The organism is Rothia mucilaginosa (assembly GCF_001061665.1).
Classification (GTDB): Bacteria; Actinomycetota; Actinomycetes; order Actinomycetales; family Micrococcaceae; genus Rothia; species Rothia mucilaginosa_A.
This window is the reverse complement of sequence record NZ_JVSP01000013.1, coordinates 1-57,671: the sequence shown is the minus strand read 5'-3', so window position 1 is coordinate 57,671 and position 57,671 is coordinate 1. Positions and strand designations below refer to the sequence as shown.

Below are 57,671 nucleotides of genomic sequence, written 5' to 3'. Positions count from 1 at the left end.
AACCTCCCGCGGCCCGCGAGCGCTTCGCCGCCGTGCCTCGCACTCACGTGATTCCCTTCGAGGGCTGCAAGCACCTGTGGGTGGGCGAGAAGTCGGTGCAGCAGGTGCTCAACACCGTGGTGAGCATCGTGACCGGCACCGAAACCGAGCTGCCCACCGAATACAGCGGCCCGGTGGCAGAAGAAATTACCGAGCTCTAAACGCTCAGCACAGAAACGTAAAGGCGGCGGCTTTGGATGGAGAATCCAAAGCCGCCGCCTTCGTATCTATACGAGATAGTTGCCCGCAGGAAGAAGAACGAGCGCGTAGAGAACCTACAGCTGTTTACAGCTGGAGGTGACTACAGCTGGGAGGTGACTATAACTGGTCTTGGCGAGGAATGAACACCTCACGCACCAGAATCAGCATGGAAGCCGCCGTCGGAATAGCAATCAGTGCGCCCAGCACGCCCCAGAGCGCGCCACCGGCAGCCACCGAAATAATCGCAACACCGGCAGGGACCGACACAGCGCGAGCCATAATACGCGGAGAAATCAGGTACGCCTCCACCTGCAAGTACAGGAAGTACGCCACCGCAAACCACAGCGCCATGCTCCAGCCCTGGGTCAGCAGAATCAGCGAGGTCAGAATCAGCGCCACCACGCCGCCAACCAGCGGGATGAACGCCAGAATTAGGATGACGATGGCCATCAACTGGGGGAAGCTGAACCCCAGGAAGAGCATGGTGAAGAATGCGAAAAGGGCGTTGCAGATGGCCACCATAGCCTGGCCCATCACGTAGTTACCCACCGAGTCGGTGATCTTATCGGTGATGTACTTGACGCGGGCGCGCTTGGAACCCGGCGCCAGACGCACACCCCAGGCCTTGATGGTGTTCATCGAGGTGAGGAAGTACAGGGACAGGAACAGAACAATAATTACGCCGGTCACGCTCTGCGCCAGGGTAGAACCGGCAGACAACAGGCTCGACATAAAGCTATTGACCTGCGAGGAAGAGAACGTTGACTCCAGGAACTTGGGGACGTTCTCATTCACCCAGCTGCTGATGTTAAAGCGCTGATCGAGCTCGTGGTACCAATCAGAATCGATAGTGTTTTGGTAAATATTCGGGGCATACTGCACAAACTTGGAGGCCTGCTCGCTAATAATCGGGCCGATGCTCATCACCAGGGCGGCAACGGCACCGGCAAAACCGGCGAGAACCACGATCACACCGATGTTGCGCTTAATGCCCCAAGCCTCCAGGCGACGCACAATCGGGTCCAGACCCAGCGCAATGAAAATAGCGCCGGTCACCCAGCCCACCAGGGCACCCACGTTATTGAAGATGTAGTAGGCCAGCAGGGCCAGACCCACACCGACGGTCATGAGGAAGCCGAACGCGACGGGGTTGTGCATCATGGAGGTCTTGCCGTTACCGAGGACCTTCGGCGGCGGGGGAGTATCGCTACCGGCCGCCGACACCACGGGTAGGGTGTCGGTCGGGGGCATGGATGCGCGTCGACGGTTGGAGCGCACCTGGCTGATGCTCTCGGTCAGATCGGTAAGGGTACCCGTCAGCTGATCGGCGAGGGATTCCTTCTTGTGGTGTTCCTCGGAGTGCTGGTCCCCGCCATCGCCGGAGGGGTGCTTCTGATTGCTCATACGGGTCCTTTTCAAGGGAATCGGAGGTTCGTGCGTTGCGACGTCGCGTATGTCTGCGGCGTTTCTCTACTGTGCCATTCTACCGGCTCACGGCCGTGAGGGTTGTGCCCATCGCGACAGGGCCGACTCGCGAGAGTTCGGTTGCACCGGCCGCGCCCCCCGCCGGTTCGGATGTGCTGAGAGCTAAGGGGCTGGAGTTATCGCCCCCCGGGCGAGCCGAAACGGAGATAATGGAGGGGAGGGCCGCAGCAGATTGGGCCACCGCGCGAGAACGCCCGGGCTCAAAGCCGTCGTGAACGACGTGCGCGCGGCACGAGAAGTTGAATGTCGGGAAACGCCGAACAACGTGAACGGAAGGAACGCAGGATGAGCATTATCTTTGACCCGGCAGACCGCGGGCAGAACAACGCCGCACGGGGTGGGGCGCAGGCTGCGCCGGCCGAGGCGAACATCCCCGCCTCGGTGCGCAACGCCGTGGAGCTGAACCCCACCTCCGGCACGCAGGGGTCCGCGGCATCCTCGGGCAATCAACCCGATGCCCCCGCCGCCCCCACCTGGCGCTACGACGTGAACACCCCCGAGGAGTTCCAGAAGTTCGTGCAGCTCTCCAGCCAGGGCGCCGTAATCTTCGCGCTCTACGCGCCCCATTCACCGTCCTCCCTGCAGATGCTTGAGGGCGTGCAGAAGCTTGTGGACTCCGCCGCCGGATCCATGATTTGCGCCGCCGTGGACATCACCAAACTGCCCGAGGCCGCGCAGGCCTTCGGCATGAGCGGCGTACCCGCCGGCGTGGCCGTGCTGGGTGGGCGACCCGCCCCGATCTACACCGGCCCGGTCAGTGCCGAGGACCTGGCCGATGTGCTCTCGCAGGTTCTGCAGCTCGCCGCCCAGTACCAGCTTCCCGGCGGTTTTGATCCCGCCGTCCCCGAGGATGAAAAGCCCCTGCCGCCCCTGCACGCTGAGGCCGTGGCCGCCCTGGATCGCGGCGACCTGCCCGCCGCCCGGGAGGCCTACCGCAAGGCCATCGCCGAGAATCCCGGCGATAAGGAGGCGAAACTCGGCCTCGAGCAGGTGGAGCTGCTGGCCCGCGTGAAGGACCTGGATTTGGCCACCGAACGCGCCGCCGCCGCATCTGACCCGCTGAATATTGAGGCGGCCTTTAACGTGGCCGACCTGGACCTGGTGGGCGGCCACGTGGAGGATGCCTACAACCGCCTGCTGCGCCTGTTCAGCGCGGTTGGCCCCGACGATAAGAAGCGCGTGCGCGAGCGCCTCGTGCAGCTCTTCGACGTGGTCGGCGCCTCGGACCCGCGCACGGTGAAGGCGCGTGCCGCGCTGACCATGGCGCTGTTCTAAAGAGGCTCCCCGGCGCGGCCGGGGCAACCTCCGGGGGGACCCATCGGAGAATCGTACGGAATGGTGTGCAATAGGCGGGCCGCCGCCTCGTCGACCTGTAGTGTCGGCGGGACGACGGCCCGTTTGCGTGCGTAACGCACCGGCAGGGTAGGGTACGGCATCTTCGTCTTTGGGATGCTCTGCGGATAGCCTCTCTGCGAATGGCTCCAAACGCTCGAGATGCGGACAAAAGACATTTTTTGAGCATCTTTCAGAAAAAGGTATTTTGGCTAATGGGGGGGTGATAGGGTGAGAGTGTGACCCGTTACTCTCACGCGTAAGGAACCAACGATGCCCCAGGATCCGGTGAACACCCCGCCCCACGACCCGCAGCACGGAACGCCGCAGAACGGTGCAGCGCAGAGCCCAGCTCAGCCTACCCCGGTTCAACCTAGCTCAGCTCAACCCGAACAGCCGGTAGCCCAGCAACCCGAACAAGCCGCCTACGCTCAGCCGGCCTACGCTCAGCCGGGTCAGCAACCCCCGCAGTTCCAGCCGGCCCCCGCGCAACTTCCCGTGGTGCCTCCCCAAGCACCGTCGCAGACCGGAGCCGCCGTCGAGATTCGGGGACTCGCTAAGCTCTTCGACGACAAGGTCGCGGTGGATCGCATTAACCTGACGATTCCCTCCGGCTCGTTCTACGGGCTGGTCGGCCGCAACGGCGCGGGTAAAACCACGACCATTTCCATGGTTACCGGCATGCTTCAGCCTACCGAGGGTACCGCGCTGATTCGCGGTATTGACATGTGGGCCGACCCGCTCAAGGCTAAGGCGCACCTGGGTGTGCTGCCCGACGGCGTGCACCTCTTCGACAAACTTACCGGCGAGCAGCTCATCACCTACTCCGGCTACCTGCACGGAATCGATAAGGAAACCGTTGCCTCCCGCGTCAAGGACCTGCTGGCCGCCATGGACCTGACCGACGCGGCCGGTCGCGCCGTCGCCGACTATTCCGCCGGTATGACCAAGAAGATTGCGCTCGCCGCGGCGCTCATCCACGCGCCCTCCGTGCTGATCCTGGATGAGCCCTTCGAGGCGGTCGACCCGGTTTCCGCGGCCAATATTCAGGACATCCTGCGCGGCTTTGTCGCATCCGGCGGCACCGTCGTCATCTCCTCACACGTCATGGACCTCGTGCAGCGCCTGTGCGATCATGTGGCGATTATGGACTCGGGCCGAATCCTTGCCGCCGGAACCGTCGACGAAGTACGTGCCGGCACGAGCCTTGAAGAACGATTCGTGCAGCTGGTTGGTGGCCGCACCTCCTCGGAAGGATTGTCATGGTTGGGCACCTCGTCTCACTAAAGTGGAAGTACGTGCAGGCCTCCTTCCGCCGTAGCGTCTGGGCGGTTATCGGTCTGGTCATCGCCGCCGTCTTCGCGGTCATCCTGCTGGCTGGTCTCGCCGTCGGGTACCTGGCGGCGGCCTTTGAGGCGCCCGAAACCGGTCCGCTCATCGCGCTACTGGCCGGCTCGGTGCTCGCCATCGGCTGGGCCATCGTCCCCATCTTCTTCAGCGGTCTGGACGGCACCCTGGACGAGAGCCGATTCGTGCTCTTTCCCATCGAGCCCGCCACTCTGCAGAAGGGACAGTTCCTCGGCGGGTTCGTGGGCATCCCCGGCGTTGCCTCCGTGCTAGCCGTGCTCCTGGGCCTCATCGCGTACGGTTCCCAGCCGCTCCTGCTGATCGTGTACCTGGTTTGCGCGGTACTGGGCCTGGCCAACCTCATGGTGTGGGCACGCCTGGCCAACCGCCTGGGCATCATGCTGAGCGCAAACCCGCGCGTCGCCAACGTGCTGATGATTGTGGCTGCGGTGCTCATGATGAGCATGGGCTTTATCTCCGGCGGTACCGCAACCTACCTGATGAGGCACTGGGATGCGCTGCTCCCGTTCCTGCCGTGGCTGGGCGTGACTCCCTTCGGCGCGGCCTACGCCGTACCCTACTGGCTCGCGGCGGGTAACGTTCCCGCGGCCCTCGGATGCCTGGTGCTGACCCTCGGCTACCTGGCCGGCGGCTGGTGGCTGTGGGGTAAGAACCTCGCGCGCTCCATGGCGAACGTTGGCGGTAGCGCCCACCACGCGAGCGCAGCCGAAGTCGCCGCGGGCGACCTGGGTCTGTTCGCTCGGTTCCCCGCAACCCCGCGCGGCGCGGTGGCGGCCCGCACCCTACACTCGCTGCTCAAGGACAACCGCCTGCAGATGCTGACGGTTACCACGGTCATGATGTACCTGCTCCTGGCGGTTGGCTTTCCCCTCTTCATGTCGGCCACGGGCGGGAGCATCCATGGGGAGATTGGCTTCGGCCCCAACCCCGAGCAGGCTACACAAGTCGTCAATAGCGGCGTGATGCAGCTCTTCGGATTCTGGATCTACTTCTGCACCGTCTTCACCGGCTACTACATGTGCTTCCTCGTTTCCTACGACAACACGGCCTTTAGCCTGCACGTGCTCTCCCCGCTGCGAGGTATCGATGACCGAATCGGTCGCCTGTGGGGCTACAGTATTCTCGTTGCTCCGATTGTGGTGCTGATGGTGCTGGTGGCCTCTGCGGTGAACGGGCACCTGGAACTCTTCCCCATCGTGCTGATGCACCAGCTGGGCGTGTTCGCGGCGGCGGCAGGCATGGGCTGCGTGCTGGATACCTTCATCACCCCGCCCGTGGCGCCTCCCGGTGCTAACCCGTTCAAGAACCCGAAGAATAACGAGGGCATGGGCAAGCAGCTGCTCCTCATGCTCTCCATGGCCGTGGTGATGCTCAGCGCCCTGCCCGGTGGCATCTCCGTGATCGTGTACGTTTTCCTCACGCAGAACCTGCTGACGCTGGTCATCGGAGGCGTACTGCAGCTGATGATCGGCGCGGGCCTGCTGGTCGGAGGCGTCGTCTGGGGCGGCCGCCGTTTCGACCGGATGAGCCCCCGCATGCTGGAACGCGTGGCGCGATTCAGCGTGAACTAGCGCCCGGCAGCTGACGCCGTGCTGGTTCGCCGCGCGTCCCTCACGGCGCCCGGCGCAGAGCCCGCGGCCCGCAATCGTCACGGTTGCGGGCCGCGGGTTTGCTATGAGCCACTAGAATGGAGAGAGGCATGCACGAGCTAGGAGCCGCGGGGTGACCGCGCTCGCAAGAACTTAAAACACCAAGGAGAGAAGAATGAGCTCTATTGAAGGTATTGAAGATCCGTTCGGCCCCGGAACGGCCGGCGGCACGGCACTGCTGGAGCGCGAGGAAACCCAGCTATCCGAGCCGGGCGACCACGAGCGTTTCTCCCACTACGTGCGCAAGGAGAAGATTCTAGAGTCGGCGCTGACCGGTGAGCCGGTGCGTGCGCTCTGCGGCAAAATGTGGGTACCCGGCCGCGACCCGCAGAAGTTCCCTGTCTGCCCGCAGTGCAAGGAGATTTACGAGGGCCTGGCACCCGGCAACGACGGCGATAACGGCTCCGGCGAATAATACAACCAGATAATACGACTCAGACAATACACCTGGGTAAACCCGAGTGAATACATCTGAATAACACGCCTCAGCAGTAAAGCTCAGCGGCAAAACACCCCATGAGACTTTGCTGACGAGCACCAAATTCTTGCACCACAGCCCGGCCCAACCCGCGGCGGTGGTGCTAGAATTTAACCTCGCTGTGCCCGGAAACCGGTTTTATAACAGGCTCAGAACGGGCCGGCAGAGGCAGACGAGGAAGAAGGAGAGAATGAGCGCAGCACCAGAGGAACCCACGCTATTTGACAGCATGGTGAAGCCGAAGCTCTCCCCGGCATACCCCGACCGCGCCCCCTGGGGCACCTCGGTGCACCTGCGAGCCTGGCAGGCCGAGGCCATGCAGAAGTACTTCGAAAAGAACCCCCGCGACTTCATGGCCGTGGCAACCCCCGGCGCGGGTAAAACCACCTTCGCGCTCACCCTCGCCAAGGAACTCTTCAACCGCGGCACGGTGCGCCAGCTCATCGTTGTCGCGCCGACCGACCACCTGAAGAAGCAGTGGGCGGATGCCGCCGCGAAGGTCGGTATTCCGATTGACCCGAACTTTAAGAACGCGGACGTGACCATCAGCCGCCACTACAAGGGCGTGGCGCTGACCTACGCGCAGGTGGCGAATAAGCCGCAGCTGCACGCGCGCAACACCGAGGCGACGAAAACCCTCGTTATTTTTGACGAGATTCACCACGCCGGAGACTCCCTCTCCTGGGGCGACGGCCTGCGCGAGGCCTTCGACGACGCGACCCGCCGCGTGGCGCTGACCGGCACCCCGTTCCGTTCCGATACCTCCCCGATTCCGTTCGTCACTTACGAGGTCGACAACGACGGTATCCGCCGCTCCAAGGCGGACTACTCCTACGGCTACGGCCCGGCGCTCAAGGATCACGTGGTGCGCCCGGTCATCTTCATGGCGTACTCGGGTCAGATGCGTTGGCGCACCTCCGCGGGCGAAGAAATGGCGGCAAACCTGGGCGAGGGCTTCACCAAGGACATCACCTCCCAGGCATGGCGCACCGCCCTGGACCCCAACGGCGAATGGATTCCGACCGTGCTCGCCGCCGCCGACAAGCGCCTAACCGAGGTGCGCCGCACCGTGCCCGACGCCGGCGCGCTCGTCATCGCCACCGACCACGCGGACGCCAAAGCCTACGCCGAACAGCTGCAGAAGATTACCGGCGAATATCCCACCGTGATCCTCTCTGACGACCGCGAGGCCTCCGCCAAGATCGACGAGTTCCGCGAGGGCACGCAGCGCTGGATGGTCGCCGTGCGCATGGTGTCCGAAGGCGTGGATGTGCCCCGCCTCGCCGTGGGCGTGTACGCCACCAGCACCAGCACCCCGCTGTTCTTTGCGCAGGCTATCGGTCGTTTCGTGCGTGCCCGCAAGCGCGGCGAAACCGCCTCCGTGTTCCTGCCCTCGGTGCCGCAGCTGATGATGCTGGCCAACGATATGGAGGTCGAGCGCGACCACGCCCTCGACCGCGGCGCACCCCAGGAAATCGACCCCATGGTCGAGGGTCTGGACGACCACCTGCTCGAAGAAGCGAACCGCGAGGAACGCGCCTCCGAGCAGCTGGCCCGCGGTAAGTTTGAGGCGCTCGGCTCCGAGGCATCCTTCCACGGCGTGCTGTTCGACGGCGCCGAGTTCGCCTCCGGCAACCTCGCCGTGGGCAGCGAGGAGGAGCAGGACTTCCTGGGTATTCCGGGTCTGCTGGACGCCGAGCAGGTGGGCACGCTGTTGCGCGCGCATCAGCGTGAGCACGCGGCTCGTCGCCCGGCAACCGCGGTGCCTTCGGTGGTGGATCATCGTCAGCTGAAGGCGCTGCGCAATAAGTTGGCGAAGAACGTGGCGGCGTGGTCGATTCGTTCGGGCAAGCCGCACGGCGTGATTCACAATGAGCTGCGTAAGATTTGTGGCGGCCCGGCGGTGGCGCAGGCATCTGCTGAGCAGATTCAGGCGCGTCTCGATAAGCTGTCGGACTGGTTCGTTGGCCGACGCTAGAACATAGGTAGAACGTATAGAGAAGCCCCGCGAGTGTATGCGCTCGCGGGGCTTTGCGTGCATAAAATGCAGAAATGTTGGGTCTGAGGCGCCATAATCATGGCAGCGCGGAGATGGAACGTGTAGCCTAGTGGGGGTAAGTTCTTTAGAAAACACGGCATGGTCGCCGATTATAGGGAACTTTCCAATGATGCGCGGCATATAGGTCTATGCTGAGTCATCAAAACTTTAAGAAACACCATGCAACTAACCCCCGGATGACGCGCGCCCGAATAGTGTGCACTGGGACGGTTGCACCAACCATTGAAGGACAGTGATGTCTCATATTTCTCGCCGTAAGGTCGTGAAGGGTGTCGCCTGGGCGACCCCTGTGATTGCGGCTTCTTCAGTAGTGCCGGCCTTCGCTTCTTCTGTGGACTGTACTTTTGCAGAGAACGCATATGCCTCCGCACGGGGTATGAGCAATTATGAACGCGTTGAACAAGAATTTACTATTCCAGCAGGCACCCATAAGCTACGTTTTGAACTGACCGGTGGCGCAGGCGGAAGATACGAGAAGGGCCTGGATGGAGGATCCGGTGCCAAGGTCAGCGGAATCGTTGAAGTGAAACCCAATCAGACCGTCAAAATTATTGCTGGCGGCGGTGGTAGTTTTGCTCCTGAGTTCTACAAAGTCGGTGACGGATACCGAACCGCTCCGGTAGAGGGCGGATACGGGTTCGGCGACGGAGGCTCGACTCCTGAGGTGAGAATCCCTAACGATGTTATGGATAAAGTATATGAGCGCTGGGTCTGGGCTCACCAATGGTCTTACGGACCCAATCCTTTGCCTATGGAAGAAGTCTACGGATGCTCGGGCGGTGGCTCATCGGCACTACTGATTGATGGTGAAGTCATTGCCGTTGCCGGTGGTGGCGGTGGCGTATCAATTGTCGGAAAACCATACACCGCAGAACCTAATCATCGCCATTTCCCCGGCATTGTGGATGTCCGCATGACCGGTCCGGAGCACCCGACCCACGCGCCCGTATATAGCGCTGCTGGTGTTGCTAGTGGAGCTCGTGGTGGTGACGCCACCGAAGGCCACGAATACTATGCTCAGGATTTGAGCCTTGAACTGACTGTTGAAGGCGGTAAAGGTGGCGGCGGAGGCATTGGTGGTGCTGGCGGCGCTAAGCCGACCGTGATGACCGGTACTCCCAACAGCATCTTTAGCTTTGATAGTCAGAATAATCAGGTGCTTTATAGCTCCTCGGCAGCAGGCAATCCCGGCACTAACGGCCTGAATGGCAAAGGTGGCGACGGAGTAATGTCTGTGAGCTACCAGCTGGATAATAATAAAGCAGAGTTTCGGCAGGATGACGTCGAGGTTCTTGAATTCCCCGATGGAACCCGAGAAGAAATCGGCTACTACGGAGTAGCGCCCTTCTTTAACGGTGCGCAGATTATCGTCTCCGGTGGTGGCGGCGGCGGTTACGGTGGCGGTGGCTCGGGAGCTGCGCTCTCGCAGTCATCTATCACGATTGCTCAGAAGTGGAATAACAATCCGAAGGGCATTCGCCAGAGCATCAGCTATGTGCAGTTGGCAGGCTCTGGTGGTGCGGGTGGTTCCTACCTGGCACCGCAGGTGATGGAGGGGGAGATTTCTAACTCCAATAACGTCACTTCCAGCGAGGCATTCAGCGGAGCAACGTACTCTCATAATGGTATCGTGAAGGTATTCCTTTGCCAGACCGGAAAGTAATTTGATATTGCTTAATCGCATGTTGAACTAGCTACTACCGGTATCAGCTCTTGGCTTGAAGCCCCGCGAGTGTGTATGCGCTCGCGGGGCTTTTGCGTGCCCGTAATATTTGTTCGCGTAGACGCAATAGGGCGGGCATCCCGAGTACTCTCGGGGTGCCCGCCCTATCGTTGTGCGAGTTGCGTTGAGGCTAGAGGACCTCTACGACCTCCACGCCGTCGGCTTCCAGTGCCTCGGCGGTTTCGTCGAGCTTATCCTCGTGCACCGGCGCGGTCAAATCAATCAGAACGCGGGTCTCGTAGCCGGCGTCGACCGCATCGCGCGCGGTGGCCGACACGCAGTAATCGGTGGCGATACCGACAACATCAACGTACTCGATACCGCGCTCATCCAGCCACTCCGACAGGGGAGTCTGCGGGCCGTCCTCGGAAGCGTCTGCGCCCGGCTCGTGCTCGCCGGTGGCCACCTCGTCCTCGGGGGCCAGCAGACCCTCGAAACCCGAGTATGCGGCCTCGTAGCGGCCCTTACGGAAGTACGCCTCAATGTAGTCGGTGTCCAGGTTCTCGTGAATCTGCGCACCCTTGCTCTTGGCCACGCAGTGCACGGGCCAGGAGTCCACGAAGTCAGGGGTGTCGGAGAAGTGCGAACCCGGATCGATGTGCCAATCCTGGGTGGCCACGATTGCGTCGTAGCGGTGGTGGTTGTTCTCCACGAACTCGCTAATGAGCGAAGCCACCTCGGCGCCGCGAGCGGTCGCCAGGGAACCGCCCTCGCAGAAGTCGTTCTGCACGTCCACAATAATCAATGCCTTAGACATAGCCGTCCTTATCAAGCCGTTCCTATACGGTCACGGGTAGAAGTATGGCGCGCCGCCCCGCGTGATTGCGCCGGATGCACCCCGTCCTTGAGGGGTATCGCGGCGGCTCGCGGGGCGGGCACCGTGGGGGAGTTTTAGATGAATTCGGTCGGGATAACCGGCTCGCCCTCGGAGAGGCGACGAGCGGCCTCGGGCAACTCGGCCAGGGACGCGGCGTGGCGGGCGGTTGCGCGGCGCACGCCCTCCTCGCCGGTGAAGCCGGGCAACAGCTCGCCCTCGCGAACGAAGTCCACGAGCAGGGGGCGGGTGTCCTCGTGCAGGGCCGGGTCTTCGTGGGTTCCCAGAACCTCGGCCGTTGCGATGCCCATGCTGTTCAGGCGGCGGGCAGCGAGCTTGGCGCCACCCACCGAGGCCTTGCCGGCCGAGGCCTTCGCGACCGGCTGCATCTCGCCCGCGGAGTTCTCGCGGGCCACGACCTTGTACACCATGGAGGAGGTCGGCGCGCCCGAACCGGTCACCAGGCGGGTACCCACGCCGTAGGAGTCCACGGGGGCGGCGGCCAGCGAGGCGATGGCGTATTCGTCCAGGTCGCTGGTCACGGTGATCTTCGTATTGGTGTTACCCAGCGAATCGAGCAGTTCGCGCACGTGGGCGGCGGTGGTGACCAGGTCACCCGAGTCCAGGCGAACGCCGCCGAGCTCCTCGCCGGCCAGTTCCACGCCCAGGCGCACGGCGTTGTCCACGTCGTAGGTGTCGACCAGCAGGGTCGTGCGGGCGCCGAGGGAACGCAGCTGCGCTTCGAAGGCTTCGCGCTCGTTGTCGTGTAGCAGGGTGAAGGCGTGGGCGCTGGTGCCGATGGTGTGCAGGCCGTAGGAGCGGCCCGCCTCCAGGTTGGAGGTGCCGGCGAAGCCAGCGATGACGGCGGCGCGGGCAGCGGAGACGGCGGCGCGCTCGTGGGCGCGGCGCGAACCCATTTCGAGGCAGGGGCGGTTGCCGGCGGCGGCGGTCATGCGCGAGGCGGCGCTGGCCACGGCGGAGTCAAAGTTCAGGATGGACAGCAGGTAGGTTTCGAGGATGCACGCCTCGGCGAAGGTGGACTCGATCTGCATGACGGGGGAGTGGGGGAAGAACGCCTCACCCTCGGCGTAGCCGCGGATGTTGCCGCTGAAGCGGAAGGACTCCAGGAAGGAGAGGGTCTCCTTGTTGACGACGTTGCGGGAGGAGAGGAACGAGAGCTCTTCGTCGGTGAAGCGGAACTCGGAGAGTCCCTCGAGGAAGCGGCCGGTGCCGGCGAGCACGCCGTAGCGGCGGCCCGCGGGAAGTCGGCGGGTGAAGACCTCGAAGGTGCACTTGCGCTGGGCGGCTCCGGAGGCGAGAGCTGCCTGAAGCATGGTCAGCTCGTAGTGATCGGTGAGAAGTGAAGTAGTAGTCATGTGTCCAATTGTAGAGGGGGGAGCGGGCGTTTTTCTTGTTGTGACGGCGTGTCAATCACTACATAAAGTACTATTGACTATAAGTAGTGTAGTATGAAAAAGTACAGGCACTCTGCCCGCCGCCCGGCGCGTCCGGCCGTATAATCGAAAGAGATTCGGCCCCCGCACACACCGGCCGCGAGCCGCCGCCACGCTGCACGAAGTGGCGAGGCTCGGTTCCCAACAGCCCGGCCCCACGAACTCCGGAATCCATCAGACCGGACCCCGAAGGACCCCCATGAATAACGCAGCTGTGACTCTCTCCAGCGGAACCCTCACCGAAGGCGACACCGACCTGACGACCGAGCTCGAGAACATCCTCGCCGCTGATACCCCCTGGAACGTCATCGTCTGGAACGACCCCGTCAACCTCATGACCTACGTGGCCTACGTCTTCCGCAGCCACTTCGGCTACTCCCGCGCCCGCGCCGAGGAGCTCATGCTGCAGGTGCACCACAACGGCAAGGCCATCGTCTTCACCGGGCCCCGCGAGGACGCCGAAAAGCACACCCAGGCCATGCACGCCTGGGGTCTGCTGGCCACCTTCGAGAAAGTGGAGAACTAATGGCACGCCCCTTCCGACGCACCCCCGGCGGCTACACCGCACGCTTTGAACAGCCCGAGCGCGAGCTCATCCGAGAACTCGCCGAGGACGTGCGCGCCCTGCTACGACCCTCCGACACCGCCGCCGACGGCAGTACCGTCGACCCGCTCGAGGCGCTGGTCGGCATCACCGAGAACCCCACGATTCCCGAGGATAGCGCCGTGGCTCGCCTGCTCCCCGTCGCCAGCAGCGACGAGGAAAGCGCGGCCGAGTACCGTCGCTACACCGAACGCGATTTGCGCGAAACCAAGCGTGCCAACCTGGCGATGCTCGCCTTCGACATTGAGTCGAGCGACCTGCGCCTGAACGAGGAGCACGCCCGCGCCTGGGCCGCTGCCCTCGGCGATATTCGCCTGGTGCTCGCCGACCGCCTGCAGATTACCGATGAAGAACGCGCCGACGAGATCGGCACCATCACCGACGCCTCGCAGGTCACCAACAATGAGGAGTACATGGCGATGGTGTACAACTTCATCTCGTGGGTGCAGGATTCGCTCATGCTTGCGATGATTGAGGGCCTGGACGAAGAGGAGTAGAGGCCTCTTCTCGGTTCATAAGGTGCACGCGCGCGCAGTAATATTGCCCGTCGACGTGCGATAGAACACCGCCCACTGAACGGATTTTTCGTTTGCCCCCTCGCACCGCCGTCACAGACCGTCTCATAATGGTGGTTCTGGACTCATCTAACCCCCTCCCGGGAAGAAACCACCCCGAACGCGGGTTAGCATAGAACGAGGAAACGACCGATACCGAAGTGTAGGTGACCCATGAGTGACAGCATCGACGCAACCAATCCCTACCGTGCCCGCACCCCCTGGGGAAGCCCCGAACCCGTAGCCCCCACCGCCGCGGCACCCATCGGCGTCTTCGACTCCGGCGTAGGCGGCCTTACCGTGGCCCGCGCCATCATGGATCAGCTGCCCCACGAACGCATCATCTACGTCGGCGACACCGCGCACGGCCCCTACGGCCCCCTCAAAATCGCAGAGGTGCGCGCCAACGCACTGCGCATCATGGACGAGCTCGTCGACTCCGGCGTGAAGATGCTCGTCATCGCCTGCAACACCGCATCCGCCGCCGTGCTGCGCGACGCCCGCGAACGTTACACCCGCCAGTACGGCATCCCCGTCATCGAGGTGATTCAGCCCGCCGCCCGCCGCGCGCTTGCCGCGACCCGCAACCGCAAGATCGGCGTGATTGCGACGGAGGCGACCGTCACCTCCCGCGCCTACGAGGACACCTTCGCGATTACCCCCAACCTTCAGGTGTACTCGGTGGCCTGCCCGCGCTTCGTGGAGTTTGTGGAGAAGGGCATTACCTCCGGCCCCGAACTGCTGGAGACCGCTCGCCAGTACCTGCAGCCGCTCAAGGATGCAGGGGTCGACACGCTCGTGCTCGGATGCACCCACTACCCGTTGCTGGCCGGCGTGATTTCCTACATCATGGGCGAGGACGTCACCCTTGTTTCCTCCGCGGATGAGACCGCCAAGGATGTATACCGCGAACTGCTCAACCACGCCATCGAGAGCCCGGTTCCCGAGGAGCACCCGCACCACGAGTTCCTCGCTACCGGCGAATCTGAGACGTTCTCGCAGCTGGCGCGCCGCTTCCTCGGCCCCGAGGTCACGAACGTACGTCACACCAAATCCGTGGCCGAGCGTTTCCCGACCGGCTCCTTTGCCACCATCACCCCCGAGATGCTGGCCGCACACCGCAACATCACCCTGGACGAAGACGTCGCCGAGGCCGAAGAGGCCGCGGCGACGCAGGAAGGTCCCGCATGCGCCTAACGATTATCGGTTGTACCGGTTCCTTCCCCGGCCCCGTCTCGCCGGCCAGCTGCTACATGCTCACCGCGACCGACTTCGCCGGCCGCACCTGGCGCGTCATCGTGGATATGGGCAACGGCTCCCTCGGCATGTTGCAGCGCCATATCGACCTGAGCGATATCGACGCGATTCTCATCTCGCACCTGCACCCGGACCATTGCATCGACCTGTCCGGTCTGCACGTGGCCGTCAAGTGGGATCCGCGCGGCTGGCCCAAGGGACGTATTCCGCTCTACGGCCCGGCCGCCATTAACGAGTACCTTTCGGCGACCCACGGCCTGGACCCCGATCCGGGCATGAGCACCGAGTTCGAGTACCACACCTGGACCGAGGGCGAGCCCGTGCAGATTGGCCCGTTCCGCGTGGAACCCTTCCGCGTGGTGCACCCCTCGAAGGATCCCTACGCCCTGCGCATCACCTGCAACGACCGCGAGGGCCACACGATTTTCGCCTACTCGGGTGATACCGACCTGTGCGAGGGCCTGGTTAAGGCCGCGCGCGGCGCCGACCTGTTCCTGTGCGAGGCCGCCTACCAGGAGGGTCGCGACGACGCCCTGCGCGGTATCCACCTGACCGGCAAGCGCGCCGGACAGGCCGCCCAGGAGGCGGGCGTACGCAACCTGCTGCTGACCCACCTGCCCGTATGGAACGACCCTGACATCGCCCGCGCCGAGGCACGTAGCGCCTTCTCCGGTCCCGTGGGTGTTGCCGAAATGGCCGCGAGCTACCGCATCTACCCGCGCCCCACGCCGGCGCATCCGGTGACCTCCACGCTGAACGTGGTGGAGGTGCTGGACCCGCCGCTCAAGACCGCCATTGCCCTCCCTAAACCCTAGCTGGACTAGCGCAAACCACATTCAACCCGACCAGGTTATAAGCACAACAGACCGACCGACCCAAGGAGAACCCATGACTGTGACCCGCGACGACGGCCGCGCCCTCAACGAACTGCGCCCCATCACCATTACCCGCGGCTGGTCCCGCAACGCCGAGGGTTCCGCCCTCATCGAGTTCGGAAACACCCGCGTGCTGTGCACCGCATCCTTCACCGAGGGCGTGCCGCGCTGGCTCAAGGGCGAGGGCAAGGGCTGGGTGACCGCCGAGTACGCCATGCTGCCGCGCGCAACCAACACCCGTTCTTCGCGCGAGTCGCTGAAGGGCCGCGTGGGTGGTCGCACCCACGAGATTTCTCGCCTGATTGGTCGCTCCCTGCGTGCGGTCATCAACATGGATGAGCTGGGCGAGAACACCATCGTGCTCGACTGTGACGTGCTGCAGGCTGACGGCGGTACCCGCACCGCCTCGATTACCGGCGCGTACGTGGCCCTGGCCGACGCTATCGCCTGGGCGAAGGAGCAGAAGATTATCTCCGCCAAGGCGAACCCGCTGATTGATTCGGTGTCCGCGATTTCGGTGGGCATCATCGACGGTACCCCCATGCTTGACCTGCCCTACACCGAGGACGTGCGCGCAGAGACCGACATGAACGTGGTCGTCACCGGTAGCGGCAAGTTCGTGGAGGTTCAGGGCACCGCCGAGGGCGCCCCCTTCGACCGCGACGAGCTCAACAGCCTGCTCGACCTGGCCCTGGAGGGCACCGCAGAGCTGGCCCAGATTCAGCGCGAGGCCCTGAAAAACGACTAACCCGCACGGCGCCCCACCCCGCACCGTGTGCACCTGTTGCAAAGGAGAAACCATGGCAGAAGCAAAGATTGTTCTGGCAAGCCACAACAAGGGCAAGCTCAAGGAGCTACGCGAGATTCTGCGCGGCCACATCGACGGCCTGGACGTTGACACCCAGGTCGTGGATGCAGCCAGCGTGAACGCACCCGATGTTCCTGAGACCGGTGTGACCTTCGCTGAGAACTCCCTGCTCAAGGCTCGCGCGGTCGCCCGGGCAACCGGTCTGATTGCTATTGCCGACGACTCGGGCCTGTCCGTGGACGTGCTCGGCGGCGCTCCCGGCATCTTCTCGGCCCGCTGGGCCGGCCGCCACGGCGATGACACCGCGAACCTGAACCTGCTGCTGGCTCAGCTGAGCGATATCGCTCCGGAGCACCGCAGCGCGAAGTTCTGCTGCGCCGCATCGGTGGCCTCCCCGGACGGCTTCGAGGCGGTTGAATACGGCGAGCTACCCGGCGAGCTGCTGACCGCACCGGCGGGGGAGGGCGGCTTCGGCTACGACCCGATTCTGCGCCCCGTGGAGCTCAACGGCGAGAACGCCCTCTACGAGGGTAAGTACGCCGGCCAGTCCTGCGCGCAGATTCCCGCCGAGATCAAGAACTCGATTAGCCACCGCGCGCGTGCTTTTGAGGCGCTGATTCCGCAGATTGCTGCGGCTCTGGCCTAAAACCGTCACCGGGGCGTTACAGCTTGTTTGCTGTGCCTGATATCTGTCGGGTATCTGCCTGGCGGAGGGGCGAGTGGGATTTATTCGTACACCGCGGCCAAAATCCCCCATACGAATACCACTTAAAGGCACAATAGGTAAAGAAGCTTTACCTCAGGGTTAGTGACACCAAAGAGACTCGTCTGCTGAAGGTACCTTCGGCAGACGAGTTTTGTTGTTGAAAAGCACTTCAACGGAGCATCTGCCTGATGTCTGCTGCCACCGACCCCGGTAGAAAAACCTGCCGCGAAAGAGAACGCACCGATGTTCATCCTTCTCTTGCTGATGGCGCTGATGCTTGCCGTCGCCCTCTGGTCCTACTCCTACGTGTGGCGCGGCCTCAACCGCCGTGTTATCGCCGCCGTCAAGGTGGTCGACCCCATGATTACGCTCGGCCCGTACGCCATGGTGGCCTGGGCGGGGTTGATGGGCATCATCGCCACGAATATGTGGGCGACCGGTACCCTCCAGCTGGTGCTGAGCGTGGTGTTGTGGGTGATTGTTGCCGGTACTCTCGGCTGGGCTGGTTTTTGGCTCCTCATGCACTGCCTGGGCGGCCAAACCCCCGGCAAGCGCCCCATGTGGTGGCGTGAGGCGGTTGCCGCGAAGTTCGCCTGGCGTAACCTGTCCCGTATGCCCGCCTACCTGGGCGCTCGCACCAGCATCTTGCCGGTGGAGAACCCGCACCTGACCAAGCCGTACTCGGGCTCGTGGACTCGCCCGCTCGGTGCGACCATGCCCGGGTACAGCTCCAACGGTGAGTTTATTGAGGGCTTTGACGAGTTCGGTCGCAAGATGCCGCGCCTCTACCCGGTGGGCCCCGAGCCGACTATTTTTGAGATGGCGCGCTGGGGTAAGTCGGTGAGCTCCGATCAACTGCTGACGACCTTCCTGCCGACTGCGCCGTTTGAGCGTCTGCGTCTGCCCGGCACCATTACCGGCCCCTTCACCTTTGCGGGGGAGGTGCCGCACGGTGCGGTGACGAAGTGGCCTCGCCGTAGCGGTGCGAACCGCGCCTTCGGCTCCTACGCTCGTTTGGGCGAAATCACCGAACGTAAGGTTGAGCTGCTGGTCGACCACCGCATCATTGCGGCACTGCAGACCACCCGCGAAAGCTACGAACGCCGACACAGCTGGATGCTCGCCTTCACCGATATCACGCCCGGGGACTTCGTTATCGACGCCAATGAACAGGGCAAGCTGCGCATCACCTTCGGCACCGCCACCGAGGGGTACGAAACCCCCTGGGTCTTCACGAGCACCCTGGAGGACAGCCCCCGCCTGCGCCGCAAGATTCGCCGCGCCATGCGCGAACGTCGCGTGCTCAAGCAGAGCAGCGGCGAGCTGATGGACTGGTACTTCGTGCCGAAGCTCAGCGAGTTCCCCCACGGCCCGGTCACCAATGAGCTTCCCGAAGAGTTCTACTTCAAGTCCAATATCATGGTCACGAACCGTCACGAGAGCTCCTCGAAGGCCACGGGTGAGGCACACTAGCGGGGTGAACGTGGGAACCACGCACGGCACCATCGGTGACCGTCCTGACCACCCTTTTCCCCAAGCCACGCTAGAATAGAGTTCCGAACGTTGAACGCTCTGCGGGGCACGACACGCGTCGTGCCCCGCATCCGTTCTGCCTAGTAGCACGTGAGCCGGGCCCTCACTCCGCCCTGCGTGCGGCGCGCGTTCACCACCGCAGACATATTCACCCGAAAGGAATCCCGTGGCGTCCTCGAACTACACCGCTCGCAACCTCTCCGTTCTGGAAGGTCTTGAAGCAGTCCGCAAACGCCCGGGCATGTACATCGGCTCCACCGATTCCCGCGGCCTCATGCACTGCCTCTGGGAGATTATCGACAACTCGGTGGACGAGGCGCTCGCCGGCTTCGGCCAGTCCATTCAGGTGATTCTCTACCGCGATGGTTCGGTGGAGGTTCGCGACGACGGCCGAGGCATCCCCACGGATATTGAGCCGCGTACCGGCCTGTCCGGTGTGGAGGTCGTCTTCACCAAGCTTCACGCCGGCGGTAAGTTCGGCGGCGGTTCCTACACCGCTTCCGGCGGTCTGCACGGTGTGGGCGCATCCGTGGTGAACGCGCTGTCTTCGCGCCTGGACGTGCAGGTGGACCGCGGTTCGAAGACCTACCAGATGTCGTTCCGTCACGGTATTCCCGGCCACTTCGATTCGGGCCGCACCCCCAAGCCCGATGACCCGTTCACCCCCGCATCCGAGGGCACCGACGCCCTGCAGATTGTGGGTAAGGCGAAGCGCGGTGTGACCGGCACCCGCGTGCGCTACTGGGCTGACCCGCAGATTTTTACCCCCGACGCCAAGTTCAGCTACGAGGACCTGGTGGCTCGTGCGCGCCAGACCGCGTTCCTCATTCCGGGCCTGCGCATTTGTATTCGCGATGAGCGCCGGCTGCCCGGCACCCCCGGCGAGCTGGAGGCGCACGAGGAGGTCTTCCAGTACGACGGCGGCATTAGCGAGTTCGTGGAATTCCTGGCGCACGACGAGCGCGTCACCGACATCTGGCGTTTCAGCGGTAGCGGAACTTTCACCGAGACCGTGCCCGTGCTGGGGGAGGACGGCCGCTCGCAGCTGACCGATGTGGAACGCGATTGCGAGGTGGACGTTGCCCTGCGCTGGGGCATCGGCTACGAGACCACGATTCGCAGCTTCGTGAACATTATTTCGACCCCCAAGGGCGGTACCCACACCGCGGGCTTCGAGCAGGGCCTGCTGCGCGTGATGCGCAAGCATCTGGCCGACAACGCCCGCAAGTACAAGGTGGGTAACGACAAGATTGAGAAGGACGACGTGCTGGCCGGTCTGACCGCCGTGCTGACCGTTCGTCTGGCCGAGCCGCAGTTTGAGGGTCAGACCAAGGAGATTCTGGGCACCCCGGCGGTTCGCCAGATTGTCTCCAAGGTGGTGGGCGATGCCCTGAAGGCCCGCCTGGAGTCGACCGCCCGCGCGGAGAAGGCGCAGGCTACGGCTCTGTGCGAGAAGGTCGTCTCTGAGATGAAGACCCGCGTCTCGGCGCGTATTCACAAGGAGACGCAGCGCCGCAAGACCGCGCTGGAGTCTTCATCCATGCCCACCAAGCTGGTGGATTGCCGTTCGACGAACGTCGAACATTCCGAGCTGTTCATTGTGGAGGGTGACTCGGCGCTGGGTACTGCGCGTCTGGCTCGTTCCTCCTCGTACCAGGCTCTGCTGCCGATTCGCGGTAAGATCCTGAACACTCAGCGCGCCTCGGTGACCGATGTGCTCGCGAACGCCGAGTGCGCGGCGCTGATTCAGGTGATTGGTGCCGGTTCGGGCCGCACCTTTGACCTAGAGTCTGCCCGTTACGGCAAGGTCATCATGATGACCGATGCGGACGTTGACGGCGCGCACATCCGCACCCTGCTGTTGACCCTGTTCTACCGTTACATGCGCCCGCTGATTGAGGCCGGTCGCGTGTACGCCGCGGTTCCGCCCCTGCACCGCGTGGAGGTGGTGCGCCGCGGTAAGCCGAACGAGATGGTGTACACCTACTCCGAGAAGCAGCTGCACGAGCTGCTGGATTCTCTGCGGGAGCAGGGCGTGACCTACAAGGAACCGATTCAGCGTTACAAGGGTCTGGGTGAGATGGACGCCGACCAGCTGGCCGAGACCACGATGGATCCGCGCCACCGCATGCTGCGCCGCATCCGCATCGAGGATGCTGAGGCTGCCGAGCGCGCCTTCTCGCTGCTGATGGGTTCCGAGGTGGCTCCGCGTAAGGAGTTCATTATCGCCGGCGCGCATCAGCTGGATACCGAGAACATCGATATGTAGCGGTTCTTCCCGTGTGTGTTTGCGTGTGTATTTTCTTGCGAGACTCGTGGAAAACATGCTGACGATTTGTCATAAAGTGGGAATTTTCTATGATTATTGTCACAATAGATTTCACCACGGCGCAAAAAATCAGTATTTTTGATGCAAATTTAATGAATTGGCACTGAATAACTATTGTGTCAGTTTCGATAAATCCGTCACCAAAATCTTGCAGACATCGCAATTTACTGCAAGGTTTGAGGGAGGGGTTGGAAAAGGCTTCCGTACTCCGGATGGTGACAGGCTGTTTCTAAACCGTCTCACCTCGGTATTTGCTGATAACGTGCGATGAACCTTTATCGAAACGTCAAACATTTAACGCCCAGTCGGCACACAGGTGCCTCACAGCCTTCAAAGAAAAACCTGTACCGTAGATGGGTGAGAGACACTGTGTCAGTAACTCTCGCACTCCCTTCACTGACGGGGGAGTGCCCGATTCTGGCGCACGCGCATATCAGTACACACATAGTAAGGACCTATCAATGGATCCCCTTGATTTTGGTAGGTGGCAGTTCGGTATCACCACCGTCTACCACTTCTTCATGGTTCCGCTGACCCTGGGTCTGGGCCTTGTAGTGACCTACCTGTACATTTGCTACGTTCGTACCAAGAAGGACGAATACAAGCGAATGACGAAGTTCTGGGGCAAGCTGTACCTCATTAACTTCGCCATGGGTGTGGCCACCGGTCTGGTTCAGGAGTTCCAGTTCGGTATGGCATGGAGTGAATACTCCCGCTTCGTGGGCGACGTCTTCGGCGCCCCGCTGGCTATGGAAGGCCTCTTCGCGTTCTTCGTCGAGTCGACCTTCCTGGGCCTGTGGATCTTCGGCTGGGATCGCCTCAAGCCCGCAGTCCACGCCTTCTCGCTGTTCATGGCTGTTCTTGGCTCCTGGGTTTCCGCCTTCTTCATCCTGGTGGCAAACTCCTGGATGCAGCACCCCGTCGGCGCAGAAATGATTGACGGTCGTCCCCGTATGACCGACATCGGCGCCGTGCTGATGAACCCCACCGCATGGGTCACCTTCCCGCACGTCATCACCGCATCCATTCAGGTTGCCGGTGGCTTCCTGGTCGGTATCGCCTGGTACAAGCTGTGGCGCCGCCGCAAGGACGGCATTGACAAGGTCGTTGACGGCAAGGTTGTCGTTGGTGAGTCCGACAAGGGCGCACGCGACAAGAAGGACTTCCAGGTTTGGCTCAAGTCCCTGCGCCTGGGCGCAGTGGTGGGCCTCATCGGCTTCGCTGGTGTTGGCGCATCCGGCCACATGCAGGCACAGATGATGATTCACGAGCAGCCCATGAAGATGGCTGCCGCCGAGGCCGCCTGCCACGACGGTACCTCCTTCTCCGTGCTGACCGTTGGTGAGCTTGGCGCTCAGAGCTGCGACAAGATTCACACCATCATCGAGGTTCCCGGCGTGCTGTCCTTCCTGGCACACGACAACTTCAACACCCCGGTGAAGGGTATCCAGACCCTGGTTCCCGAGTACGAAGCTAAGTACGGCACCAACCTGCCCGATAACCCGCTCTACGGTGAGCGTGCAGGTCAGAAGATTGATTACCTGCCCTCCCTCGAGGTCTCCTACTGGGGCTTCCGCGGCATGATCGGTCTGGGCGCAGTCGTCGTTCCCTTCTACCTCTACGCACTGTGGGTTACCCGTAAGAAGGGCGTGGGCACCGTCCCCGAGTCCAAGCTGCTCAAGAACGTTGCCGTCTGGTCCATCCTGGCTCCCTTCTTCGCAATTGCACTGGGCTGGATCTTCACCGAAATGGGCCGTCAGCCCTTCGTGGTTGTCCCCAACCTTGAGGGCGATCCCGCAATCCGCCTGTACACCGCAGCAGCTATCTCCCCGGGTGTTTCCGGTGAAGAAATCCTCTTCTCCCTGCTCACCCTGGGCCTGCTCTACGGCGTGCTGATGGTGGTTGAGGTTTACCTGCTCATCAAGTACGTCAAGGCCGGTGTGGTTGCTGCAATGCCCGAGCTGGTTCAGTCGCACCACGAGGACGAGTCCAACGACAAGTCCAAGCGCGACGTGCTGGAGTTCGCCTACTAGGCGGGTAAGGATTGATTCACCATGAACTTTGATTTCAATATCTTTGCCGGTCAGCCTGGCCTGCCCACCCTCTGGTTTGTTGCCATTGGCGTCTTCCTCATCATGTACATGATCCTGGACGGTTTTGACCTGGGTGTCGGTATGCTGATGGGTTCCAAGTTCGCAAAGAACGAGAAGGAACGCCGTCTGCTGCTGAACATCATCGGCCCCGTCTGGGACGGTAACGAGGTGTGGATTGTGTCCGGTGGTGCTGCTATCTTCGCGGCATTCCCCATCTGGTACGCAGCCCTCTTCTCGGCTCTGTACATCCCCCTGACCCTCGCGCTGGTCTTCCTGATTCTGCGCGTGGTCGCAATTGAATACCGCGGTAAGAAGAACGACGAGAAGTGGATCCGTAACTGGAACATCGCTCTGTCCGTCTCCTCCTTCTTCATCGCTCTGCTCGTGGGCGCGCTGCTGGGCCTGACCTCCATGGGTCTGCCCATCAACGAGAACGGTGACCGCGTTGGCGGTGCCTTCGCCTGGATTTCTCTGCCCGTCCTGCTGGGCGGCCTGGGCTTCGTGGGCTTCGCTCTGGTTCAGGGTCTTGCCTTCGTCGCTCTGAAGACCGACGGCGATATCCGCGACCGTGCCCGCAACACCCTGGTGCGCTGGGCTCCCGTCCTGCTGCTGCCGATCGTCGCATGGGTTCTGACCCTGGACTTCACCAGCGGTAACGGCATCTCCTGGCTGTGCACCATCCTGGCTGTTGTTGCCGTTCTGATTGCTTGGGTCTCCGCTAAGGGCGGCCGCGAGGGTCGCGCTTTCGCCGGCCTGTCCGTGTTCGTCGCACTGGGCGCACTGGCAATCTTCACCGCAATGTACCCGAACGTGCTGCCCTCCACCCTGGACCCGGCATACTCGCTCACCATTGCGAACGCATCCAGCTCCGAGTACACCCTGGGCGTTATGACCTTCGTGACCTGCCTTGGTCTGCCGGTCGTGTTCGTCTACCAGGCTTGGACCTACTGGGTCTTCCGTAAGCGTCTGCACGTGGATCACATCCCCGATGCTCACGACGCTACCGAACTGGCTGAATTGCCGACCAAGTAGCATGTAGCTGATTGAAGAATCCCCCGAATTTCTCTTCTGAGAAGTTCGGGGGATTTTTCTATTTGCGGAGAGGGCGTGGATTCAAGGTAGGTGAGCAGAGAAGTCATAAAAAATTTTTGGTGCACACCCCCCCCGGATTTAAGGCGCGGCAAGGAGCAAAAAGTGTAATGTGGTGTGCAACTCACTCTTATGAAAGGTGTTCAACGATGAAGTCCCTCACCCGCCGCACCGCCGCATCCGCCCCTCGCACCGGAACCGCCCCTCGTACCGGCACGCGCCGCCGCCTGCTCACCACGGGCGCCCTGCTCTGCATCGGCGTGCTCCCGCTGAGCGCGTGCTCGCTCTTCAACCCGCCGCTGGAACGTGACGAAAGCGTCCACGCCATCTTCGACGCGGAGCAGGACATCGTGAAGATGCCCCTGGACGATTACTCCCACTACGAGGGGGGCACTCATTACGAATACACGGCCTTTAAGATTGCCATGAAGCAGTGCTACGCCGAACACGGGCAGAGCTACACCGACCCCGACCAAGCTCCCCAATCTGAAAGCGCGCCGCGTGGCGATCCGGGCCGAATGTACGGCCCCTGGAACGTCGAGTACGCCAAGAAGTACGGTTTTCAGAAGCGAGACCCCAACGCCAAAGCTCCCATCTCCGTCACCCCAGGGGCAAGCCTCAGCCCCGAGGACAAGCTTCGCACCGAATGCTACCCCAAGGCCCGCGAGACCCTGGACGCCGCGGTTCCCGAAGGTAAGAGGCCCGAGAACGACGTGCAGTCCACATACAGTCGTATCTCCACCGAGGCGGTCAACGCCGTTTACGGTAGCAAACTGCACCGCGAACTCGAAGAGAAGTGGAAGCAGTGCGTCTCAAACCGGGGGATCACCCCCATTAAGGCAGGGGCGGTAGCCGAGGAATCCCCGCTGGCTGAGCAGTGGAGCAAGAACGACGGTATCGACGAGCCCGCCTCCGAAGAAGAGATTCGCATCGCCACCATCCAGGCCGAATGTAACCAGCAGGTCGGCATGAGCAAGCAGCTCTACGACCTGGAAGCTCAGTACCAGATGCCGCTCATCCGCAAGTACCAGTCGCAGCTTGAACAGGACCGCAAAGCAGAACGTGAGCGTGACGAGAAGTTCAAACAGTACGTTCTGGATCACCAGTAAACCGGGGCACTAAAAGACAGCGCACCGAAAGACGGCGCTAAGAAATAGGCAGCGCAGAGAAATAGACAGCGCTGACACAGTTCAGAAAGACACCGCCATGACCACTCACACGAAAAACCAAAACAGCGGGCACCGCTTCAGCGAACGCATCGCCCGACCCCGCGTGCTCCTGCTACTCGCAATCCTCGCCATTGGCTCGCTCATGCTGTCCTTCTACCTGGGCACCCGCTACGCAGCCACCGGACCCGACCCGACCGTGCAGGCGAAAACCGTGATCCCGGTCTGGGCGAAGGTTGAAGAACGCACCGTCAGCGAGGGTCTCGCCATTGCCGGAACCACCAAGGCTGGAGAGACCGCCCCGATTAGCGCGCGCACTAACGGTGAACCGGTGCTCGTCTACCAGAACCAGAAGCCCGGTAACGTGCTCAAGGCCGGTGACTTCATCGGCATCATTGGCGCCGACCCCGTCTTCGTGCTGGAGGGGCCGCTGCCGCTGTACCGCGACCTCAACCTGGGCGATAACGGCGACGACGTGCTCGCCTTCCAGAAGGCACTGAACTCCGCCGGGTACGCCACCGCTCAGAGCGGCACCGTCACCGAAGACACCCTCGACGCCGTCACGCGCCTGCACCGCGCGCACCTGACCGGCGTGCCCAGCGAAGGGGTCACCAGCATTGCCCGCAGCAACTACGCGATTCTGCCCGGCGGAAGCCACACCGTCACCGCAGTTGCGGCGGTCGGCCAGCTCATCAGCGACGGCAACCCCATCGCAAGTGTAGAAACCAGCGAACCCTACGTGGAATCCAGCGTTGAACTCGCCGTCGCCAACAAGCTCAAGGTCGGCGACCGCATCAGCCTGCGCACCTCCACCGGCAGCGTCGAGGGAACCATCACCAGCATTGGTGAGCTGCAGAACGACCCCTCCAAGGGTGCGGCAAAGAGCGTGCGATTCAGCGCCGACGACCCGAGCAAGCTCACTCCGGGGCAGAGCGCCTCCATCACCAGTAAGGGCAACACCTCAACCACCCTCGCCGTGCCGACTACCGCGGTACGCCAGGACTCCCAGGGCACCTACGTGCTCGTTGAAAAGGGCGGAAGCTCCACCTCGACCAGCAAGGATGCGCCCGCCACCGAACGAGTCAACGTTGAGGTTCTACGCACCGCCGGCGGATACGCCGCAATCAACGCGAACCTCAGCACGGGACAGAAGGTGCTTGTCTCATGAGCCGCCGTAAGAGAACCCCAGACGCAAGCCCAGGACGTGCGCCTACAGTTGCGCCCAACGTAGCGTCCGCCGCTACACCTGCCGCCGGGCTCGGTACCGCGCCCGCTATCGAAATGCACGGCATTACCCGTGTTTTCGAGGGGAGCGAACGAGCAGTCCTCGACCACCTCGACCTGGTGGTCGAACGTGGCGAATTCCTCGCCATTATTGGTCCGTCGGGCTCCGGTAAATCCACCCTGCTCAACGCCATTGGCCTGCTCGACACTCCCACCAGCGGAACCTACAGCCTCTTCGGCAAAAACACGGAAGGACTCAGCGACAGAGAACGCGACGAAATGCGCCGAGACCACCTCGGCTTCATCTTCCAATCCTCAAACATGCTGCTGGACGAAACCAGTACGACCAACGCCTCCATGGGCCTGCGTGTGCAGGGCGTACCCTACGGCGAGCGCCTGCAACGCACCGAAGAAACCCTAGAATTTCTGGGGTTGAGCGACCGCGCCAGCATCCGCACCCGCTACCTCTCCGGCGGCGAGAAGCAGCGCTGCGCCATTGCTCGTGCTCTCGCCACGCGCCCGCCGCTGATTCTTGCCGACGAGCCCACCGGTAACCTGGACAGCCACAATAGCGCCAAGGTCATTGAGATTCTTCAGCGCATTAACGCGACCGGCTGTACCGTGCTGGTGATTACCCACGACCCGGAGGTTGCCGCTGCCGCCCGCCGCGTGATTCGCATTGAGGATGGGCGGCTGCACGAGCAGAGCCGCGCCGACTTGGCTACGGTGCCGGTCGCCGAGGTGGTTCCGGTCGTGCAGGATAGCCCGGCGGATGCCCCCACCAGCCTCGCACCGGGGGAGAAGCCCGCTACGCATCGCCGCGGAAGCTTCCTCACCGACGACAGCATCGAGGCGATCTCGGCGCTCACCTCACGACCGCTACGCACCCTGCTGCTGGGCCTGTCCTTCGCACTGGGCGTGGGCGGACTCATCAGCGCCTCCGGCATGAGCGAATCCGCCAGCTACCAGGTGAACCAGCGCCTGCTCGGATCCGAACAATCCACGCTCTACATCAGCGACAGGGACAATGACCAAAACATGCTCGGAACCTACCGGCAGGGTGAATCCGCGCAGAATGTTGCCGACCGCATTAGCGCGCTGGACTACGTGAAGAACACCGGATTCGTCAGCAGCGTGGCGCCCGCCGACGTGCGAATCACCCGATTCAGCCCCTACGAGGATGAACCCAAAACGGCGATTGGCCTCAGCTCCACCTCGAAGACCAGGCTCGAGCAAATCGGTGCCCGCATGAACCCCGAAACCCTGCGTGCGCTCGAACAGATGAACTCGACCCTCACCCAGGAGAATGTTGCCGACCGTGAACGCGCCGAGCAGCTCTCCGGCGCTATTGTGTCGGTCTCCGCTGCCCGAGCCCTCGGCATTCTCCCCGAAGATAAGGCGGCAGATAACGCCACAACCGAGCCCCGCCCCGGCGAGCTACCCGCCGTCGACTACGGCATTAAGCTCGGCGGGCTGCCGCAGGTAGCACCCGGTGTGAGCATCTGGGTGGACGGTCAGCTGATGCCGGTCATCGGCCTCTTCGACCCCGGCAATAGCGGCTACGAATTCAGGAACACGGTCATTGTCTCGCCGGGCACACTTCAGCGCACCGGACGCGGCCAGGTGACCTACATTACCGAAACCGAACGGGGCTACGGCAAAGCGGTCGCCAAGGCAATTCCGCTGACCCTCAAGCCCGCTGAACCCAGCCAGATCAACGTGGAAACCCCCTCCGACCTGCAGAGCCTGCGCGCATCCATCGCCTCGGATCTGGGCCTGTACGTGGGCGTGCTCTCCGGTATTCTGCTGGTGCTCGCCTCCCTCTCGGCGGCAACCGCCATGTACCTGTCCGTGCAATCGCGCACTGCCGAAATCGCGCTGCGCCGCGCCATCGGATCGAGTAAATGGCTGATTGCCCGCATCTTCCTCATGGAGGGCGTCATGCTCGGCGTGCTCGGCGGCTCCATCGGCGCCTGCTCCGGCATGATTGCGACCATCATTCTTTCGCTCGTGCAAGGCTGGCAGGCGGTCCTCTCCCCGGGATTCGTGGTGCTCGGCGTGGGCGTTGGTGCCCTTACCGGTCTGGTGTCTTCGGCGTACCCGGCGTGGGTGGCGTCCCGCAAGAGCCCCGCCGACGCGATGCGCGGATAGAACTAGCGCTGGGTGAGGACCAGCCAATTATCCGAAACTTGACTGGTCAAATAGGTATTGGATAGCCCACCCCTTAAACTGATGGGAGGTAAAAACAGCAGAAGACTAAGGACAACACGTGAGTCGAACGCACACACCGCGTCACGCTGACAAACATCAGAACACTGAGGCACCAGAGGCGACCGAAGGAAAGCGCAATAACCGCGCTGACCGCCGTCCGCCGCTGGGACCCAACGCCCGCAAAAATCTGAGCACCTTCGGCATCATCACCGCCGTGCACACCCTGGCCACCGTGCTTTTCAGCGCGGCGCTCGCGGTCATCATTGCCCGCGCAGCCCACGCGGGGTTTGCCGCGGTCGCCGCCGAACACGCGCGCCTCAAGGAGACGAGCGCGCCGGACGTGTACCGCGCCTACGTTGAGTTCGCCGGCTCCGCCCAGGCACACCTGGAGGCGCACGGCGGCTGGCTGCTCGGACTCGGCGGCATCTTCGGTGACGGCGACGCCATCACCCCCGGCCTGCTCATCGTGGCGGTCCTGGCTCTCGCGGTGCGTTCGGGCGCGGACTACCTGCTGGCGGTGAGCGCGCAGCGTGCCGCCTCCGGAGCGAAGTCTCAGATTCGCCGTAGCCTGTTGCGCCGCGTGCTCGCCACCGGTGGCGCGGACACCCCCGAGGGTACCGGCGCGACCGCGGTGTTGCTTTCGCGCGGCCTGAACGCCCTGGACGACTACTACACCAAGACCCTGACCGCGTTTGTTTCCACCGCGGTGGTGCCGGTCCTGCTGTGGATTGTGGTCGCCTCCCTGGACATGATGAGCGCCCTCGTGTTGCTCTGCACCCTGCCACTCATTCCCGTGTTCATGGTGCTGATCGGCAAGAACACCCGCACCGAAACCGCGGAGGCGCAGGCCGAGCTGCACCGCCTCTCAGACCACATCCTGGAGCTCGTGCGCGGCCTGCCCGTCATCATCGGTCTGGGCCGTGAACGTGCGCAGACCCGCGCCATGAACTCTCTGGGTCAGCGCTACCGCGAGCGCACCATGCAGACCCTGCGCAGCGCCTTTATGTCTTCGCTGGCCCTCGAGCTGATTACCACCATCTCCGTGGCGCTGATTGCCGTGCTGATTGGTGTGCGCCTGGTCAACGGCACCCTGGGCCTGGACACCGCCATTCTCGTGCTGCTGCTCGCCCCCGAGTGCTACCAGCCGCTGCGCGATGTGGGCGCCGCCTTCCACCAGTCCGAGGACGGCGTGGCCGCCCTGCGCAGCGCCCAGAAGATTATCGATGCGCCCCTGCCCGAGGAAACCGTCGAGGACGACTCGGCCAACCCCGCAGCCATCGAGGTGCGCAACCTGGACGTGAACTACCCCGATCGCCCCGAGGTGCTGACCGACCTGTCGCTGAGCCTGCCTCGCCGCGTGGCTCAGGCGGCGGAGCCCGGTTCGGAACGCGGCACCGTCATCGGCATCATGGGCCCCTCCGGTTGCGGCAAATCCACCCTGCTGAACGTGTTCTCCGGTGCCGTGCGTGAGGGTCTGGTGCCCACCGGCTCGCAGGAGCCGATGCGCGTCACCGGTAGCGTCACCGGCCTGGGCACGACCCTGATGATTCCGCAGTCGCCGGTCTTCACCGCACCCACCGTGCGCGCCGAAATGGCACTGTACGCCCTGAGCGCCGACGACTCCGAACGCGAGCGCGCCGCGGCCCTGGTGACCGGCGTGCTAGAGCGCGGCGAGTTCGCCGTGAGCCCCGCCGATAACGACCTGATGATGCGCCCGCTGGCGCAGCTGGGCCTTGAGAGCGTGAACGTGCTGGAACCGGGCGCCCTGAGCGCCGGTCAGGCGCGCCGCCTCGCCGTGGCACGCACCCTGGCCCGCGCCGAGGCCATCTACCGCGCCGGCGGCGAGCAGACCGTGCTGACCGTGCTGGTGGATGAGCCGACCGCGCACCTGGACGCCTACTCGGCATACCTGGTGACCCGCGCCCTGCACCGCCTGGCGGAACTTGGCGCCACCGTGCTAATCGTGACCCACGAGGGTGAACTGGCCGCGCACTGCGACCACCTCGTGCGAGCCGAGCTGGGCGCGTCCGGATACACTTGGAGCACCTCGCTTAACGCGACCCGCGTGCCCGTGCCCGCCGAAGCCCCCGCGCACCTGCTGGAGCTCAAGAGCGAGCACGAGGCCGAAAGCCGCGCCCTCGTGGAGGCCACCCCCGCCGCGGACGAGAACCCGCAAGAGGAAAAGCCCGCAGGCCTGTTCGCCACCCTGCGCACCCTCAAGGAGCTGACCGGAATCGGTGCGCGCGCCTTCTCCGGCCCCGTGCTGATGGCGGCGACCACCTCCCTGATGGCCGCGGCGCTGACCGCGCTGTCCGGCTGGCTCATCGTGCGCGCGGGCGAGGGTCCCGCCATGATGTACCTGATGGTCGCCATCGTGGGCGTGCGATTCTTCGGCCTGGGCCGCGCGTGCGCCCGCTACGCCGAGCGTCTGATGACCCACTCGAAGGTGCTTGCCGCCGCGAATATTCTGCGTCTGCGCGCCTGGGTTGGCGCCTGGCAGAGCGTGAGCAGCGTGCGCGCCCTGCTGCGCGGCGACGCCCTGCTGGAGCGCCTCGTGGGCGGTATTGACGAGCTTCGCGACGGTATTCCGCGCGTGATTATTCCGCCGGCCGCGCACCTGCTGGTTATGATTGCCGCGCTGGTGACAACCGCGTGCATCCTGCCCCAGGCCCTGATTCCCGTGCTGGCGGCGGTGCTGGTGAGCACCTTTGTGGCCCCCTGGGCCGTGCTTCGTGCCGATGCCCGCGCGGAGGCTCTGGCCCGCCAGTCCACCGCACGTATGCTGCGCCTGGGCACCGGTATGCTCTCCGCCGCCGAGGACCTGCGCGCCAACGGCGTGGCGAACACCGCCGAACGCGCCAACAACGAGCTGGACGCGCAGAACCTTTCCGCCCTGCAGAAGGGCTCGACCGCCCAGGGCCTGGGCCGAACCCTCGTGGCGCTGAGCTGGTTTGGCGCTGCGCTGGCGAGCGCCGTGATTGCCTACCCGCTGGCTGTAAACGGCACCGTGGGCGCCCCCGAGTCAGCGATCGTGGTGCTACTGTGCACCGGCATGCTGGAGAGCTCCCTGGGCCATATCGAGGCGGTTCGCTCCTGGCCCGAGTTCGCCCGTCTGCTCGCCTCGATTGCCCCGAGCGTTCGCGACGTATCCCTGGAGGGCGTTGTCGCCACCTCGACCCTGAAGCGTTCCGTGCCCACCGAAGCCGAGGTAGACACCCACGTTCTGCCGCGTCGTGCCGAGCGTCTGCGCGCCCGCGCCGAGGCTGAGATGGAGGAGCTGCTGGAGGCGGACCGCCAGCGTGCCCGCCGCTTCGCGCGCCCCGACTCTGCGGCTGATTCCAAGGCTGATTCCCAGGCTGAATCTCCGCGCCCGCCCAAGCCAGGCGAGCCCAAGATAGTCGGATGCGGCACCCCGCAGCAGCTCGGCGTGAAGGTCACCGGCGCGACCCCCGCCCTGGCCATGCAGGACGGTTCCGCCCGCTGGCCCGGCATGGACCACCCGGTCTTCGCACACCTGAACCTGACGGCTCGCGAGGGCTCCTGGACCGCGGTGACCGGCCCCTCCGGATCCGGTAAGTCCACCGTGCTTGCCACCCTGCTGGGCTTCCTGCCCCTGGAGTCGGGCCGCATCGAGGCCGCCGGCGAGGTGCTGGATCCCGAAGAGCTGCGCGGTTACGCGGCGTGGTGCCCGCAGGCGGCGCACATCTTTGAGTCGACCCTCGAGGGTAACCTGCTGCTGGCCCGCGACCGTTCAGATCGACCGAGCGAGGAGGAGCTCATCGAGGTTCTGCGCCGCGTGGGTCTGGGCGAGTGGTTTGACGCCCTGCCGAAGGGCCTGCGCACCCCCGTGGGTGCCGGCGGTTCCTTCCTGTCGGGCGGTCAGCGTCAGCGCCTGGCGGTGGCTCGCGCCCTGCTGGTGAACTCGCCGGTTCTGCTGCTGGACGAGCCGACCGCGCACCTGGACGCCGAGTCTGCCCGCGCGCTCATGGCAGACCTGGATGCGGCAACCCGCGCCAGCTCGGTGGCCACGGTCCTGGTGTCGCACCGTCCCGAGGATGTCGCCTACTGCGACGAGGTGGTTCGCCTCTAAACGCACCCGGGCGCAGGCACCGCGTGCGAGGCTGAACGCAAGAAACTGCGAGGAATGCCCCGGTACTTTGTGAAAGTACCGGGGCATTTCTGTGTGCGCAGATAGTTCTGAGTGTTTATATCTCCGCGCGGATAGGTTCGGGTGAGGGGGGGGAGAGGAGGAAGCTAGACCCAGCCGAGTATCTGCGCGCTCAACCGCAGTAGCATGAGGGTCATAACGATAACAAGCACGCGGCGAATGAATCGTTCGCCCAGGTGAATTGCGGTGCGGGCACCAACCCAGCTTCCCGCCATGTTGGCGCATCCCATGGTGATTCCGAGGAGCCAGTGAATTGAGCCCAGCGGAATGAAGTAGAGGAGCGCGCCGAGGTTGGTGGCGGTGTTGAGAACCTTGGCGGCGGCGGTCGCGTGGAGCATATCGTAGCCCATGGCTACCTGCAGGGCGACGAGCATCATCGCGCCGGTGCCAGCCCCGAGGATGCCGTCGTAGCCGCCCAGAATCAGACCCAGCGCAAAGCCGCGCACTAGGAACGATGAGGTTGTGAGCGCGCGAGGCTGCCCGCGAGGTATGCGCGGTTGTAGCACCGAGAAGACGAGGATAGCGGCTAGAACCACCACAATGGCGGGGCGGAAAATATGTGCCGGCAGGATTGTGGCGCAGTAGGCGCCGGCGGCGGAGGCGCAGAACGCCACGAACGCTACGGGGAGCAGGATTTTCCACGGGATTTTGAGCGAGCGAATATAGGTTGAGGCACTCATCAAAGTGCCCATGGCGCTGGCAACTTTATTGGTGCTCAGAGCGGCGACGGGCGAGAATCCGGGCGCCATGAGCAGGGCGGGGAGCTGGATCATGCCGCCTCCGCCCACGACAGAGTCGATGCAGCCCGCGCAGAAGGCAGCGAGCAGGAGCACGATAAATAACTCTGGTGTGACGGACAGTAAATCAAGCACGACAAATCCTCTAAGAACAATGCGTCAATAAATGTGTGCTGTGTTACTTAAGGTACACCACATAAAAGCCGGGGGTGAAGACACACACAACGTATCTTCACCCCCGGCTTTGTTAGCAACATGAGGTCGAAAGGCCGTGAACGGCGCGCCTAGAAGAGCTTTTCACCCTCCGGGCTGACCGCCAACGCCGCGGAAACCGCCGCGTAGTTCGGACCAACCACACCGATGCTCTGGGTGAGCATCACGCCGGAGCCGTCGCGGGCACCGTGCTCGGTCGGCAGGGAACGAGCCACGCCGCCGGAGGATGCCGCCTTCGCCGGGCCCACGCCCACCCACGCCAGAGCCAGCTGGCTCTCACCGGTGAGGAATCGGTGCGCACGCACACCGCCGGTCGCGCGGCCCTTCTGCGGGTACTCGCTCAGAGCGGTGACCTTGGCGCTCGCCAGGCCGTCCTTGCCGTTGGTGACGGTCACGACCTCCGCCGCGTCGCCGGGTGCGGTCACACCCAGGGCGATGACGCGGTCGCCCTCGGTGAGCTTGATGCCTGCGATGCCGCCTCCGGTGCGTCCCTGCGGACGAACCTTGGCGGCGTCGAAGGTCAGCAGTTTTGCGTCGCGGGTGACGAAGGTGAGTACCGCATCGTCGGCGGGGCAGGGGGCGGCGGCCACGATTTCGTCGCCGTCCTTGAGCTTCATGATGTCCCACTCGGTCTGATTCAGCGGGTAGTCGGGGTTCACGCGCTTAATCACGCCGCCGGCGGTTGCCATCGCCAGCACGGTGTTCAGCGGCACGAGTGCAATCAGCTTCTCACCCTTAGCGAGCTGAACCAGCTCGGTTGCCTTCACCGCCGACGCCATGGAGGGGGTGCCGCCGTTCTCGTCCAGCACCGTAATGTCCATGACGGACAGACGCACCATGCGTCCGGCGGAGGTGACGGCACCAATCTCACCGCGTGCGGTGGTCGGCACAATCGAAGCGAACACGTCGTGCTTGAAACGCTTGCCGGGATCCACGAGCGCCTCGCGGATGGGCTTGCCGGGGGTGCGTCCCATCATGCCGGTGGCGGAGAGCAGCACCCAGCAGGGCTCGTCGGCAATCTCGAGGGCCAGGCCCAGGCTCTTCTTCGCCTTGGACTGCGCGGTGACTGCCTCGATGGCGACCTGCATGTCGTCCTTGGTCTTGAGCTGGGTGCGGCGGTCGGTGCCGTAGCGTTCGGCAACTTCGGCGAGCTCGTCAGAAACCAGCTCGCGCAGGGCCGCATCAGAGCCGAGGATGCGCTGCAGCTCGGCGATTTCCTGCTGCAGGGTATCGCGTTCTGCTTCCAACTCCAGGCGGGAGTACTTGGTGAGCTGGCGCAGGCGCAGCTCCAGAATGTGGTTCGCCTGGGTGTCGGTCAGGTCGAAGACGACCTTCAGCTTTTCGCGTGCCTGAGCGGTCTCATCGGATTCGCGAATAATCTGGATGACCTCGTCAATGTCGAGGATGGCCACGAGCAGGCCCTCCACCAGGTGCAGGCGGTCGGTGCGCTTGCCCAGGCGGAACTCGGTGCGGCGGCGGACCACGTTCAGGCGGTGGTCAATGTACACGCGCATCAGGTCGAGCAGGCCGAGGGTCTGCGGCTGACCGTCCACGAGCGCTACGTTGTTGATACCGAAGGAGTCCTCGAGCGGGGTGTGCTTGTATAGGGCGGCGAGCACGGCCTCGGGGTTGAAGCCGTTCTTGATCTCGATGATGAGGCGCAGGCCGTGGGTGCGGTCGGTCAGGTCGACCACGTCCGAGATGCCGGTGAGCTTCTTGGAGTTGACGCCGTCCTTGATCTTTTCGATGACCTTTTCGGGGCCGACCATGTACGGCAGCTCGGTGACGACGATGCCCTGCTTGCGGGGGCTGACCTGCTCGATTGAGACCTTCGCGCGGGTCTTGAAGGTGCCTCGGCCGGTTTCGTAGGCGTCACGGATTCCGCTCAGGCCCACGATGGTGCCGCCGGTGGGCAAATCGGGGCCGGGAATGAACTTCATGATGTCTTTGAGGCTCGCCTCGGGGTGCGCGATGAGGTGGCGGGTACCGGCGATGACCTCGCGCAGGTTGTGCGGCGCCATGTTGGTCGCCATGCCGACCGCGATGCCTGTGGTGCCGTTGACGAGCAGGTTCGGGAACGCGGCGGGCAGCACGGCGGGCTGCATGAACTGGTTGTCGTAGTTGGGCACGAAGTCGACGACATCTTCGTCGAGGTCGGCGGTCAGCGCCTGCGCGGCGGGTGCCATGCGCGCCTCGGTGTATCGGGCGGCCGCCGGGCCGTCGTCGAGGGAGCCGAAGTTACCGTGACCGTCAACGAGGGGCAGACGCAGCGCGAAGGGCTGGGCGAGGCGCACCATCGCGTCGTAGATGGCGGCGTCGCCGTGCGGGTGGAGCTTACCCATGACCTCACCGGTCACGCGGGCGCTCTTGACGTGGCCCTTATCGGGGCGCAGGCCCATCTGCTGCATCATGTAGAGGATGCGGCGCTGCACGGGCTTGAGGCCGTCGCGGGCGTCGGGGAGGGCGCGCGAATAAATCACCGAGTAGGAGTATTCCAGGAAGCTGGATTCCATCTCGGCGGATACGTCGATGTCGACGATATTCTCTACCACATCCACCGGGTAGTCGCTGACGGCGGATTTGGATCGGCGAGCCATATATCTCCTCGTGTCCGTGTGTTTTCGCTCCTCCTATTTTAGCGGGTGGCAGCGGATGAGACGGGCCGACCGGTCAGCGTCACGCGCGAAGATACACGGAGACGCGCGGGGATACCCGGGCGTGCGTCTGGGCGGGCCGGGAGATGGTGCGTCGACCCGGCGGGGGAGCGGGCCAGGCCCGGCGTCTCGTCATATGCGCACCTGTACGCGTGGTTAAGTAGCACAGCCCGGCTGGAACCCTCTAAGGTAGAAGGTAGTAATGCCTAACCGCCGAAACGCGCACGCCCCGCAGAGCCGCCGTGCGCGCCGGCTGACACCGCACGAAAGAGGTCCGATGAACACCCCCACCCCCGAACGCGAGCAGCTGGTCGCAGACATCAAGCACGCCGGCTTCTACCCCGACCTGGTGCTGGAAGTGGTGGACGAGGCCCTGGCCGATATGAATCCCGACGCCCACTTTGTGCAGCACGAAACCCATTTCTCTCGCGATGATTTCCACCGCCACATCACCGTGATGGTCCTGTGCGGCGACTTCATCGTGTTTGCACACCTGGACGACCAGCACCTCGAGGGCGATGCGCAGGGCACCGTGGCGCACGTGAGCGTGGAGGCCGTGCACCTGAGCGACCTGAACGCGGTCACCATGAGCTACGGCTTCAGCCAGCCGCAGGCCTACAACGCCGGCAACACCGCCCCGACCGAAATTTCCTTCCAGATTGCCTGGACCGGGTCCCTGCACCTGGAGCTCGCCCCGGCCGGTTGCCAGGATCCGCAGTGCAACGCCGACCACGGCTACACCGGTGACGCCCGCCGCGAGGATATCGCGGTGCGTGTTTCCGCAACCGCTGACGGCCCCGAGTCGGTGTACCGCGCCCAGCACTTTGCGCGCGCCCTGCACCGCGCCCGCATGCGCGCCGCCCGCCGCTAAACAAGCACCCGCCGCTAAACAAGCACCCGCCGAGAGGAACCACCATGACGGCCCCGTCCCGCACCGAACAGCCCGCCCTGCACGATATCTTGGGTGCGCCGTTGCCTCCCGCGCCCGCCTACGGCAGCAATAGCATCGCCGATGTGCTGGAGTCCGCCTCATCCCTCGTGGCTCAGCGAAGCCTGGCGCGCCCGGTCCACGCCCTGGACGCCGACCCGGCCTTCCACTCCTCCGCCGACCCGCTAAACCTTGCCGGCCGCCTTGAGGAGCAGGATGTTGATCCGGCGTCGTTCCGCCACGCCTGCGTGATCATGGTGGACGGCCTGGGCGAGCAGCTGCTCAACAGCTACGGTGGCTACGCGCCCGCCCTGCGTAAGACCCTGAACCTGGGCCCGCTGGACGCCGCGTTCCCCACCACGACCGCTGCCTCCCTGACCTCGCTGGGCACCGGCACTGCACCCGGCGCGCACGGCGTTGCCGGCTACGAGGTGCGCAACCCGGCGGGCAACGGGGGAGCGGGCTCGGTCATGAACCACCTGTCCGGCTGGGACCAGTCGGTGGACCCGCACGCCTGGCAGCCGCTGCCGACCGTGCTGGAACGCCACCATACGAACCGCCGTGTGCTGACCATTTCGCTGGGTAAGTACCGCGGCACCGGCCTGACCGAGGCGGCGCTGCGCGGCGGCGACTTCGTAGATGCCGTCGGCTACAATGCCCGCGTCACCTACGCCCTGGAGGCGCTCTCCAGCCGCACCCCGACCACCGTGTACCTGTACTGGGGCGAGATTGACGCGGCGGGCCACCGCTACGGTGTGGGCAGCGACGAATGGCTACAGCAGCTGGAGGAACTGAACTCGGCGCTGAAGCGTCTGACGGAGCGCGCCCCGGCGTGGGCGGCACTTTTCGTGACCGCCGATCACGGCATGGTGAACGTGCCCGAGCACCAGCGCATCGACTACTCGGGCGTGGAGGAGCTGACCCGCAACATCGCCATGACCGCCGGTGAACCGCGCGCCGTGCACCTGCACCTGGAGGACACCTCGGAGGCGGCACGCACCGCCACCGCTCAGCGTTGGGCGCAGTACTGGGGCGAGCGCGCCTGGGTGATTGACTCTCGCGAGCTGATGCGTGCCGGCTACTTCGGCCCGGTCATCACGGATGCGGCGCGCGGCCGCATTGGTGACCTGATGGTGTGCGCTCGCGACGATTGGGCGCTGTACGATATGCGCCACTATCAGGAGCGTGCCCTGCACATGGTTGGTCAGCACGGTTCGCTGACGGACGCTGAGCGTCTGGTGCCGTTGCGCATGCTCAAGACCTTCTAAGACTCGGAAGAGCCCCGCTCAGCGGATACAGGCTGAGAAGATAGAAAAAGCCGCTGGTTATTCACGCGAATAACCGGCGGCTTTCTGCTGTCTTGGCGCCTTTGCCTAGAAGCCTTTATCGGGCGGCGCGCGGGTGGTCGCTTACTTGCGGCCGCCGAAGATGATGTCGTCCCAGGCGGGAACGCTCACGCGCTGCTTCTTCGAGGAAGACTTGGGCTTCTCTGCCGCGGAGGCCTTGGCGGATTCCTCGGCCGCACCCGCAGCTTCTGCGGGCTCATCCTGCGCCGCGGGAGCCTCGGCAGTCTCGGCTGCCTCGGTATCGGGGGAGTGCTTGCCGTACTCCTCCGGTGCCGGATGCGCCGCGGGGGTGTGCGCGGAGGGCGCACCGGTCAGCGGGCCTCGATCGGCGGTTGCGGTCTGTGCAGGCTGTTCCTCGTTCGCGCGGGTGGTCGCCTCAGCCTTGGGGGCCTCAGCAGGAGTCTCTGCGGGAGCCTCAGCCTGCGGAGTCTCAGCAGACTCGCGATGCACGAACACCTCGGGCTCCTCAACCTGGGCGGGACGCACCGAGCGGGCACGCTCCAGAAGCTCCTTGAGCTTACGCTCGTCAGCACTCTCGGAAGAAGCCAGGGGAGCCGGTGCGGGCTCCGGAGCCTTCGGCAGGCGGGCCTGCGGAACCTCCACGGGGGCCTTCTTCGCGGCGGCGGCCACAGCGTCCTCGCTATTGCCCATCAGGAAGTACGCGGCCTCGTTCGAGGCGTACAGGCCCTGGTTCGCGGGGTTGTACACCCAGCGGGCGGGGAACATCACCTGCGAGGGCAGGTTCTGACGCACCGAATCCTTCAGCGCAATATCAACCTCAACGCGCCACTGGCCGTTCTCCTGCTGGCGGGTCGTCCAATCCTGGGTGGCCTCCTCAAAACCGTAACGCTCCGAAACCTCCTCAATGCGGGCGCTGAGCGTCACCGGAATCTGCGCGCTACCCGAAGCCGAATCGCGGCGGCCAATCTTCACGCTCTGAGCGGCGCGAATAATGTGGGCGCGTTCGGCCACGATCGGCCACTCGTAGCGGCGCACGCGCTCCGGCTCCCAGCCGGACTCCTCCGCGATCTCCTCAACGGAGGCACCCTGACGGAAACGGGTCTGAATATCGCGCGGGCCGTAGGTGCCCTTAGCGCCCAGGCCGCGGGCGGGCTGAATACGGCGAGCCTTGGTGATGCTCGTGCGCAGGTTGGCGTCAATGGGCAGCAAGAAGCGGGTGCCGTCGGCAGACTCAAGCACCAGATTTTCGCCGTCATCGTGCACGCCAATCAGACGTAGCTCAAGCATGAGAACCTCCATAGGTGAACCGGGCGCCTTCCGTGAAATGTGGTGCACGGAACGCAAACTACCTTCCAGGGTACCGTGAAAGCGCGCAAAATCAGTAGCTCGGGGGCTTGTTTGGGCCAAAAAATATGTCCCGCGCCATCTTTATTGCACAGAATATGACGTCGTGTATGCTCAAAGCTCACGCTGGATTAGACAAAAGGGTGTTCAATGGTGAACAATACCTGGCATGTCGTCACGGGCGTAGCGGCGGCATGGAGAATTTTAAAACCAGAGTGGCGCGGCTAACGCGGCCACAGATTCAATAGATTCAACGGAGCGTGAAAGTTTGGCAACTGATTACGATGCACCTCGCAAGCAGGACGAAGAGCAGAGCGAAGAGTCCTACGAGGAGCTCAACGCGCGCCGTTCCGACATGCAGTCCGGCGCGGTAGACGAGGACGAGAACAGCGCCGCCGAGAGCTTCGAGCTTCCCGGCGCCGACCTCTCCAACGAGGAGCTGAACGTCGTGGTTCTGCCCGCTCAGGACGACGAGTTCACCTGCGCATCCTGCTTCCTGGTTCGCCACCGCTCGCAGATTGCACGCGAGGACGGCGGCCTGTACTACTGCGTCGAATGCGAAGGCTAATATTCCAAGGATGGGTAACCCCCACCCGATAGACATCTGAACGGGGCGAGTGCCACACGGCACCGCCCCGTTGAGTATGCCTCCGCACCCGCCGCGCGGGAGCCTGGCACACACATCCCGAAAGGACCGACCCCGATGAACCCCATCAACGTTCACATTAAGCTGCTCGATCCCGAGCTGCCCGCCCCCTCCTACGCCAAGCCCGGTGACGCCGGCGCCGATCTGCGCTCGCGCATCGAATTCGAGCTGGAGCCGGGCGAGCGTGCGCTCGTGCCCACCGGCGTGGCCATCGCCCTGCCCGAGGGCTACGTGGGTCTGGTGCATCCGCGCTCGGGTCTGGCCACCAAGCACGGTATTACCATTGTTAATGCGCCCGGAACCGTTGACTCCGGCTACCGCGGTGAGCTGATGGTCACCCTGCTCAACACCGATAAGACGAAGGCTTTCCACGTGAGCCGCGGCGATCGCATCGCTCAGCTGGTGATTCAGAAGTACGAGCACGCGACCTTCACCATCGTGGAGGAACTGGACGAGACGGAGCGTGGCTCCAGCGGCTTCGGCTCCAGCGGAGTTCACTAGGACGGGCTCGCACGGGTCCGCCGCGCTGCGGCTCGCGCGTAGAAACGTACCTCCCCTCAACGGATTCTGACGGATTCCCCGGGTGGAGGGAACACAACCCGCACCCGGGGTGCGGCGAAAGGTGGAACACCATGTTCGGATTTGGTAAGAAGAAGAAAGCCGAGGAGGCCGAGAAGGCCGCCATCGACAAGGCTGTCAACGAGGAAATCGAAGAGACCAGCGTCGAGGTCGAGGAGCTGAAGGAGGAGGAGAACTCCGCCGAAGTGATCAAGTACGATCGCGTGAACGGACCCCACGACATCGAGGAGGTCAGCGAAGAGGATCTCGAGGACTACGTCGACCTGGGCGCCCTGCGCATCAAGATGCACGAGGGCATGAACCTGCGACTCGAGACCGATGACTCGACCGGTGCGGTGATTGCCGCAACCATCACCCGCGACGGTGCAACCCTGCAGGTGCAGGCCTTCGCAGCGCCGCGTACCACCGGCATTTGGGACGACATCCGCCACGACCTGACCGAGTCCGTCGCCTCCCAGGGCGGCACGGTTGAGGTGTACGCCGGCGTGTTCGGTGCCGAGATGCTGACCCGCCTGCCCGCCATCACCCCGGACGGCAAGCGCGGCGAGCGCATCGCCCGCTTCGTGGGCGTGGACGGCCCCCGCTGGTTCCTGCGCGGCGTCATCTCCGGTGCCGCTGTGCTGGGCGACGAGGCTGCCGCAGCCTCCGTGGAGGAGGTTTTCCGCGATGTGGTGGTGGACCGCGGTGACGACCCGCGCCCGCCCCGCGAGCTGCTGCCCATGACCCTGCCCGCAGACCTGGCTATCGCCGAGGACGAAACTGAGGACGAGGAGCCGAAGGATAATCACCAGGAGCTCCGCCCGATGCCTCGCCGCGGCCCCGAGATCACCGAGATCGGCTAATGCCGAGCTTTTCGCATCATCCGAGCGCGCTCGTGGTTCCCGAGGAGCATCCGATTGCTCCCGGCTACCCCGAGCGCTTTCGCGTGCGCCTCGCCGGTCGCGTGGAGCAGGTGTGGCTACCGACGGCCCACAGCAAGCCGATGTACCGCGCCGAGCTGCTGGTCGCCAAGTCAAAGCCGCTGCAGTGGACGAACCCGCGCGCAATCATCGGCATGCCCATTGTGGAGCCTCCGGGCGAGGATTTTGAGGAGGAATCCGAGGACCCCGAGAAGCAGCACCATCTGAACACGGCCTCGCTGGCCACGGTCACCTCGCAGCTGGAAACCGTGGATGTGGCTTTTCCCTCCTACCCGCCGTTCAACTACGGCGACCGGGTGATACTCAAGTGGCAGGGCCAGCAGATGGTGCCGGGCGTCCTCGCCGGTGCGCTCCTGCGCTGTTCGGGCGTGGTGTCGATTCGCGCGAACCAGCCGATTATTTACAATCCGCGCTACGAGATTGTGCCGCAATTCTTTGTGGAGAAGGGATAACATGAGCTCCGAGCCGACCAATCCCGACCGGGAGGCCGAGAAGACCGCGCGCGAAACCGTGCCCGCATCCGCCGCACAGCAGAGCCGGGTGAGCGAGCGGAACGAGTCCTCCAAATCCTCCAAATCGTCCGAGTCGCCGCACCAGTTCGCGCAGGCGGTGAGCGCCTCCATGAGCGCGAACATGCGCCGCACCGCCAATGGTGACGTGGATGTTCTGCACGCCATCGGCGGTTGGCGCGGCCTGGTGGAATCCTCCCTGCCCGCGGTGGCGTTCCTGGTGTTGTTCACCGTGACGAAGGAACTGAACCTTTCGCTGATTGCCGCGCTGGTCGCGGCCGCCGCCTTCACCCTGATTCGCCTGGTGCAGGGGTCCAAGCTGGTGAGCGCCCTGACCGGTCTGGTGGGCGTGGCGATTTGCGCCTTCGCGGCCTACCGCACGGGTAATGCGAGCGACTACTTTGTGGTTGGTTTCTGGACGAACGGCCTGTATTCGCTGGGGTACCTGGTGTCCATGGCGGTGCGTTGGCCGATTACGGGCCTGATTTTCGGCGTGATTCGCGGCGAGGGCCTGACCTGGCGGAAGAACCCGGTGCGGGTGCGCCAGTACATGCTGGCCACCTGGATTATTACGATCCTGATGCTTCTGCGCCTGGCGGTGCAGATGCCCCTGTACTTTGCCAACGCGGTGGAGGCGCTGGGCGCCACCCGCCTGATTATGGGCCTGCCGCTGTACGCTTTGGGCGTGTGGCTGGCCTGGCGCGTTTCGGCCCCCGGAGAGGCGAGCTCGGGTGGGGACGCCGAGGCTCGCGATGCCGAAGAAGCTGAAGAACCTGAGACCGCTAATAGCGCTGACAGCGCTGAGGGCTCCGGCGTCGCTGAGGGCTCTGAGGGCTCTGAAAACCGCTAAAACACACCCCGCACCTTCGTAGAGAAGGCTTCATAGAAGATAAGGCGAAAGCCCCGGTCCGTAAGGGGATCGGGGCTTTCGCATCCTCAAATTTAGGGGATAACCACGCCGCGCAAGTCTACGCGAAGAGGGCGCGAATCTGATCCTCACCGGCAATCGTCGTGATGAAGAACAGCTCGTCGCCGCCCTCGAGCACGACGTCGGGGCTCGGCGGAATCGGGGCGCCATCGCGCAGAATCGCGGTGAGTACCGTATCGGCCGGCCACTGCACGTGGTCGACACGGTAACCGATGATGGGGTGATCCTCCGGCACAGTGTACTCGGCCAGGGTCGCGCCACCGGCCTGCAGGGTCAGCAGACGCACGACGTCGCCCACCTCCACGGCCTCCTCAACCAGCGCGGTCATCAGGCGCGGGGTGGACACGGCCACATCCACGCCCCAGGAGTCGTCGAAGAGCCACTCGTTGCGGGGGTTATTCACGCGGGCCACGGTGCGCGGCACGCCGAACTCGCTGCGCACCAGCAGGGAGACCATCAGGTTTGCCTTGTCGTCACCGGTTGCGGCAACGACCACGTCCGCCTTGTTCGGGTGCACCTGGCGTAGCACGGACAGCTCGCAGGCGTCACCTATATGCCAGCGCACGCCGGGCAGGTCGGCGCGCTTCTTAGCTTCGGGCTTGGAATCGATGATGGTCACGTCGTGTCCGTTTATCATGAGCTCCTTGGCAATCGACGCACCCACGGAACCGGCACCAACGATGAGTACCTTCATTACTTCTCCTTAGGGGTCGAGCGCTGGCGGCCAAAGAGCTGGCGGGGATCGGGCAGGGAGGGGGTCCCGAATCCAGGGGTGGCCTTACTCGTGGCGGAACGCAACCAGTCCATATTCGCGTCGGTGCGGTACTCCACCTCGTCGTCCTCGGTGCGCGGCGGGCGCGAAAGAATACGCGTCACATCGGCGACGTCGTCGGTGCGCATCATCACGTGCACGCTATCACCCTGCTGGTAGGCGCTATCGGGGCGGGGGAGCATACCCTCACCAAAGCGGGTGATGTAGGCGATGCGCACCCCGGCGGCACGCTCAATGTCGACGAGCGCGTGGCCGGCCCAGCCGTCATCCAGCGGAATCTCGGTGAGCATGAGGCGGCCCGAAGGCTCACGGAAATCACCCTTCAGCGCCTGCTCGGGCAGCAGACGGCGCAACACCTGATCGGTAGACCAACGCACCGAGGCCACCGTGGGGATGCCCATGCGCTGGAAGAATTCGGCGCGGTTGGGATCGTACACGCGAGCCACCACGTTCTTCACCTTGAACAGCTCGCGAGCCACACGCGCGGCAATGATGTTCGAGTTATCACCCGACGAGACGGCCGCAAAGGCGTAGGCCTCGGTAATTCCGGCGCGCTTGAGGGTCTCCTGATCGAAACCCACACCGGTCACCAGCTGACCCTCAAAACCCTTGCGCAACGGCTGGAAGGCGCGCTCATCCTGATCGATGACGGCAACCGTGTGCCCGGAGGCCTCCAGCGTGCGGGCCAGCATGACGCCCACGCGCCCGGCGCCCATGATGACAAAGTGAGGCATGCTTCTCTCCATGTGTTGATGACGCGCTTTAACGCATACCCTTCCAGTGTAATTGAACCGCTCATTGAATTGAGCTTTGGGGCCCGGGAAGATAGCCTTAATGGGTGAGAAATCGTTGGGACAGGATGCGCATCGCCCTGATCGGTCGACCGGTCAGCACGCGGAACCTTTCGGCAGTGACCCTGCCGAAGCGGTACGCCCTGCCCCTTTTTGGTGCCGACGGCATCTCCTCGGTGGCCTACGCCGCCGACCAGACGATTCTGACCCTGGCCGCGGCGGGTGCTTCGGCGCTCGCGTTCTCCCCGTGGGTTGGCCTGGCGGTCGCCCTGGTGGGGCTGGTGGTCATCGGCACCTACCGCTACAACATCAGCCAGATTGCCGCCGAGGGCGATATTCAGCTGGTGCACAAGAAGCTGGGCGCGTTACCCGCGGTCATGATGGGTGCCTCCTCGCTCATGGACTACATGCTGACGGTGTCGGTGTCCATGTCTTCGGCGGCCACATTCCTCGTGGCCCTGTACCCCGAGATTCAGGATTGGCGCACGACGATTGCGGTGCTGCTCATCCTGGCTCTGACGCTCACGGCCCTGCGCGGTCTGCAGCTCATGGGCAAGATTGCTCACTGGCCGCTGTACATCTTCCTGGCGCTCCTGGGCATCACCCTGATTATTGGTTGGGTGCGTGCCTCCGTGGGCGCCCTGCCCGTGGCCGAATCCGCCGGCTACGCCATCGTGCCGGAGCTAGGCAGCAACGCCACCGAAGGCGTGGCGCTCATGCTGCTGCTGGCACGCTCCTTCTCGGGAGGCGCGGTTGCTTTCTCCGGCGTGTCGACGATTTCCAATTCGGTCCGCTACTTCCGCCCGCCCAAGAAGTACAACGCGGCCCTGACCATGATGATGATGGGCATCATCACCTCCGTTCTGCTGGTGGGCCTGCTGAGCCTGGCCTACCTCACGCACGTGCACATGGTGCATGACACGACCCAATTCCTCTTCATCGACGGGCGCGCGCCGGGGGAGTACTTCCACCAGAAGCCCGCCCTCTACCAGGTGGCTCTCGCGGTGTACCGCGACACCCCGATTTACGCGCAGCTGCTGGTGTTTGCGACCGTGGGCGTGCTGATTATCGCTTCGATTACCGCGTTCACCGGCTTCCCCATGATCGCCTCCTCCCTGGCGGACTACCAGTACCTGCCCGTCTTCTTCCGCAGCGTGGATTCCCGCGGCCTGTACACCAACGGCGTGCTGACCCTCGCGGGCTTCTCGACGATACTCACCGTGCTCTTCGGCTCGGATGTCTACTCCCTGATTCAGCTGTACATCGTGGGTATGTGTATCTCCATGGTCATGGTGCAGCTGGCCGTGGTGCGTTACCGCATGCGCCTGCTGCGGGTTACCCTGGCCCAGATGCCCCGCCGCGCCCTCCTGCGCGATATCGCGGTGTCCGCCCTGGGCGTGACCGTCACCGCCGCCGTACTCGTTGTGGTGATCGTCACGAAGCTCGGTGCCGGCGCCTGGCTGTCCCTCGGAATGATTGCCCTCATGGTTGGAGGTATGATGCTCACTCACCGTCGTTACGCCACGGTCGACGAAGCCATGGATATGCCGCTGAACGCCGAGTCCGTGGCGGATGTGGCGGCCCTGCCCTCACGCGTGCACGCCATCGTGTACGTGGAACGCGTGCGCAGGCCCGCGGTGCGTGCCCTCTCGTACGCGCGTGCCTCGCGTCCCTCGACGATTGAGGCGCTCACCGTCAACAACGACCGCGCGGCTCTCGAGATCGTGAAGAACCGCTGGTACGCCCTCGACATCCCAGTGCCGCTGTCGGTCATCGACTCGCCCTACCGCGATACCGTGCAGGCAGTGGTCTCGTACATTCGCCGCCGCCGCAAGAAGTCGCCGCGCGACATCCTGGTCGTGTACCTGCCCGAATTCGTGGTGGATCACTGGTGGCAGCGTATTCTGCACCGCCGCACCGTGCGCCGCCTCAAGAAGGCGCTGCTTCATGAGTCTGGCGTGATGACCGCGACCGTGCCGTGGGCCATGCACGAGGACGAAGTGTACGACGAAATCTTCGACCAGCGCCTGCAGACCGAAGAGGTCGTCGAGGAGGCGACCACCCCGGGGGAGAACCCCGCCCTGGCACCGAACGTCACCCGCCCCGCCGGCGGCGGCCGAGAGCTCACCCAGAGCAACCGTCACGCGGTCTACCGCGGCCGATTGCACGAGGACTCTGCATCCTAAGCTACGCGGGGGAGCGCAGCTTCCCGAGAAAATCCCGAGAGCTTCCCGAGAAAACGGCGGCCCCGAAGAACCGCGCTGAAACACGAAGGGACCGCGCTGAAAGGCTCGCCCTATTGCCTTGCTACAAGCACCTGCTACAAACGCCCCGGACCGGCACGGTGAGGGCTTCACCGCACTTCACCCCCGGGGAGCGTCGAAACCCGAGACCCCGAATATTTCGGTGTAAAATAGTTCACATTAAGTGATGATTAGGAGACAACGTCGTGACTCAACACACCACTGACCCCGCCGCCGCCTCCACAGAAGCAGGTGGTTACAGCGTCGGCCAAGTCCTCACCGTCACCTGTGAAGCACCCGCCCACGGAGGCTCCTTCGTCGCTCGCACCGCAGAGGGCGTCATCTTCGTTCGCCACGGCGTTGTCGGCGAGCAGGCTCGCGTGCGCATCACCTCCATCGGCCCCAAGCGCCGCTACTACTTCGCGGACGTCATCGACGTTCCCGTGTCCTCCCTTGCCCGCCGCCCCCACCCCTGGATTCAGGCCGATGCGCTCGCCAGCGCCGAGGAGCGCGCCGCCGCAACCGGTGTGCCAGAGCTGCTGGGCGGCATGGAGTACGGTCACCTCGCGCTGGATGAGCAGCGCCGCTACAAGACCGATATTGTGCGCACCCAGATTCACCGTCTGGGCGGCCTGCCGCTGACCTCTCCGCTGCTAACGAACCTGACCGTCGAGGAGCTGCCCCTGCGCGATAACTCCGAGGGGCTGTCGTGGCGAACCCGCGTGCGCTACGCCGTGGCCCGCGTGCGTGAGGAAAACGCAGAGGGCCGACCCGTCGTGACCTGGCGCGTCGCCATGCACCCGTACCACGCCTCCTCGCCGGTCCCGGTCGTTGATTTTCCGCTTGCAGCCAGGGAATTGCGCGACCTGCACCTGGAGCAGCTGAACCTGCGCGGTGTGCGCGAGGTGGAGGCGACCGTCTCCTCCCGCGGCCGCGTGCTACTGCAATTCATCGTGGACCCGCGCTTCTCGATTGACGAGATTGCGCGCGCGGTGGAGGAGCAGGCCACCGAAGCCTGGGGACTGCTCGCCAAGCGTAAGGTGTCCCTCTACTTCACGCCGGAGTCGTCCTCGAACGGTAAGCCCAAGCGTCGCCGCCCTGGCGCCTCCCACGCACCCTACCGCCGCGTGGAGGAAAGCGACCGCCTGCTCGGTGCCGGCCTGCGTTCGGTGACCGAGGAAGTGACCTTCGGCCCCCGCCGCTTCAGCTACCAGGTCTCGGCCGGCGGATTCTGGCAGATTCACCGTTCGGCTCCTTCGACCATGATTGCGGCGATGCTGACCATGCTGCGCCCGCAGGAGGGCGAGTGCGCCCTCGACCTGTACGCCGGAGCGGGACTGTTCACCGCGGCCCTGGCCGATGCGGTGGGCCCCACCGGAACGGTCATCAGCATCGAGGGTTCCCCCGTGACCCACAAGGACGCCCGCTCCAACTTTGCGCCCGATGGATGCTCCCGCACCGATAACTCGGCGCAGACCCGCATCGAGGTGATTCGCGGTGACGTGGCGCGCCACCTGGTCGACCTGAAGACCGCCCGCGACTTCGAACAGATCCCGCCGATTGACGCCGTGGTTCTGGACCCCTCGCGTGAGGGTGCCAACCGCACCACCCTGGAGCGCCTGGACGCTCTGGATCCCGGTCGCATCCTGTACGTGGCCTGCGATCCGGCGGCTCTGGGCCGCGACACAGGTATTCTGCGTGAGCTCGGCTGGGATATGGTGCAGCTGCGGGCCTTCGACATGTACCCGAACACGCACCACGTTGAGAGCGTGGCGCTCTTCGAGCGTGCGCCGGCGAAGCCTCGCCCGCGTCGTCGCCGCAAGTAGGCGGCGGATTGGCCGCGGCTCGTCCTTCGACAGAGGAGGGCGGGGCGCGGACCGGCGTTCGATTGGCGGCAGACCTGCCCGGGGTGCCGTCGGAGGAGAGGAGAGCTCGTCTCACCTGACGGTGACGCGAATCTGATTTTTAGCCCCTTAAAAGGTAAAATCATTGGAGAACCAACGCACGGAATGAGCCGTGCCCTGAACCCTTGAGGAGTGTGGGTGTATGTCTGCTGAAAATGCGTCGCCGCAGGAGAACAACCCGAAGGCCGCCACCCCCGGAGCACCCACCGTAGATTACAGCCTCGGCGACGGCCACACGGCCCGCCTGCTGCCCGGCATCAAGGACCCCTCCGACCTGCGCAACCTGAGCTACGAGCAGCTGGAGGAGCTTTCCAACGAGATTCGCCAGTTCATCGTGACGAACGTTTCGGCGACCGGCGGCCACCTGGGCCCGAACCTGGGCGTTGTGGAGCTGACCCTTGGCATCCACCGCATTTTCGATTCCCCCAAGGACAACATCCTCTTTGACACCGGCCACCAGTCCTACGTGCACAAGCTCGTGACCGGCCGTCATGCGTTTAAGACTCTGCGTCAGAAGGGCGGCCTCTCGGGCTACCCCGACCGCAACGAGTCCAAGCACGACATTATTGCCTCCTCGCACGCCTCCAGCTCTATCTCCTGGGCCGACGGCATTTCGCGCGCCAACCGTATTAACGGTGAGGACGACCGCTACACCGTCGTGCTCATCGGCGACGGCGCGCTCACCGGCGGCATGGCCTGGGAGGCCGTGAACAACATCGCCGCCGACCGTAGCCGCAAGGTCGTAATCATCGTGAACGATAACGGCCGCTCCTACGCGCCCACCATCGGCGGTTTCGCCAACCAGCTTTCCGAGCTCAAGCACGGCGTGCAGCAGCAGGTGGACCGCGTTCGCCTGGACCACCGCTACGACCGCGCCCTCGACGCGGTGCGCGTGGGTCTGCAGCGGGGTGGTGCCCTGGGCCAGATGATTTACCGCGGCCTGCACGGCATGAAGGCCGGCATCAAGGACGTGGTGGTGCCCAAGGGTATCTTCGAGGAACTCGGCATGAAGTACGTGGGCCCCATCGACGGCCACGATCAGCAGGCTGTGGAGAACGCCCTGACCGCCGCGAAGAACTACGGGGGCCCGGTCATCGTGCACGCCATCACCGAGAAGGGCCACAGTTATGCACCCGCCCGCGCGAACAAGGACGACCAGTTCCACGCGGTCGGCCCGATTGACCCGCTGACCGGTAATGCCGTCTCCAAGAGCACCGCCGAGTCCTGGACCAGCGTCTTTGGCCGTGAGATTGCAGATATTGCGGATGAGCAGGAGAACGTCGTCGGCATCACCGGCGCTATGCTCATTCCCGTGGGTCTGCGCGAGTTCCAGAAGCGCCACCCCGACCGCGTGATTGACGTGGGCATCGCCGAGCAGCACGCCATCGCCATGAGCGCGGGCCTCGCCTACGGTGGCATGCATCCGGTCGTCGCGCTCTACGCAACCTTCCTGAACCGCGGTTTCGACCAGCTGCTCATGGATGTGGCACTGCACAAGGCCGGCGTGACCGTGGTCCTGGACCGCTCCGGCATCACCGGCCCCGACGGCGCAAGCCACCACGGCATGTGGGACTTGGCGATGCTGCAGTTCATCCCCGGGCTGCACCTGGCCGCCCCGCGTGACGCCGCAACCCTGCGCGAGGAGCTGCGCGAAGCCGTAGCCATCAACGACGCACCCACCGTGATTCGCTACCCCAAAGGCTCCGTGGGCGAGGACATCCCAGCTATTGAGCGCCGCGCCGACGGTGTAGACGTTCTGGCCCGCACCGGCGAACCGCATCCCGAGACCGGCCAGCGCGACGTGCTCTTCGTGGCCGTGGGCGCCATGGCCCGCGTGGCCCTGGAGGTTTCCGAGATTCTGGCCGCAGAGGACATTGAGTCCACCGTGATTGACCCGCGCTGGATCATTCCCGTTCCCTCCTCCGTCGTGGAGCTGGCCCGTGACCACCGCATCGTGGTGACCATCGAGGACGGCGTGCGTTCCGGCGGCGTGGGTGCGCGCATCCGACAAGAGATGCGTGAGGCCGGCGTCGATACGGCCCTGAGCGAGCTGGGTCTGCCCGCCGAGTTCATCCCGCACGCATCGCGCGAGCAGATTCTGGAGGAGGTTGGCCTGACCCCCGAGCGAATCGCCGCGGATGTGCGTGCCCAGCTGGCCGGCGACAAGGTGCCCTTCGCCCGTGAGGAGGGCCAGAAGCCCCGCCACACCGCGTAGCCGTAACGCGTAAAAGTTAGAGACGCAGAAAACCCAGCTACCCCGACCGGGTAGCTGGGTTTTCTGTGTTTTCAACAGTGCACCTCAACGGCACACGAAACTAAAACGAGGCAGAGGCCGGCCCTAGCTGTTGTTTCCCACAAAGATACGGCCGTCTTTCACCTGCACCGAGTAGGTCTTCAGCGGGGTCTCCGCCGGGCCGTGCAGCACCGAACCGTCGGCGGTCGCGAACTCCGAACCATGGCAGGGGCACACGATGCGGTTCGAATCCTGCACCTGCAACTGGCACCCCTGGTGAGTGCACACGGGGCTGTACGCCTTGTACTGACCCTCGGACGGCTGAGCCACAATCACGGTCGTGGTGCCGCGGGTCAGCTTAGCGGCCTTACCCACGCCCACCGAAGACGCGGCTGCCATATCCACGGTTCCGTCGGGCGCGGTCACCGTCGTGCCGCCGCCCTCGGCACAGGAAGCCAGCGCCGCGGTGGAGGCCAGTGCCCCGGTCACCAGGGTCGCACGGCGCGAAAACAGACGGGACGAGGCCCTCTCGGCATCCGACGCAAGGTCGGTTTCGGCAGTCGCCGTGGGCTTCACCGAAGCGGACTGCTCCTGAACGCTCGCCTGCCGACAGCAGGAACAATTCTGAGAAGTAGACATAAATCCTCTTTCGTTGAGCGAAAGCTAACCCAAATACTTCGCGAATACCGGCGCGATCGCGGGGGCGACCAGACCGGTCTGCCAGGGGCGTGCGCCGTAGGCGGCCAGCGCATCCCGCAGGGACTGCTCGTCGTGACGGGCCGGAGGCTCCCAGCAGAGGCGGCGCACGTAATCGGTCGTAATCAGGTTCTGCGCCGGAATCGTCAGGCGCTCGGAGAGGTCATCAATCACCTGGCGAACCTCGGTAAACAGCGCAAGATTCTCGGGGCGCTTCGACTCCCACGCCTTCAACGGGGGAGGGGCGGTCGAGGGCAGGGTGTACGGCACCGCGTTCTCGCCGCGGGCTGCGGATGCGATAGCGCGCACCCAGCGGGGACCCTCACGGCGCAGGCCGCGCGTCTGAAAACCGGGGATGGCCATCACGGCCGGCACGTTGCGGGGCATGGTGCGGGCCGCCTCAATCAACGCGGAATCGGGTAGTAGCCGCTTCGAATCGATGTCCTTCTTGCGGGCCAGCGAATCGCGTTCAACCCACAGGTTACGCAGCGCCGTCAGCTGTTTGACCGACCGCAGGGCAGTGCGGCCCTTCGTCTTGCGCCAACGCTCCGGCTGGTCCGTGGGGTCCTTCACCGGTGATGCGCACAGGTACGCAAACTCCTCTTGAGCGTACTGCAGCTTGCCCTGCTTGCGGAGTAGCTCCTCCAAGGCGTCGCGCAGGTCGATGAGCACGTCAACGTCCAGCAGCGCGTAGTTCAGCCACGACTCCGGTAGGGGACGGTGCGACCAGTCCTCCTTCGAATGCTTCTTCTCCAGCCTGTAGCCCAGAAGCTCCTCAACCGTCGCGCCCAGATTCACGCGTTTCAGGCCCGCCAGGCGAGCACCCAGCTCGGTGTCAAATAGGCGCTTGGGGCGCATGCCCAGCATGTCGAGGCTCGGGAAGTCCTGAATCGCCGCGTGAATCACCCACTCGGCGTCGGCCAGCGCATCATTAATGATGCGCAGGTCAGAGAAGGCCTCCGGGTCGATCAGGTACAGCTTGTCCTCGCGCTTGAGCTGCACTAGGAACGCGCGCGAACCGTAACGGATACCCTGCGCGCGCTCGGTATCAACGGCCACCGGGCCGGAGGCCGCCGCCAGTGACTCGGCGGCTCGGCGCAAACCGCTCTCGGTGTTAATCAGCGTGGGAATCGGCGTCGAAGGGGTGTTCAGCGGAACAACCTCGGGAACCTCAATATCCTGAAGGGTCAGCGAACCGTTCGCTTTAGCTGCGCTACTCATGGAACCATCCTCTTCTGACGCTCAGGTGTTGTACATGTAGATCGCCCCGGGCACGCCACACCGGCCCCCAAAGGCACTAGGCCATTCTACCCGCCCCGGCTGAGAGGCTCGAATTAGGGGAATCGGGGTGGCCCCGGGGCCGCTTCTGGATGCTATTCCTCTTCGGCCTTTTCGTTCTCGGCCGGGGTGAGGGTCAGGCACACCGAGTTAATGCAGTAGCGCAGGTCGGTGGGGGTGGGGTAGCCCTCACCCTCGAATACATGGCCCAGGTGCGAGTCGCAGGCGGCACATCGCACCTCGACGCGGCGCATGCCGAACGTCGTGTCTTCCAGGTAGCGCACGCGGTCCTCGGCCAGGGGAGCGAAGAACGACGGCCAGCCGCAGTGCGAGTCGAACTTCTGGTCCGAGCGGAACAGCTCCGTGCCGCAGGCTCGGCAGGAGTAGATGCCTTCGGCGTGCGTGTTCCAGTACTCGCCCGTGAAGGGACGCTCCGTGCCGCCCTCGCGCAGCACCGCGTATTCTTCGGGGCGGAGGACTTCACGCCAATTCTTTGCGATGGTGCCGACACCCGGCAACGAGTTACCCATGGGATTCTCCTTTAAATCGTTGATCTGTACATTAAATCGTTGATCTGTACACATGCATAACGCGGCGGTGGAGGAGTATATTTCCTCAACCGCCGCGGTGCGCAGTCTGTGCCGATAATATTCTGTCGCGGGGCAGCACGAGGCTGTTAGGCGCGGATATCGGCGTACTTTCCGTTGGTGAGCTTCAGCAGGTCGTCGGGGGCGAGCTCGACGTCCAGTCCACGCTTGCCTCCGGACACCATGATGGTATCGAAGAGCTGGGCGCTTTCGTCCAGGAGGGTGGGGGAGGGGGTCTTCTGGCCCAGCGGGGAGATACCGCCGACCACGTAGCCGGTGCGGCGTTCGGCGACCTTCGGGTCGCACATGGAAGCGTTCTTCCAGCCGAGGGCTGCGGCGGCGGCCTTCACGTTGAGCTTGCCGGAGACGGGGACGATTGCGACTGCGAATTCCTTTTCGTGCACGATGAGCAGGGTCTTGAAGACCTGTTCCTCGGATGCGCCGAGGTTCTTCGCAGCCTCTTCGCCGAAGGAGGTTACGCCCTCGGTGTGCTCGTATTCGCGCATCTGGAAGGGAGTGTTCGTCTCGGCGAGGAGGGCAACGGCGGCCGTTGCTGCTCCGCTCTTCTTGCCTTTATTTTTCTTAGCCATACAACCATTTTACGGAAGTCACCATGCGCCGATACCTACGCGCCGATACCTATGCGCCGAGAAGCCACATGTGTTTCGAAAAGCCACAACGATGGTGGCTTCTCGAAACACGTGTGGCTTCTCAATGGTTATGGGGTTATTTCAGTAGCCCTTTTTCCTTCAGCTGCTCTTGAGAAAGCGAGCCAACGACAGTCCAAAATCCATCTGATTTGCCTACGTTCTGAGGTAGCCTTTAGGCTCCCTTTTTTTCTTAGTAAATACCGATGAATAATTGCATGCCAAGACTAGTCAGGATGATAGCAATCCAGCAAAGGGCTCCAAGAAGAATGGATTTTCCACTGGATTTGATCATAGCAATGAGGTTGGTTTTGAGACCAATAGCACTCATAGCCATGATGATGAGGAATATAGAGAGTTGTTTGAGAGGTGAAAAGAAGCTATTGCTGACACCGAAAGATGTGAGAAGAGTAGTTATCAGAGAAGCTAGGATAAAGTAGAGAATGAAAACGGGGAAGATTTTTTTAAGCTTCACTCCTTGGTTGTTGCCTTGTTGACGGCTTTGCCAATAATAGGAGAGGAAGAGAACGATAGGGATAATAGCTAGAGTACGTGTCAGCTTGACAATAGTTGCAGGCTCAAGAGTGTTTGCATTGTAAAGACTATCCCAGGCACTAGCAGTAGCTGTCACAGAGGAAGTATCGTTGACCGCAGTACCCGCAAAGAGAGCAAAACCTTCGTTGGAAAGATGGAGCCAAGAACCTAGAGTTGGAAAGATAAGAGCTGCCAAGACATTGAAGAAAAAGATAACAGAAATGGCTTGGGCTACTTCTTTTTCCTTGGCGCGAATAACAGGAGCAGTCGCTGCAATGGCAGAACCGCCACAGATAGAAGATCCAACTCCAATCAAGGTAGCTAGCTTTGTATCAAGCTTAAAAAAGCGTTGGAAAAAGAAAGCTATAATCAAAGCAATTGAAATAGTTGAAAGGATAACAGGAAGGGAAGATTTTCCAACTGCGAAAACTTGTGAGATATTGAGTCCAAACCCAAGCAAAATAACAGCATACTGAAGCAGTTTTTTAGAGCTATAAGTCAAACCGGCATCCAGTTGTGCATAGGAAGCGAGAAAGGGATGGAGAATCATTCCGATAAAAATGGCGAAAACAGGTGCTCCCACAACAGGCAGAAATCCTCCTAAAACCCAAGAGATGATAGAAATGATCAGACAGACTGACAATCCTGCCCAATTTTTTGATAGAAATGACATAAAAACCTCCGAAAATAAACACTCCTTATTATAATCTTATTTGTTAGAAAAATAAAATAGAAAGTAGGAATGCAGACCCAGCCCGGGGAACGCGCCACCTCAGCCTCCGCGCTGATAAAGGCCTTCGATATCCTTGAGGAACTTAATATCCTTCTCGTAGGTATCCAGCATATAGGGCCATACATACTGCATGTCACCGGTCTGAATACCGTAGTTACGGGCTCTGACCCAATCGGTCATCATCTCACGAAGACCAGCAAAGGTTTCAAGGGTACTGTTGCGGCTTAGCCTTCGGAAGAGGGACGTTTTGAGCTATACCATATGCATCAGCTTTGCGGTACTCGCCGTCGGGTGCCTTTGATCCGCCGGAATAGCCGCGGTAATGACCGGGCTCGGAGTAGCGGAAGCAGAAGTAGCGTTAGATGCTGCCGCAGACGCCGAGGCGGTTTCGCTCGGCGCTGCGGAGGTGGTGGCTGCCGCCTCGTTATTTGCCTGATGGCCGCATGCCGCAAGCAGGGCACCAAGACCCAGAAGGGTACCGCCGCTCAGCATTGCGCGGCGGGTAAAAAGGTTGGAAGTCATGGAATTGTATTCCTCATATCGGTGTGGTGTGTGAAGAGATGGGGGGCTGGTTAGAAACCGGAAGACTAACCAACCGAAGGGAAGAACCCCGATAGATGAGAAGCCACATGTGTTTCGAAAAGCCACCAAAGAAGTGGCTTCTCGGCAAACATGTGGCTTCTCAACGTAAGACCCGCGGCGGACTTTACATGTCGGGCCAGTCGCGGTGCAGTGAATACTCTGTGTCCCCGTCACCGCTATCGTTTAGATGCCAGCGCTGGCCGGTACGGATGTCAGCCTTGCGCAACCTGGGGTTCGGGTTATCCTTTTTACCCATCGTCGGGTCGTTCTTGCAGCCCCAACGAGTGTCGTCGTCTTCGCAGGTGCCGCCGACGCGTCCCACATCAACCCACCACACACGCACCAGCAGCGGGTCAACGGTATCTTTCGTCAACACAACATCCAACGCCTGCCATGCGCCGCCGTTCACCCGGAAACGACCAGAGTATGACACTGTTGCGTAGGCATGGAAATTACCCGAACGCTTATACACATAACTGGTCGCGGTCTTGCGTGACTCTTCGCCGCGTGCCCTGCTAACCGGCTTACCCATGGTGTAGAAAGTATCCTCGTCACCGTTGCCGTATTGGATGGTCATCTGGGTGGGATAGGATTCGATTTCTACGTGGCCGATCATGAGGTCGCCTTCCCAATGTGCGGTGGGTGCGTCGACGTAGAAGTTGACGGCTTGGTTCTTGTAGACGTTGG

General features: G+C 63.4%; 46 protein-coding genes and 1 pseudogene (1 of these 47 running past the window's edge). 32 read left to right on the top strand and 15 right to left on the bottom strand.

Annotation, left to right across the window (positions count from 1 at the left end; genetic code table 11):
* Positions 1-200, top strand: the 3' portion of a protein-coding gene (locus ADJ95_RS06255; RefSeq protein WP_049333652.1) for an alpha/beta hydrolase. Its footprint begins 616 nt before the window's first position; the window shows 200 of its 816 coding nt (coding positions 617-816); its start codon lies off the left edge, out of view; its stop codon occupies positions 198-200.
* 157 nt (positions 201-357) lie between these two features.
* On the opposite strand, the gene ADJ95_RS06250 is transcribed toward ADJ95_RS06255, so the two are convergent.
* A complete protein-coding gene (locus ADJ95_RS06250; RefSeq protein ID WP_049333650.1) occupies positions 358-1,644 on the bottom strand; it encodes an AI-2E family transporter in 1,287 nt (428 codons plus the stop codon).
* A 366-nt stretch (positions 1,645-2,010) separates the two neighbouring features.
* On the opposite strand from ADJ95_RS06250, the gene ADJ95_RS06245 reads away from it, so the two are divergent.
* The 6 genes from ADJ95_RS06245 (at position 2,011) to ADJ95_RS06220 (ending at position 10,274) form a co-directional block, all read left to right on the top strand.
* Complete coding sequence (locus ADJ95_RS06245; RefSeq protein ID WP_049333648.1) at positions 2,011-3,000, top strand: co-chaperone YbbN; 990 nt, start codon at positions 2,011-2,013, stop codon at positions 2,998-3,000.
* A gap of 330 nt (positions 3,001-3,330) precedes the next feature.
* Entirely contained in the window at positions 3,331-4,344 is a 1,014-nt protein-coding gene (locus ADJ95_RS06240) for an ABC transporter ATP-binding protein (protein WP_239662806.1), read from the top strand.
* Entirely contained in the window at positions 4,320-5,996 is a 1,677-nt protein-coding gene (locus ADJ95_RS06235; RefSeq protein WP_049333645.1) for a hypothetical protein, read from the top strand. Before ADJ95_RS06240 ends, ADJ95_RS06235 begins: the two co-directional genes overlap by 25 nt.
* A 193-nt stretch (positions 5,997-6,189) precedes the next feature.
* A complete protein-coding gene (locus ADJ95_RS06230; protein WP_005506434.1) occupies positions 6,190-6,489 on the top strand; it encodes a DUF3039 domain-containing protein in 300 nt (99 codons plus the stop codon).
* Positions 6,490-6,742: 253 nt separating this feature from the next.
* Positions 6,743-8,530 carry a DEAD/DEAH box helicase gene (locus ADJ95_RS06225; protein ID WP_049333643.1) on the top strand — a complete coding sequence of 596 codons (1,788 nt, stop codon included), beginning with the start codon at positions 6,743-6,745 and terminating at the stop codon, positions 8,528-8,530.
* Positions 8,531-8,846: 316 nt separating this feature from the next.
* Complete coding sequence (locus ADJ95_RS06220) at positions 8,847-10,274, top strand: transcriptional initiation protein Tat (protein ID WP_152691718.1); 1,428 nt, start codon at positions 8,847-8,849, stop codon at positions 10,272-10,274.
* Between the two features lie 190 nt (positions 10,275-10,464).
* Here the strand turns inward: ADJ95_RS06220 and ADJ95_RS06215 are convergent, their stop codons facing one another.
* Together ADJ95_RS06215 and ADJ95_RS06210 are read right to left on the bottom strand one after the other, a co-directional pair.
* A complete protein-coding gene (locus ADJ95_RS06215) occupies positions 10,465-11,091 on the bottom strand; it encodes an isochorismatase family protein (RefSeq protein ID WP_049333640.1) in 627 nt (208 codons plus the stop codon).
* Positions 11,092-11,225: 134 nt separating this feature from the next.
* On the bottom strand, positions 11,226-12,524 hold the full coding sequence (locus ADJ95_RS06210; RefSeq protein ID WP_049333638.1) for a nicotinate phosphoribosyltransferase: 1,299 nt from the start codon (positions 12,522-12,524) through the stop codon (positions 11,226-11,228).
* A gap of 277 nt (positions 12,525-12,801) precedes the next feature.
* On the opposite strand from ADJ95_RS06210, the gene clpS reads away from it, so the two are divergent.
* From clpS to ADJ95_RS06140, 14 genes are all read left to right on the top strand, one after another.
* Positions 12,802-13,128 (top strand): ATP-dependent Clp protease adapter ClpS, encoded by a 327-nt coding sequence (gene clpS, locus ADJ95_RS06205; RefSeq protein ID WP_049333636.1) that lies wholly within the window; start codon positions 12,802-12,804, stop codon positions 13,126-13,128.
* Positions 13,128-13,703, top strand: a complete 576-nt coding sequence (locus ADJ95_RS06200) for a DUF2017 domain-containing protein (RefSeq protein WP_049333633.1) — start codon at positions 13,128-13,130, stop codon at positions 13,701-13,703. Before clpS ends, ADJ95_RS06200 begins: the two co-directional genes overlap by 1 nt.
* A gap of 231 nt (positions 13,704-13,934) precedes the next feature.
* Complete coding sequence (gene murI / locus ADJ95_RS06195; protein ID WP_049333631.1) at positions 13,935-14,957, top strand: glutamate racemase; 1,023 nt, start codon at positions 13,935-13,937, stop codon at positions 14,955-14,957.
* Positions 14,948-15,832, top strand: a complete 885-nt coding sequence (locus ADJ95_RS06190; protein ID WP_049333630.1) for an MBL fold metallo-hydrolase — start codon at positions 14,948-14,950, stop codon at positions 15,830-15,832. The genes murI and ADJ95_RS06190 overlap by 10 nt, the downstream gene beginning before the upstream one ends.
* Positions 15,833-15,905: 73 nt before the next feature.
* Complete coding sequence (gene rph / locus ADJ95_RS06185) at positions 15,906-16,640, top strand: ribonuclease PH (protein WP_049333628.1); 735 nt, start codon at positions 15,906-15,908, stop codon at positions 16,638-16,640.
* Positions 16,641-16,692: 52 nt separating this feature from the next.
* On the top strand, positions 16,693-17,346 hold the full coding sequence (locus ADJ95_RS06180; RefSeq protein WP_049333626.1) for a non-canonical purine NTP pyrophosphatase: 654 nt from the start codon (positions 16,693-16,695) through the stop codon (positions 17,344-17,346).
* A 303-nt stretch (positions 17,347-17,649) separates the two neighbouring features.
* A complete protein-coding gene (locus tag ADJ95_RS06175; RefSeq protein WP_049333624.1) occupies positions 17,650-18,879 on the top strand; it encodes a peptidase E in 1,230 nt (409 codons plus the stop codon).
* A gap of 226 nt (positions 18,880-19,105) precedes the next feature.
* A complete protein-coding gene (locus ADJ95_RS06170) occupies positions 19,106-21,208 on the top strand; it encodes a DNA gyrase/topoisomerase IV subunit B (protein ID WP_049333621.1) in 2,103 nt (700 codons plus the stop codon).
* 521 nt (positions 21,209-21,729) lie between these two features.
* Positions 21,730-23,301, top strand: coding sequence for a cytochrome ubiquinol oxidase subunit I (locus tag ADJ95_RS06165; protein ID WP_049333619.1), 1,572 nt, complete (start codon positions 21,730-21,732; stop codon positions 23,299-23,301).
* 21 nt (positions 23,302-23,322) lie between these two features.
* Entirely contained in the window at positions 23,323-24,393 is a 1,071-nt protein-coding gene (gene cydB / locus ADJ95_RS06160; RefSeq protein ID WP_049333617.1) for a cytochrome d ubiquinol oxidase subunit II, read from the top strand.
* Positions 24,394-24,599: 206 nt separating this feature from the next.
* Complete coding sequence (locus ADJ95_RS06155; protein WP_049333614.1) at positions 24,600-25,559, top strand: multidrug transporter; 960 nt, start codon at positions 24,600-24,602, stop codon at positions 25,557-25,559.
* A gap of 97 nt (positions 25,560-25,656) precedes the next feature.
* Entirely contained in the window at positions 25,657-26,784 is a 1,128-nt protein-coding gene (locus tag ADJ95_RS06150) for an efflux RND transporter periplasmic adaptor subunit (RefSeq protein ID WP_049333612.1), read from the top strand.
* Positions 26,781-28,991: an ATP-binding cassette domain-containing protein gene (locus ADJ95_RS06145; protein WP_049333610.1), complete on the top strand. Its 2,211-nt coding sequence runs from the start codon at positions 26,781-26,783 to the stop codon at positions 28,989-28,991. Before ADJ95_RS06150 ends, ADJ95_RS06145 begins: the two co-directional genes overlap by 4 nt.
* A 118-nt stretch (positions 28,992-29,109) precedes the next feature.
* On the top strand, positions 29,110-33,141 hold the full coding sequence (locus tag ADJ95_RS06140; protein ID WP_049333608.1) for an ATP-binding cassette domain-containing protein: 4,032 nt from the start codon (positions 29,110-29,112) through the stop codon (positions 33,139-33,141).
* Between the two features lie 164 nt (positions 33,142-33,305).
* On the opposite strand, the gene ADJ95_RS06135 is transcribed toward ADJ95_RS06140, so the two are convergent.
* Both ADJ95_RS06135 and ADJ95_RS06130 read right to left on the bottom strand, forming a co-directional pair.
* Complete coding sequence (locus ADJ95_RS06135) at positions 33,306-34,091, bottom strand: sulfite exporter TauE/SafE family protein (protein WP_049333606.1); 786 nt, start codon at positions 34,089-34,091, stop codon at positions 33,306-33,308.
* A 149-nt stretch (positions 34,092-34,240) separates the two neighbouring features.
* On the bottom strand, positions 34,241-36,766 hold the full coding sequence (locus tag ADJ95_RS06130; protein ID WP_049333604.1) for a DNA gyrase/topoisomerase IV subunit A: 2,526 nt from the start codon (positions 36,764-36,766) through the stop codon (positions 34,241-34,243).
* A 334-nt stretch (positions 36,767-37,100) separates the two neighbouring features.
* On the opposite strand from ADJ95_RS06130, the gene ADJ95_RS06125 reads away from it, so the two are divergent.
* Both ADJ95_RS06125 and ADJ95_RS06120 read left to right on the top strand, forming a co-directional pair.
* The gene (locus ADJ95_RS06125) at positions 37,101-37,694 is read left to right on the top strand and encodes a DUF5998 family protein (protein WP_049333602.1); all 594 of its coding nucleotides are present in this window, start codon (positions 37,101-37,103) and stop codon (positions 37,692-37,694) included.
* A 44-nt stretch (positions 37,695-37,738) separates the two neighbouring features.
* Positions 37,739-39,019 carry an alkaline phosphatase family protein gene (locus ADJ95_RS06120; protein WP_049333600.1) on the top strand — a complete coding sequence of 427 codons (1,281 nt, stop codon included), beginning with the start codon at positions 37,739-37,741 and terminating at the stop codon, positions 39,017-39,019.
* 141 nt (positions 39,020-39,160) lie between these two features.
* On the opposite strand, the gene sepH is transcribed toward ADJ95_RS06120, so the two are convergent.
* Positions 39,161-40,345, bottom strand: a complete 1,185-nt coding sequence (sepH, locus tag ADJ95_RS06115) for a septation protein SepH (RefSeq protein WP_192830507.1) — start codon at positions 40,343-40,345, stop codon at positions 39,161-39,163.
* Positions 40,346-40,670: 325 nt separating this feature from the next.
* Here sepH and ADJ95_RS06110 point away from each other — a divergent pair, with 325 nt between their 5' ends.
* From ADJ95_RS06110 to ADJ95_RS06090, 5 genes are all read left to right on the top strand, one after another.
* On the top strand, positions 40,671-40,970 hold the full coding sequence (locus ADJ95_RS06110; protein WP_049333595.1) for a DUF4193 domain-containing protein: 300 nt from the start codon (positions 40,671-40,673) through the stop codon (positions 40,968-40,970).
* 135 nt (positions 40,971-41,105) lie between these two features.
* Positions 41,106-41,549 carry a dUTP diphosphatase gene (gene dut, locus ADJ95_RS06105; protein ID WP_049333593.1) on the top strand — a complete coding sequence of 148 codons (444 nt, stop codon included), beginning with the start codon at positions 41,106-41,108 and terminating at the stop codon, positions 41,547-41,549.
* 131 nt (positions 41,550-41,680) lie between these two features.
* Positions 41,681-42,469 carry a DUF3710 domain-containing protein gene (locus ADJ95_RS06100; protein ID WP_049333591.1) on the top strand — a complete coding sequence of 263 codons (789 nt, stop codon included), beginning with the start codon at positions 41,681-41,683 and terminating at the stop codon, positions 42,467-42,469.
* Positions 42,469-42,999 carry a hypothetical protein gene (locus ADJ95_RS06095; RefSeq protein ID WP_049333589.1) on the top strand — a complete coding sequence of 177 codons (531 nt, stop codon included), beginning with the start codon at positions 42,469-42,471 and terminating at the stop codon, positions 42,997-42,999. The genes ADJ95_RS06100 and ADJ95_RS06095 overlap by 1 nt, the downstream gene beginning before the upstream one ends.
* Before the next feature lies 1 nt (position 43,000).
* Positions 43,001-43,906, top strand: coding sequence for a DUF3159 domain-containing protein (locus tag ADJ95_RS06090; RefSeq protein ID WP_080974962.1), 906 nt, complete (start codon positions 43,001-43,003; stop codon positions 43,904-43,906).
* Between the two features lie 118 nt (positions 43,907-44,024).
* On the opposite strand, the gene ADJ95_RS06085 is transcribed toward ADJ95_RS06090, so the two are convergent.
* Both ADJ95_RS06085 and ADJ95_RS06080 read right to left on the bottom strand, forming a co-directional pair.
* Complete coding sequence (locus tag ADJ95_RS06085) at positions 44,025-44,678, bottom strand: potassium channel family protein (RefSeq protein ID WP_049333586.1); 654 nt, start codon at positions 44,676-44,678, stop codon at positions 44,025-44,027.
* Entirely contained in the window at positions 44,678-45,490 is an 813-nt protein-coding gene (locus ADJ95_RS06080) for a potassium channel family protein (protein ID WP_049333584.1), read from the bottom strand. Before ADJ95_RS06080 ends, ADJ95_RS06085 begins: the two co-directional genes overlap by 1 nt.
* Positions 45,491-45,666: 176 nt before the next feature.
* Here ADJ95_RS06080 and ADJ95_RS06075 point away from each other — a divergent pair, with 176 nt between their 5' ends.
* The 3 genes from ADJ95_RS06075 (at position 45,667) to dxs (ending at position 51,909) form a co-directional block, all read left to right on the top strand.
* Complete coding sequence (locus ADJ95_RS06075) at positions 45,667-47,733, top strand: APC family permease (RefSeq protein ID WP_239662805.1); 2,067 nt, start codon at positions 45,667-45,669, stop codon at positions 47,731-47,733.
* Between the two features lie 263 nt (positions 47,734-47,996).
* Positions 47,997-49,616, top strand: coding sequence for a class I SAM-dependent RNA methyltransferase (locus ADJ95_RS06070; protein ID WP_049333579.1), 1,620 nt, complete (start codon positions 47,997-47,999; stop codon positions 49,614-49,616).
* 220 nt (positions 49,617-49,836) lie between these two features.
* On the top strand, positions 49,837-51,909 hold the full coding sequence (dxs, locus tag ADJ95_RS06065; RefSeq protein ID WP_080974961.1) for a 1-deoxy-D-xylulose-5-phosphate synthase: 2,073 nt from the start codon (positions 49,837-49,839) through the stop codon (positions 51,907-51,909).
* Positions 51,910-52,032: 123 nt separating this feature from the next.
* Here the strand turns inward: dxs and ADJ95_RS06060 are convergent, their stop codons facing one another.
* From ADJ95_RS06060 to ADJ95_RS06040, 5 genes are all read right to left on the bottom strand, one after another.
* Positions 52,033-52,566: a Rieske (2Fe-2S) protein gene (locus ADJ95_RS06060; RefSeq protein WP_080974960.1), complete on the bottom strand. Its 534-nt coding sequence runs from the start codon at positions 52,564-52,566 to the stop codon at positions 52,033-52,035.
* A 24-nt stretch (positions 52,567-52,590) separates the two neighbouring features.
* A complete protein-coding gene (locus ADJ95_RS06055) occupies positions 52,591-53,844 on the bottom strand; it encodes an HRDC domain-containing protein (protein ID WP_049333575.1) in 1,254 nt (417 codons plus the stop codon).
* 152 nt (positions 53,845-53,996) lie between these two features.
* Positions 53,997-54,431, bottom strand: a complete 435-nt coding sequence (gene msrB, locus ADJ95_RS06050) for a peptide-methionine (R)-S-oxide reductase MsrB (RefSeq protein WP_049333573.1) — start codon at positions 54,429-54,431, stop codon at positions 53,997-53,999.
* Between the two features lie 146 nt (positions 54,432-54,577).
* Positions 54,578-55,078 (bottom strand): Cys-tRNA(Pro) deacylase, encoded by a 501-nt coding sequence (gene ybaK, locus ADJ95_RS06045; protein ID WP_049333571.1) that lies wholly within the window; start codon positions 55,076-55,078, stop codon positions 54,578-54,580.
* A gap of 250 nt (positions 55,079-55,328) precedes the next feature.
* The gene (locus ADJ95_RS06040; RefSeq protein ID WP_049333569.1) at positions 55,329-56,342 is read right to left on the bottom strand and encodes a YeiH family protein; all 1,014 of its coding nucleotides are present in this window, start codon (positions 56,340-56,342) and stop codon (positions 55,329-55,331) included.
* 69 nt (positions 56,343-56,411) lie between these two features.
* Between ADJ95_RS06040 and ADJ95_RS09615 the strand changes: the two genes are divergently transcribed.
* The gene (locus tag ADJ95_RS09615) at positions 56,412-56,630 is read left to right on the top strand and encodes a hypothetical protein (RefSeq protein ID WP_210398459.1); all 219 of its coding nucleotides are present in this window, start codon (positions 56,412-56,414) and stop codon (positions 56,628-56,630) included.
* Between the two features lie 24 nt (positions 56,631-56,654).
* Here ADJ95_RS09615 and ADJ95_RS09510 read toward each other — a convergent pair whose 3' ends face one another.
* Complete coding sequence (locus ADJ95_RS09510; RefSeq protein WP_239662804.1) at positions 56,655-56,924, bottom strand: hypothetical protein; 270 nt, start codon at positions 56,922-56,924, stop codon at positions 56,655-56,657.
* A gap of 184 nt (positions 56,925-57,108) precedes the next feature.
* Positions 57,109-57,671: pseudogene (locus tag ADJ95_RS06030) on the bottom strand (peptide ABC transporter ATPase); the annotation flags it as partial.

What these genes read in the sequence shown, in the direction of transcription:
- ADJ95_RS06250 (WP_049333650.1), bottom strand. Translation starts at nt 1,644, where the DNA reads ATGAGCAATCAGAAGCACCCCTCCGGCGATGGCGGGGACCAGCACTCC.
- ADJ95_RS06200 (WP_049333633.1), top strand. Translation starts at nt 13,128, where the DNA reads ATGGCACGCCCCTTCCGACGCACCCCCGGCGGCTACACCGCACGCTTT.
- ADJ95_RS06145 (WP_049333610.1), top strand. Translation starts at nt 26,781, where the DNA reads ATGAGCCGCCGTAAGAGAACCCCAGACGCAAGCCCAGGACGTGCGCCT.
- ADJ95_RS09510 (WP_239662804.1), bottom strand. Translation starts at nt 56,924, where the DNA reads ATGACTTCCAACCTTTTTACCCGCCGCGCAATGCTGAGCGGCGGTACC.
- cydB (WP_049333617.1), top strand. Translation starts at nt 23,323, where the DNA reads ATGAACTTTGATTTCAATATCTTTGCCGGTCAGCCTGGCCTGCCCACC.
- ADJ95_RS06090 (WP_080974962.1), top strand. Translation starts at nt 43,001, where the DNA reads ATGAGCTCCGAGCCGACCAATCCCGACCGGGAGGCCGAGAAGACCGCG.
- dut (WP_049333593.1), top strand. Translation starts at nt 41,106, where the DNA reads ATGAACCCCATCAACGTTCACATTAAGCTGCTCGATCCCGAGCTGCCC.
- murI (WP_049333631.1), top strand. Translation starts at nt 13,935, where the DNA reads ATGAGTGACAGCATCGACGCAACCAATCCCTACCGTGCCCGCACCCCC.
- ybaK (WP_049333571.1), bottom strand. Translation starts at nt 55,078, where the DNA reads ATGGCTAAGAAAAATAAAGGCAAGAAGAGCGGAGCAGCAACGGCCGCC.
- ADJ95_RS06055 (WP_049333575.1), bottom strand. Translation starts at nt 53,844, where the DNA reads ATGAGTAGCGCAGCTAAAGCGAACGGTTCGCTGACCCTTCAGGATATT.
- ADJ95_RS06120 (WP_049333600.1), top strand. Translation starts at nt 37,739, where the DNA reads ATGACGGCCCCGTCCCGCACCGAACAGCCCGCCCTGCACGATATCTTG.
- rph (WP_049333628.1), top strand. Translation starts at nt 15,906, where the DNA reads ATGACTGTGACCCGCGACGACGGCCGCGCCCTCAACGAACTGCGCCCC.
- ADJ95_RS06100 (WP_049333591.1), top strand. Translation starts at nt 41,681, where the DNA reads ATGTTCGGATTTGGTAAGAAGAAGAAAGCCGAGGAGGCCGAGAAGGCC.
- ADJ95_RS06080 (WP_049333584.1), bottom strand. Translation starts at nt 45,490, where the DNA reads ATGCCTCACTTTGTCATCATGGGCGCCGGGCGCGTGGGCGTCATGCTG.
- ADJ95_RS06220 (WP_152691718.1), top strand. Translation starts at nt 8,847, where the DNA reads ATGTCTCATATTTCTCGCCGTAAGGTCGTGAAGGGTGTCGCCTGGGCG.
- ADJ95_RS06225 (WP_049333643.1), top strand. Translation starts at nt 6,743, where the DNA reads ATGAGCGCAGCACCAGAGGAACCCACGCTATTTGACAGCATGGTGAAG.
- ADJ95_RS06125 (WP_049333602.1), top strand. Translation starts at nt 37,101, where the DNA reads ATGAACACCCCCACCCCCGAACGCGAGCAGCTGGTCGCAGACATCAAG.
- dxs (WP_080974961.1), top strand. Translation starts at nt 49,837, where the DNA reads ATGTCTGCTGAAAATGCGTCGCCGCAGGAGAACAACCCGAAGGCCGCC.
- ADJ95_RS06155 (WP_049333614.1), top strand. Translation starts at nt 24,600, where the DNA reads ATGAAGTCCCTCACCCGCCGCACCGCCGCATCCGCCCCTCGCACCGGA.
- ADJ95_RS09615 (WP_210398459.1), top strand. Translation starts at nt 56,412, where the DNA reads ATGCAGACCCAGCCCGGGGAACGCGCCACCTCAGCCTCCGCGCTGATA.
- ADJ95_RS06165 (WP_049333619.1), top strand. Translation starts at nt 21,730, where the DNA reads ATGGATCCCCTTGATTTTGGTAGGTGGCAGTTCGGTATCACCACCGTC.
- ADJ95_RS06130 (WP_049333604.1), bottom strand. Translation starts at nt 36,766, where the DNA reads ATGGCTCGCCGATCCAAATCCGCCGTCAGCGACTACCCGGTGGATGTG.
- ADJ95_RS06085 (WP_049333586.1), bottom strand. Translation starts at nt 44,678, where the DNA reads ATGAAGGTACTCATCGTTGGTGCCGGTTCCGTGGGTGCGTCGATTGCC.
- ADJ95_RS06040 (WP_049333569.1), bottom strand. Translation starts at nt 56,342, where the DNA reads ATGTCATTTCTATCAAAAAATTGGGCAGGATTGTCAGTCTGTCTGATC.
- ADJ95_RS06095 (WP_049333589.1), top strand. Translation starts at nt 42,469, where the DNA reads ATGCCGAGCTTTTCGCATCATCCGAGCGCGCTCGTGGTTCCCGAGGAG.
- ADJ95_RS06060 (WP_080974960.1), bottom strand. Translation starts at nt 52,566, where the DNA reads ATGTCTACTTCTCAGAATTGTTCCTGCTGTCGGCAGGCGAGCGTTCAG.
- ADJ95_RS06210 (WP_049333638.1), bottom strand. Translation starts at nt 12,524, where the DNA reads ATGACTACTACTTCACTTCTCACCGATCACTACGAGCTGACCATGCTT.
- msrB (WP_049333573.1), bottom strand. Translation starts at nt 54,431, where the DNA reads ATGGGTAACTCGTTGCCGGGTGTCGGCACCATCGCAAAGAATTGGCGT.
- ADJ95_RS06175 (WP_049333624.1), top strand. Translation starts at nt 17,650, where the DNA reads ATGTTCATCCTTCTCTTGCTGATGGCGCTGATGCTTGCCGTCGCCCTC.
- ADJ95_RS06230 (WP_005506434.1), top strand. Translation starts at nt 6,190, where the DNA reads ATGAGCTCTATTGAAGGTATTGAAGATCCGTTCGGCCCCGGAACGGCC.
- sepH (WP_192830507.1), bottom strand. Translation starts at nt 40,345, where the DNA reads ATGCTTGAGCTACGTCTGATTGGCGTGCACGATGACGGCGAAAATCTG.
- ADJ95_RS06150 (WP_049333612.1), top strand. Translation starts at nt 25,657, where the DNA reads ATGACCACTCACACGAAAAACCAAAACAGCGGGCACCGCTTCAGCGAA.
- ADJ95_RS06235 (WP_049333645.1), top strand. Translation starts at nt 4,320, where the DNA reads ATGGTTGGGCACCTCGTCTCACTAAAGTGGAAGTACGTGCAGGCCTCC.
- ADJ95_RS06245 (WP_049333648.1), top strand. Translation starts at nt 2,011, where the DNA reads ATGAGCATTATCTTTGACCCGGCAGACCGCGGGCAGAACAACGCCGCA.
- clpS (WP_049333636.1), top strand. Translation starts at nt 12,802, where the DNA reads ATGAATAACGCAGCTGTGACTCTCTCCAGCGGAACCCTCACCGAAGGC.
- ADJ95_RS06180 (WP_049333626.1), top strand. Translation starts at nt 16,693, where the DNA reads ATGGCAGAAGCAAAGATTGTTCTGGCAAGCCACAACAAGGGCAAGCTC.
- ADJ95_RS06215 (WP_049333640.1), bottom strand. Translation starts at nt 11,091, where the DNA reads ATGTCTAAGGCATTGATTATTGTGGACGTGCAGAACGACTTCTGCGAG.
- ADJ95_RS06190 (WP_049333630.1), top strand. Translation starts at nt 14,948, where the DNA reads ATGCGCCTAACGATTATCGGTTGTACCGGTTCCTTCCCCGGCCCCGTC.
- ADJ95_RS06240 (WP_239662806.1), top strand. Translation starts at nt 3,331, where the DNA reads ATGCCCCAGGATCCGGTGAACACCCCGCCCCACGACCCGCAGCACGGA.